The 56,509-nt window shown below is 71.3% G+C and carries 55 protein-coding genes (2 of these 55 only partly in view); 35 read left to right on the forward strand and 20 right to left on the reverse strand.

Annotated features, from left to right (window positions below; genetic code table 11):
• Positions 1-271, reverse strand: the beginning of a protein-coding gene (locus NMN56_RS23990; RefSeq protein ID WP_274041427.1) for a thioesterase family protein. The gene continues 383 nt to the left of window position 1, outside the view; 271 of the gene's 654 nt are visible here — the first part of the coding sequence; its start codon is at positions 269-271; the stop codon falls past the left edge of the window.
• 176 nt (positions 272-447) lie between these two features.
• On the opposite strand from NMN56_RS23990, the gene NMN56_RS23995 reads away from it, so the two are divergent.
• Together NMN56_RS23995 and NMN56_RS24000 are read left to right on the forward strand one after the other, a co-directional pair.
• Entirely contained in the window at positions 448-1,302 is an 855-nt protein-coding gene (locus NMN56_RS23995; protein ID WP_274041426.1) for an IclR family transcriptional regulator, read from the forward strand.
• Between the two features lie 389 nt (positions 1,303-1,691).
• A complete protein-coding gene (locus NMN56_RS24000; protein WP_274041425.1) occupies positions 1,692-1,886 on the forward strand; it encodes a hypothetical protein in 195 nt (64 codons plus the stop codon).
• A 231-nt stretch (positions 1,887-2,117) separates the two neighbouring features.
• Here NMN56_RS24000 and NMN56_RS24005 read toward each other — a convergent pair whose 3' ends face one another.
• Positions 2,118-2,438 carry a DUF6332 family protein gene (locus tag NMN56_RS24005; RefSeq protein ID WP_274041424.1) on the reverse strand — a complete coding sequence of 107 codons (321 nt, stop codon included), beginning with the start codon at positions 2,436-2,438 and terminating at the stop codon, positions 2,118-2,120.
• 316 nt (positions 2,439-2,754) lie between these two features.
• Between NMN56_RS24005 and NMN56_RS24010 the strand changes: the two genes are divergently transcribed.
• The 3 genes from NMN56_RS24010 (at position 2,755) to NMN56_RS24020 (ending at position 5,901) form a co-directional block, all read left to right on the forward strand.
• Entirely contained in the window at positions 2,755-3,339 is a 585-nt protein-coding gene (locus tag NMN56_RS24010; RefSeq protein ID WP_274041423.1) for an antibiotic biosynthesis monooxygenase, read from the forward strand.
• A 755-nt stretch (positions 3,340-4,094) separates the two neighbouring features.
• Positions 4,095-5,078 carry a D-2-hydroxyacid dehydrogenase gene (locus NMN56_RS24015; RefSeq protein ID WP_274041422.1) on the forward strand — a complete coding sequence of 328 codons (984 nt, stop codon included), beginning with the start codon at positions 4,095-4,097 and terminating at the stop codon, positions 5,076-5,078.
• A gap of 142 nt (positions 5,079-5,220) precedes the next feature.
• Entirely contained in the window at positions 5,221-5,901 is a 681-nt protein-coding gene (locus NMN56_RS24020; protein WP_283742503.1) for a hypothetical protein, read from the forward strand.
• Here the strand turns inward: NMN56_RS24020 and NMN56_RS24025 are convergent.
• Positions 5,858-6,913: an MBL fold metallo-hydrolase gene (locus NMN56_RS24025; protein ID WP_274041420.1), complete on the reverse strand. Its 1,056-nt coding sequence runs from the start codon at positions 6,911-6,913 to the stop codon at positions 5,858-5,860. The genes NMN56_RS24020 and NMN56_RS24025 overlap by 44 nt on opposite strands.
• Positions 6,914-7,249: 336 nt before the next feature.
• Here NMN56_RS24025 and NMN56_RS24030 point away from each other — a divergent pair, with 336 nt between their 5' ends.
• The 5 genes from NMN56_RS24030 to NMN56_RS24050 all read left to right on the forward strand — a co-directional run bounded on the left by NMN56_RS24030 (position 7,250) and on the right by NMN56_RS24050 (position 11,454).
• A complete protein-coding gene (locus NMN56_RS24030) occupies positions 7,250-8,101 on the forward strand; it encodes a helix-turn-helix domain-containing protein (protein WP_274041419.1) in 852 nt (283 codons plus the stop codon).
• A gap of 244 nt (positions 8,102-8,345) precedes the next feature.
• Positions 8,346-9,047, forward strand: a complete 702-nt coding sequence (locus NMN56_RS24035; protein ID WP_274041418.1) for a hypothetical protein — start codon at positions 8,346-8,348, stop codon at positions 9,045-9,047.
• Positions 9,044-9,649 carry a hypothetical protein gene (locus tag NMN56_RS24040; RefSeq protein ID WP_274041417.1) on the forward strand — a complete coding sequence of 202 codons (606 nt, stop codon included), beginning with the start codon at positions 9,044-9,046 and terminating at the stop codon, positions 9,647-9,649. Before NMN56_RS24035 ends, NMN56_RS24040 begins: the two co-directional genes overlap by 4 nt.
• A 333-nt stretch (positions 9,650-9,982) precedes the next feature.
• A complete protein-coding gene (locus NMN56_RS24045; RefSeq protein ID WP_280842700.1) occupies positions 9,983-10,684 on the forward strand; it encodes a ScbR family autoregulator-binding transcription factor in 702 nt (233 codons plus the stop codon).
• Positions 10,681-11,454, forward strand: a complete 774-nt coding sequence (locus NMN56_RS24050; protein ID WP_274041415.1) for a 4'-phosphopantetheinyl transferase family protein — start codon at positions 10,681-10,683, stop codon at positions 11,452-11,454. The genes NMN56_RS24045 and NMN56_RS24050 overlap by 4 nt, the downstream gene beginning before the upstream one ends.
• Here the strand turns inward: NMN56_RS24050 and NMN56_RS24055 are convergent.
• Positions 11,384-12,043, reverse strand: coding sequence for a ScbR family autoregulator-binding transcription factor (locus NMN56_RS24055; RefSeq protein ID WP_274041413.1), 660 nt, complete (start codon positions 12,041-12,043; stop codon positions 11,384-11,386). The genes NMN56_RS24050 and NMN56_RS24055 overlap by 71 nt on opposite strands.
• A 99-nt stretch (positions 12,044-12,142) precedes the next feature.
• On the opposite strand from NMN56_RS24055, the gene NMN56_RS24060 reads away from it, so the two are divergent.
• A complete protein-coding gene (locus tag NMN56_RS24060) occupies positions 12,143-13,108 on the forward strand; it encodes a ScbA/BarX family gamma-butyrolactone biosynthesis protein (protein WP_274041412.1) in 966 nt (321 codons plus the stop codon).
• Between the two features lie 59 nt (positions 13,109-13,167).
• On the opposite strand, the gene NMN56_RS24065 is transcribed toward NMN56_RS24060, so the two are convergent.
• A complete protein-coding gene (locus tag NMN56_RS24065; RefSeq protein ID WP_274041411.1) occupies positions 13,168-13,944 on the reverse strand; it encodes an SDR family NAD(P)-dependent oxidoreductase in 777 nt (258 codons plus the stop codon).
• Between the two features lie 220 nt (positions 13,945-14,164).
• On the opposite strand from NMN56_RS24065, the gene NMN56_RS24070 reads away from it, so the two are divergent.
• From NMN56_RS24070 to NMN56_RS24080, 3 genes are all read left to right on the forward strand, one after another.
• The gene (locus NMN56_RS24070; RefSeq protein WP_274041410.1) at positions 14,165-14,935 is read left to right on the forward strand and encodes a response regulator transcription factor; all 771 of its coding nucleotides are present in this window, start codon (positions 14,165-14,167) and stop codon (positions 14,933-14,935) included.
• The gene (locus tag NMN56_RS24075; protein ID WP_274041409.1) at positions 14,932-15,756 is read left to right on the forward strand and encodes a hypothetical protein; all 825 of its coding nucleotides are present in this window, start codon (positions 14,932-14,934) and stop codon (positions 15,754-15,756) included. Before NMN56_RS24070 ends, NMN56_RS24075 begins: the two co-directional genes overlap by 4 nt.
• Before the next feature lie 168 nt (positions 15,757-15,924).
• A complete protein-coding gene (locus NMN56_RS24080; RefSeq protein ID WP_274041408.1) occupies positions 15,925-16,314 on the forward strand; it encodes a GtrA family protein in 390 nt (129 codons plus the stop codon).
• Positions 16,315-16,351: 37 nt separating this feature from the next.
• Here NMN56_RS24080 and NMN56_RS24085 read toward each other — a convergent pair whose 3' ends face one another.
• Complete coding sequence (locus tag NMN56_RS24085) at positions 16,352-17,512, reverse strand: glycosyltransferase family 2 protein (RefSeq protein ID WP_274041407.1); 1,161 nt, start codon at positions 17,510-17,512, stop codon at positions 16,352-16,354.
• A gap of 214 nt (positions 17,513-17,726) precedes the next feature.
• On the opposite strand from NMN56_RS24085, the gene NMN56_RS24090 reads away from it, so the two are divergent.
• Both NMN56_RS24090 and NMN56_RS24095 read left to right on the forward strand, forming a co-directional pair.
• The gene (locus NMN56_RS24090) at positions 17,727-18,338 is read left to right on the forward strand and encodes a class I SAM-dependent methyltransferase (protein WP_274041406.1); all 612 of its coding nucleotides are present in this window, start codon (positions 17,727-17,729) and stop codon (positions 18,336-18,338) included.
• Positions 18,339-18,464: 126 nt separating this feature from the next.
• A complete protein-coding gene (locus tag NMN56_RS24095) occupies positions 18,465-19,784 on the forward strand; it encodes a glycosyltransferase 87 family protein (protein WP_274041405.1) in 1,320 nt (439 codons plus the stop codon).
• Positions 19,785-19,869: 85 nt separating this feature from the next.
• On the opposite strand, the gene NMN56_RS24100 is transcribed toward NMN56_RS24095, so the two are convergent.
• Positions 19,870-20,577 (reverse strand): response regulator transcription factor, encoded by a 708-nt coding sequence (locus tag NMN56_RS24100; protein ID WP_274041404.1) that lies wholly within the window; start codon positions 20,575-20,577, stop codon positions 19,870-19,872.
• A 1,351-nt stretch (positions 20,578-21,928) separates the two neighbouring features.
• On the opposite strand from NMN56_RS24100, the gene NMN56_RS24105 reads away from it, so the two are divergent.
• The 18 genes from NMN56_RS24105 (at position 21,929) to NMN56_RS24185 (ending at position 40,480) form a co-directional block, all read left to right on the forward strand.
• Entirely contained in the window at positions 21,929-23,398 is a 1,470-nt protein-coding gene (locus NMN56_RS24105; protein WP_274041402.1) for an FAD-dependent monooxygenase, read from the forward strand.
• Positions 23,399-23,559: 161 nt separating this feature from the next.
• Positions 23,560-23,883, forward strand: coding sequence for a TcmI family type II polyketide cyclase (locus NMN56_RS24110; RefSeq protein ID WP_274041401.1), 324 nt, complete (start codon positions 23,560-23,562; stop codon positions 23,881-23,883).
• Positions 23,880-25,169, forward strand: a complete 1,290-nt coding sequence (locus NMN56_RS24115; RefSeq protein ID WP_430542694.1) for a beta-ketoacyl-[acyl-carrier-protein] synthase family protein — start codon at positions 23,880-23,882, stop codon at positions 25,167-25,169. Before NMN56_RS24110 ends, NMN56_RS24115 begins: the two co-directional genes overlap by 4 nt.
• A complete protein-coding gene (locus NMN56_RS24120) occupies positions 25,166-26,383 on the forward strand; it encodes a ketosynthase chain-length factor (RefSeq protein ID WP_274041399.1) in 1,218 nt (405 codons plus the stop codon). Before NMN56_RS24115 ends, NMN56_RS24120 begins: the two co-directional genes overlap by 4 nt.
• Before the next feature lie 155 nt (positions 26,384-26,538).
• A complete protein-coding gene (locus NMN56_RS24125) occupies positions 26,539-26,805 on the forward strand; it encodes an acyl carrier protein (protein WP_274041398.1) in 267 nt (88 codons plus the stop codon).
• A gap of 43 nt (positions 26,806-26,848) precedes the next feature.
• Positions 26,849-27,634 carry an SDR family NAD(P)-dependent oxidoreductase gene (locus NMN56_RS24130; RefSeq protein ID WP_274041397.1) on the forward strand — a complete coding sequence of 262 codons (786 nt, stop codon included), beginning with the start codon at positions 26,849-26,851 and terminating at the stop codon, positions 27,632-27,634.
• 53 nt (positions 27,635-27,687) lie between these two features.
• Positions 27,688-28,632 carry an aromatase/cyclase gene (locus NMN56_RS24135; RefSeq protein WP_274041396.1) on the forward strand — a complete coding sequence of 315 codons (945 nt, stop codon included), beginning with the start codon at positions 27,688-27,690 and terminating at the stop codon, positions 28,630-28,632.
• 2 nt (positions 28,633-28,634) lie between these two features.
• A complete protein-coding gene (locus NMN56_RS43525; protein ID WP_488199815.1) occupies positions 28,635-30,209 on the forward strand; it encodes an FAD-dependent monooxygenase in 1,575 nt (524 codons plus the stop codon).
• Positions 30,210-30,306: 97 nt separating this feature from the next.
• Complete coding sequence (locus NMN56_RS43530) at positions 30,307-31,068, forward strand: SDR family oxidoreductase (protein WP_488199816.1); 762 nt, start codon at positions 30,307-30,309, stop codon at positions 31,066-31,068.
• Positions 31,069-31,175: 107 nt separating this feature from the next.
• Positions 31,176-31,634, forward strand: coding sequence for a nuclear transport factor 2 family protein (locus NMN56_RS24145; RefSeq protein ID WP_274041395.1), 459 nt, complete (start codon positions 31,176-31,178; stop codon positions 31,632-31,634).
• Entirely contained in the window at positions 31,631-32,776 is a 1,146-nt protein-coding gene (locus tag NMN56_RS24150; RefSeq protein ID WP_274041394.1) for a glycosyltransferase, read from the forward strand. Before NMN56_RS24145 ends, NMN56_RS24150 begins: the two co-directional genes overlap by 4 nt.
• A 37-nt stretch (positions 32,777-32,813) precedes the next feature.
• On the forward strand, positions 32,814-33,881 hold the full coding sequence (locus NMN56_RS24155) for a glucose-1-phosphate thymidylyltransferase (protein WP_274041393.1): 1,068 nt from the start codon (positions 32,814-32,816) through the stop codon (positions 33,879-33,881).
• Positions 33,878-34,855: a dTDP-glucose 4,6-dehydratase gene (gene rfbB, locus NMN56_RS24160; RefSeq protein WP_274041392.1), complete on the forward strand. Its 978-nt coding sequence runs from the start codon at positions 33,878-33,880 to the stop codon at positions 34,853-34,855. The genes NMN56_RS24155 and rfbB overlap by 4 nt, the downstream gene beginning before the upstream one ends.
• A 135-nt stretch (positions 34,856-34,990) precedes the next feature.
• Positions 34,991-36,712, forward strand: a complete 1,722-nt coding sequence (locus NMN56_RS24165) for an MFS transporter (RefSeq protein ID WP_274041391.1) — start codon at positions 34,991-34,993, stop codon at positions 36,710-36,712.
• 287 nt (positions 36,713-36,999) lie between these two features.
• Complete coding sequence (locus NMN56_RS24170; protein WP_274041390.1) at positions 37,000-38,043, forward strand: aldo/keto reductase; 1,044 nt, start codon at positions 37,000-37,002, stop codon at positions 38,041-38,043.
• Positions 38,033-38,944, forward strand: coding sequence for an NAD-dependent epimerase/dehydratase family protein (locus NMN56_RS24175; RefSeq protein ID WP_274041389.1), 912 nt, complete (start codon positions 38,033-38,035; stop codon positions 38,942-38,944). Before NMN56_RS24170 ends, NMN56_RS24175 begins: the two co-directional genes overlap by 11 nt.
• Positions 38,913-39,614, forward strand: a complete 702-nt coding sequence (locus NMN56_RS24180) for an antibiotic biosynthesis monooxygenase family protein (RefSeq protein WP_274041387.1) — start codon at positions 38,913-38,915, stop codon at positions 39,612-39,614. Before NMN56_RS24175 ends, NMN56_RS24180 begins: the two co-directional genes overlap by 32 nt.
• Complete coding sequence (locus tag NMN56_RS24185) at positions 39,611-40,480, forward strand: alpha/beta hydrolase (RefSeq protein ID WP_274041386.1); 870 nt, start codon at positions 39,611-39,613, stop codon at positions 40,478-40,480. The genes NMN56_RS24180 and NMN56_RS24185 overlap by 4 nt, the downstream gene beginning before the upstream one ends.
• 13 nt (positions 40,481-40,493) lie before the next feature.
• Here NMN56_RS24185 and NMN56_RS24190 read toward each other — a convergent pair whose 3' ends face one another.
• From NMN56_RS24190 to NMN56_RS24240, 11 genes are all read right to left on the reverse strand, one after another.
• Positions 40,494-41,642: an alcohol dehydrogenase catalytic domain-containing protein gene (locus tag NMN56_RS24190; RefSeq protein ID WP_274041385.1), complete on the reverse strand. Its 1,149-nt coding sequence runs from the start codon at positions 41,640-41,642 to the stop codon at positions 40,494-40,496.
• Positions 41,639-41,941: a putative quinol monooxygenase gene (locus tag NMN56_RS24195; RefSeq protein WP_274041384.1), complete on the reverse strand. Its 303-nt coding sequence runs from the start codon at positions 41,939-41,941 to the stop codon at positions 41,639-41,641. The genes NMN56_RS24190 and NMN56_RS24195 overlap by 4 nt, the downstream gene beginning before the upstream one ends.
• 52 nt (positions 41,942-41,993) lie before the next feature.
• Entirely contained in the window at positions 41,994-42,626 is a 633-nt protein-coding gene (locus NMN56_RS24200; RefSeq protein ID WP_274041383.1) for a glycerol-3-phosphate responsive antiterminator, read from the reverse strand.
• 127 nt (positions 42,627-42,753) lie between these two features.
• Positions 42,754-44,307: an FAD-binding oxidoreductase gene (locus NMN56_RS24205; RefSeq protein ID WP_274041382.1), complete on the reverse strand. Its 1,554-nt coding sequence runs from the start codon at positions 44,305-44,307 to the stop codon at positions 42,754-42,756.
• Positions 44,304-46,010: a glycerol-3-phosphate dehydrogenase/oxidase gene (locus NMN56_RS24210; protein ID WP_274041381.1), complete on the reverse strand. Its 1,707-nt coding sequence runs from the start codon at positions 46,008-46,010 to the stop codon at positions 44,304-44,306. The genes NMN56_RS24205 and NMN56_RS24210 overlap by 4 nt, the downstream gene beginning before the upstream one ends.
• A 156-nt stretch (positions 46,011-46,166) precedes the next feature.
• Positions 46,167-47,723 carry an FGGY family carbohydrate kinase gene (locus NMN56_RS24215; protein ID WP_274041380.1) on the reverse strand — a complete coding sequence of 519 codons (1,557 nt, stop codon included), beginning with the start codon at positions 47,721-47,723 and terminating at the stop codon, positions 46,167-46,169.
• Positions 47,720-47,920, reverse strand: coding sequence for a hypothetical protein (locus tag NMN56_RS24220; RefSeq protein WP_274041379.1), 201 nt, complete (start codon positions 47,918-47,920; stop codon positions 47,720-47,722). Before NMN56_RS24220 ends, NMN56_RS24215 begins: the two co-directional genes overlap by 4 nt.
• Positions 47,917-49,404 carry an MFS transporter gene (locus NMN56_RS24225; protein WP_274041378.1) on the reverse strand — a complete coding sequence of 496 codons (1,488 nt, stop codon included), beginning with the start codon at positions 49,402-49,404 and terminating at the stop codon, positions 47,917-47,919. The genes NMN56_RS24220 and NMN56_RS24225 overlap by 4 nt, the downstream gene beginning before the upstream one ends.
• 251 nt (positions 49,405-49,655) lie before the next feature.
• The gene (locus NMN56_RS24230) at positions 49,656-49,955 is read right to left on the reverse strand and encodes a hypothetical protein (RefSeq protein WP_274041377.1); all 300 of its coding nucleotides are present in this window, start codon (positions 49,953-49,955) and stop codon (positions 49,656-49,658) included.
• Entirely contained in the window at positions 49,952-50,515 is a 564-nt protein-coding gene (locus NMN56_RS24235; RefSeq protein ID WP_274041376.1) for a hypothetical protein, read from the reverse strand. Before NMN56_RS24235 ends, NMN56_RS24230 begins: the two co-directional genes overlap by 4 nt.
• Positions 50,516-50,655: 140 nt before the next feature.
• Positions 50,656-52,050, reverse strand: coding sequence for a hypothetical protein (locus NMN56_RS24240; protein ID WP_274041375.1), 1,395 nt, complete (start codon positions 52,048-52,050; stop codon positions 50,656-50,658).
• A 318-nt stretch (positions 52,051-52,368) separates the two neighbouring features.
• Between NMN56_RS24240 and NMN56_RS24245 the strand changes: the two genes are divergently transcribed.
• Positions 52,369-54,558: a tetratricopeptide repeat protein gene (locus NMN56_RS24245; RefSeq protein WP_274041374.1), complete on the forward strand. Its 2,190-nt coding sequence runs from the start codon at positions 52,369-52,371 to the stop codon at positions 54,556-54,558.
• Here the strand turns inward: NMN56_RS24245 and NMN56_RS24250 are convergent.
• Both NMN56_RS24250 and NMN56_RS24255 read right to left on the reverse strand, forming a co-directional pair.
• Positions 54,544-55,995: a hypothetical protein gene (locus NMN56_RS24250; protein ID WP_274041373.1), complete on the reverse strand. Its 1,452-nt coding sequence runs from the start codon at positions 55,993-55,995 to the stop codon at positions 54,544-54,546. The two genes, NMN56_RS24245 and NMN56_RS24250, sit on opposite strands and share 15 nt — an antisense overlap.
• A gap of 200 nt (positions 55,996-56,195) precedes the next feature.
• Positions 56,196-56,509 carry the 3' end of an FAD-binding and (Fe-S)-binding domain-containing protein gene (locus NMN56_RS24255; protein ID WP_274041372.1) on the reverse strand. Its footprint extends 2,686 nt past the window's final position, so the window shows 314 of its 3,000 coding nt (coding positions 2,687-3,000); the start codon falls outside the window, past its right edge — the gene reads right to left on this strand; its stop codon occupies positions 56,196-56,198.

Raw genomic sequence — 56,509 nt, forward strand, 5'->3', positions numbered from 1 at the left:
CGCGCAGGTGGTGCAGATGCGTCTCGACGGTGAACAGGGAGCGGCCCGAGGCGCGGTACTCCTCGCCGATGCCGAGGTAACGGAAGAAAGCGTCCGAGCTGTCGCCGAAGACGAGCAGGAAGCAGGACTCGCTCATGTGCCCGTTGTAGTCCACCCACTTCGGGCTCACCCGCGTCGTGTGCGGCTCCAGCGGCGCGGGGATGGCGGCGCCCTCCTCCCACGCCCTGCTGCCCGTGCCCTCGTACGGCGTGACGATCCGTTCCTCCGGCATTCGACCTCCCGGTCCCGCGCGGCGCCCTGAAGCGCGCCATTCATGGATGTTCATAATGTGCGGTGTCTGTTCGCAATGTGCGACGCTACGAACGGGCCCGGCTCCGCGTCAAGGCATGGGCGGGGGGCGGATTACGCTGCCGGACAGGCAGGACGACAGGCAGCGGGAGACCCGAGATGAACGCAGTGAACGCGGCGAACGCGACCCATGGGGCGCGGACCCATGGGGCAGACCCCCTGGGCGAACGGGACGAGGACGGGCCCGCGCGTTCCGTGAGCGGCGGGCGGGTGCAGTCCCTGGAACGGGCCATCGCCCTGCTCAACGCCGTCTCGGCGAGCGCACCCGCCGGCCGCCCCGCGGCCGAACTCGCCGTCGAGTGCGGCCTGAACCGCGCCACGGCCTGGCGCCTGCTCGCCACCCTCGAACACCATGCGCTCGTCGAACGCGATCCGCTCTCCAACCGGTACGCCATCGGCACCGCGATCACCCGCATGGCCACGACAGCCGGAGTCGAGGGCCTCATCCGCCGCTCCCACGACGTCCTCGAACGCCTCTGCGCCGACACCGGCGAGACCGCCAACCTCGCCGTCGCGCAGCGGCTCGGCCTCACCTACGTCGACGAGGTCACCCCACCCGCCGTGCTCAGCGCCCGCTGGCTCGGACGCTCCGTACCGATCCACGCCACCTCGGCGGGCAAGGCGCTCCTCGCCTGGTTGCCGGGGGAGGAGATCGACGCGATGCTCGCGGGGCCCCTCGCCGAATACACGGAGACCACCCGCACGGACAGCGCCGCGCTGCACGCCGAACTCGCCGACGTACGCGCACGCGGATACAGCGTCAGCGTCGGCGAGTTGGAGCCCCAGCTGTACGGCGTCGCCGCCCCGGTACTCGACGCGTGGGACCGCCCCATCGCCGTCATCAGCGTCTGGGGCCCCCACGACCGCGTCCCCGCAACCCGCTTCCCCGACCTCGGCGCCCAGGCCCAACAAGCGGCCCGCACCATCCGCACCCGCATCGCCCCACCCGACTGATCGCCCCCGCTCCGCAACAGGGCAGACCGCCGATGACGCCCGCCCGATGACGCGCGCGCTGTTCCGACGCAGGTCCTGGCGGAGCTGATCGAGCCGGAAGAAGTGGCTCAGCGCGTGCGCGGCGTGATGCGGTCCGAGCGGTACACCACTCCGCCCCGCGAGGCCATCGACCCTGATGCCTGAGCGACGACCGCTTCACCATCGCCGCCACGGTGAACAGCTCACTGGCGACCGAGCGGGTTCGCATCACATGACTTGAGACTTTCCCTGCTCTCTTCCGGCTACCGCCAGCCTTTTCTGCGCTGAAGCCTCAATAAGCATTTCAATGAAACGATGGAAGGCAGAATTCGGCACCCCCGGCCCCGAAGAAGAAGGGAACGCGCCCCGTCATGAAGTTCGTCCTCGAAGTCGACCTGGCCACCTTGAACCCCGACGCCGAAGCCACCCCCGAACTCGGCCGCATCCTCCGCTACTGGGCCGGCAACCTCCACCACTACTCCCTGACCCCCGGCGACACCTCGGCCCTCTACGACTCCGCGTACCGCGAGGTCGGCGAGTGGCGCATCGAGTGCGGGGGTCAGTGAGGGCCCCGCGGGCAGGTGCGGGCAGGTGCGGGCAGTCCCAGTGACAGCTCAGTGGCAGGATGCGGTGTGGCTCGTTCTCTGAGGTTCTTCTTCGAATACGGGGTGTCCGACACTCCGTTGTGGCCACGCTCGGGCGACAGTCCATACGGCTACCCGCTGTGTCCGGTGTCCGGCGTCTTGATGGACATCGCCCATGGAACGTGGCGCCGTTCGAGGCTGGTGGTGTGCCCTTCAGGGTGCGTCGGACTCGAAAGGGTCCTCCGGGCTTATGAGCCGCTGGAGTTCCCGTTCGGTGCGGTCGGCGCGGAAGCGTCGTAGTACGCGCAGCACATGCGCCGCCGCGACGGCGCTCGCGGTGAGGGCGCCCATGGCGAGGAGGAAGCCCTCCAGGGCGCGCGGGAGCGTCCAGAGTGCGATCGGTATGGCGAATACGGTGAAGACCAGGGCCGCGAAGAGGCACGCACCCATGAACGCGTAGACGATCTCGATGGTGGCCGCGTCCTTCTCGGCGCGCGACCGGGGCCCGCCCCCCGGTGTGCCGCTCATCCCCATACGGCCAGTCTCGCCGCACCGCCGCCCCGGAACAACTCCTGCGGAGGTGCCCGCCCCGCACGGTGTGTGGAGAGGCCGGCCGAGGGGCGGGACCGGTCCCCGGGCTGCGGACCCTGGGCTTCGGGCTGCGGGCGATCTGCCCCTCTTACGGGGGACAGGGGTGTGGTTGACCTGAACCGCGATTTAAGTTCCATCGTGGAGTTGGGGCACGACCGTGTTCCGGGAGGAAGGGAGACCCGTCATCACACGCCGTACCGACTCACTGGCCGAACCCGCCGTATCGCGCGCGGACGGCGCGCTGTTCGAGCTTCTTACCGTGGCAACACCCGAGCGGCAACGCGCTGTGGCCGAAGCCATGGAAGCCGACTGGGCCGCGCACCCGTGGCCGTCGCCGACACTGCTGTCCCGCACCGTTCTCATGGCGAACGACGGCCACACGCTGCTGCGCTACTCACAGGTGACCGACCTCGCCAGGCCACCGCACCCCCCGCTTCCGCCCGGTGAGGAACTACCGGACGGTGACCGGGAGTTGATCGCCGCCCGCCTCTACCGGAGTCAGCGCGTGCCCGGCGCTTCGGGGCCGCCCGGATGCGTCGTTCTCGTCGACCGTGCCTTCGACCGGCCCGACCCCGAGGGCGCACGGCATCTGGTGGACACGCTGTTCGAGAGCGCGAGCGGCCAGTCGCCCGCCGATGGGCTGATCGGCGCGTACTTCTACGTCAGTTCCGACGGTACGCGCGTCCTCAACTACGCTGAGTGGACCGACGAACAGGCCCACAAAGCCGCGATCGGCAACCGTCCGCGCGGCAACGCCCAGTGGGAAGAGGCCCACACCTGGCCGGGCCTGCGCCGCACCAACTTCCTGCGCTTCCGACCCCACGCCGGGACCGCCGCGCCATGACTGCGCCGCGCCGTGACCGCACCGCGGCATGCCACTGCCGCCGCCCCGCGATGACGCGCGGCGGACCGCGTCGTGTCGCATCGCGGAGATGCTTCGCGCTTCGTGATGTTGCCTGTTGTCCCGCGCCTGGCTGGGTTGAACGGTGCCTGGCGTCGCGCCGCGTGATGTGACGCCTCGCTGTGAGGCGACGGCGTCCGGCGACCGTGCTGCTATGTGTGCCGATATGTCGGCCGAGGGCGGTAATCCCGCACGGTAGTAGCTGCGGTCTCCTGTACACCGGCAGCCGTATCCGGCACATCGGCGGCTGTATGCGATCTACCGGCAGTCGTATCCCGGCGTGCTGGGTGCTGACGGCGGTGTCCCGTATACCAGCGACGCCGGCGGGGCCCTTACGCCGGTATCCCGTATCCCGCATACCGCGTACCGCCGGTGTCGCGGGCCCTGATCGCGGTACTCCGTGTCCCGTATCCGGTATCTCGTATACCAGCGACGGTGACGGCGACAGCTATGGCGCCCCGCAGTGGGTGGACGGCGGTGCCCCGTGCCCTCGCGGGCGGTTCCGCAGATCGCATCCCGCAGACCGCATACGGTGTCCCGGCCCCGCAAGCCCCACATCGCATACAGTCGCCCGCATCCCGCATCCCGCATCCCGCATCCTCTCCCTGCCGGCCGACGACATAGGTTTTGATCATCGGCCGCCGAGCGGCGGCGACGATGGGCAGGGCAGGACAGCGCAGGCGAGGAGGCTGGGGCGGATGACAGATGGGGTGGACGTGGAGTGGGTCGCGGGGCAGTTGGAGCGGGCCGTCGTCCTGGCCGATCCGTCCCTCTCCCCGGAGCTGACCGGTGGCCTTGAGGAGTTCACCGGGCGCCCGCTCGGTGAGGGCACGGGCCCCGTCGTACATGTCGGACCGACGCTCCCCGCCGAGTTTCGGGCAGGGCGCCGCAGCGCGGGCGACGGAAGCGAGGGAAGCGACCGGCTGATGTGGGTGCACAGCACCAACGCGGGGGTCGACGGCATGCTTGGCGATGTCTCGCCGTGGCCGGAGGGCGTGCTGTTGACGCGTACGGTCGGGCGGATGGGCGAGCGTATCGGGCAGTACGTGCTGGCGTGGGCGCTGGCCGACTGCCAGGACGTACGCGGTTTCCTGCGCCAGCACGCGTCACGCACATGGCGTCGCCTCCCCACCGAGCTGGCCGAGGGGCGCCGCGCCGTCATCTTCGGCACCGGCAGTATCGGTGCGGCGGTCGCCGCCGCGCTCCGGTGCTGCGGCATCCGTACGACCGGTGTCGCCCGCACGCCGCGCGAGGCGCCCGGCTTCGACGAGGTCTTCGCGTTGGAGGCGCCCGAGCTGACCGAGGCGCTCGGTCAGGCCCACTGGGTCGTCAACGCGCTCCCTCTCACCCCCGCCACCACCGGCCTCTTCGGTCCTCGGCTGCTGTCGGCGATGAACGGCGCCACGTTCGTCAACGTGGGACGCGGTGAGTCCGTCCAGACCGAAGCCCTCGCCAAGGCCCTCGAAACCGGTGACGTCGGCGGGGCCGTTCTGGACGTACTCCCCGACGAACCCGCCCCGCCTGACTCTCCCCTCTGGGACCTCCCCAACACCGTCATCACCTCCCACTCGGCGGGCATCACCACGCCCACCGACGTCCTCACCGATTTCCGCACGGCCTGGCACGCGCTCCGTTCCGGCCAACGCCCTGCCCTGTCCGTCCAGTTGGGCCTCGGGTACTGAGGTTTTCCGCCGCTTACGGCGCACCGGTCGACGGCTCCTGGCGAAGGGTGACACTGGCCGCATGGTGAACAAGGGCACGGGAACAGCCACGGAAGCAGCCGCGGAAACAGGCGGGGATGGGGGCCCGGGTAGCGGCACAGAGATGGTCGCTGTGGTCGAGATGCGGGGGTTGGAAGGTTTCGGGTTGTGGGGCATCGCGGAACGGGTGGGGTTCTTGCGGTTGTCAGGGGAGATGTCGGCGGGCGAGGTGGCCGGAGTGGTGGCGCTGCTCGTGGAGTACAACGGGGTCGAGGCGAGGGAACCTGCCGCAGCTGTACGGGAGTTGGTGGAGGCCGACGGACTGGTGGCACCCGGGGGGTTGCGGGTGCGGGACGGGCGCAGCGGCGCCGTTCTCGTGCCCGGGTGCTGCTGTGGGCTGGAGGACTGGCGGGAGTGGGCCGGGTTGGCGGCGGGGGGAGCGCTGTGGCTTGGTCACGACCCTGACCCCGACATCGAGTACACGGCCGACGCCGTCCATCTGTGGCGGGACGGGAAACGGGCTGACGGGGACCGGGTCGTGATCCCGTACGAACGGCTCCCGCAATTGCTGGAGGGGGTCAGGAGTGAACTGACCGCGTTTCTGGGGCTGGTGGTGCAGTGGGCCGAGCAGCTCGAAGCCGAAGACGGCCCCGGACCCGGGCCTCGGCTCGGTGGGCCCGCGCTCGTATCCGGGCCCGGGTCCGGGCTCGGACCCGCGCTCGGGGCGAAGTTGGATGAGGCGTTCTCGTTGACCAGGCCCTTCAGTGGGCCCCGTCCGGAGGCGCGTGGAGGAACGGGCGGTTGAGGTGTGAGGTGGCCAGCAGGGCGTGATGGGTTCGGGCCTCGGACAGGAGGGCGGTGCGGGTGGCGCGTGCGGTGGGCTGGTCGGCCTCCAGGCGGTAGGCGACCTCGGGGTTGGCCAACTGGACGGCGTGCACCAGTACATCGCCGGTGACGACGACGCGTCGCGCGCCCCCGTCGACCAGTACGGACTGGTGTCCTGGTGTGTGACCCGGGGTCGGCACGGCGGTGACGGCGCCGCCCGTGCGGTGGCCGCGCAGCAGCCGTACGCGGCCGTCGATCTCATGCAGCAGTCCGGCGTCGCGCAGCGGTGCGACGACGTAGGACTGGGCGCTGTCGTCCTCGGAGAGTGCGGCGGTCTCGGCTCGCTGGACGACGTGCCGCGCGTCGGGAAACAGCGGGACGCCCTGCGGAGAGACGGTCCAGCCGTAGTGGTCCTCGTGCAGGTGTGTGAGTACCACCGTGTCCACGTCGCGCGGTGCGATGCCCGCCGTCTTGAGTACCTCCGGGAGGTGCCCCGGTACGGGTGCCCAGCCGGAGGCCGGGCTGCCGACCGGGCCGACGCCGGAGTCGACGAGCGCGACCCGGCCGCCGGGGCGGCGTATCGCGTGGCAGCGGAAGGCCAGTTGCCATGCGTCGCCCGGCCCGAAGGCGTCCGGGTCGATGCGCCGGGCACGCGCCCAGTCCTGTGCGTCGGCTTCGGGGAAGGTCTCACGCGCGGTGGCCGGGAACGGGCCGTGCGCGTCGAGCAGGGCCAACACCTCGAACGGGCCCGCGCGGTACGACACGACTCGCGAGCCACGCGCGGCCACGCCCCCCGCGTCCGCCTGCATCCCCGCCTGCGTCTCCGTCCCCGCCCCCGCGTGCCGTGGTGGCGCCGCGTCCCGTGCCCTCGCCGCCCCCGCCGCGGTACCCGCGCCGCCGAGCGCCCACGCCGCCACAGCGCCGGCCCCCGCTCCCACGGCGCCCCGCAACAGTGCCCGTCGCCCCGTGCTTCTCTTCGCGGCTCCGCTCATCACGTACCCCTCCCGAACGTCGTGCCGTCTCGTCCCTACCGTGCGGTCGCGTCCCGATCGTGCGGTCGCGTCCCGACCGTTGTGCCGCCCCGCGCGGCGTACGGGTTTGCGCCGGGCCGTACGGAATGACGACCCGGCGACCCGCACGGAACGGCCCCGTAGGCTCGACCCCGTACACCCGTCACAGGGACCGCGTCAGGCCCATGCTCGGCGCACCCGCGAGTGGGGCGCTTGTAGATGCGTGCGCGTTTGCCAACGTGCCGCGCAACAGGGGGAGTTGGTGCGGCCACGGCCACGGCCACGGTCACGGCTGCGGCTGCGGCTACGCTGCGAGGCATGGCGGTGGAGCGGCGGGTCTATCTGTCCAGTGAGACCACGCACCTGGCTGACGTACGCTGCGGCGCACCGCAGCCCGGCTGGACGCCGGTGCGTCCGGCCACCGTGTTCGGGTTGATCCTGCCCCGGCGCGGTCTCGTACGCGCCCATGTGGACGGTGTGGCACGGCTGTTGGACCCGGCCAGCGTGTATGTGGAACGGCTGGGCAGCGAACAGCGGTTCGCGCACCCCTGTGGCGAGGACGTCTATACGGAGATCGTGCTGTCCGAACCCCGGGTCGCCGCGATGCTCGGCGGTGACCCGACCGTGCCCGAGGGGCTCGTCTACACCACGCCCGAACTCGCCCTGTCCCACCGGCTGTTGCTGAGTTCCGCTCGCGCGGGAGCCGACCCCTTCGAGACGGCCGAGCGTGCCGCGCTGCTGGCGGGCCGTGTCTTCGAGCGCCTGGCACCCGTACGCGCGGCGAGTGGGCGCCCCGCGTCGGCCGCGGCACGGCGGCGGCTGGCGGACGGGGCGCGGGCCGCGCTCGCGGCGGACCCGGGCCTCGGTCTGGAGGCGCTCGGGCGGGCCGTCGGCTGTTCTCCGCACCACCTCAGCCGGGTCTTCACCGCCGTGACCGGCGACACCCTCACCCGCTACCGCACCCGCCTGCGCCTCGTCCGGGCGCTGGACCGGCTGAGCGAGGGCGAGCGGGACCTGAGCCTGCTCGCGGCCGAGCTGGGCTTCAGCGACCAGGCCCATATGACGCACGTCGTACGCCGGGCAGCCGGTCTTCCGCCGGGGCGGCTGCGGGAGCTGTTCCTGTGCGGCCAGGACGGCGGCGACTCTGTGCGGCCAGGACCGCGGGCGTAACTGTCGGTCAGGACCGGGGGCGATTCCGCGTGGCCAGGCGTGAGGCCGCCAGGCAGGTGAGGCCGGGCAGGCGGGCTAGGGCCGGTGCGTACGGACGCGTGGTGGGGCGGCACAATGTTCGAGCGAGGGTGGCTGGGGTCACGGACGGAACTACCCAGTCAGGGACAACTTCCCGGCCCCGCCGCGACCCGGCGGGACGGGGACAACGACAGCTGGGATCAGGCGGCTGGGATCGGGTCGGACGGTGCGGGCGAGAACTTACGGGCAGGCGCTGCGCGCCCTGGCCTGCGGGCTGATGGCCTGGCAGGTGTGGCTGGTCTTCCGCGTCAGCGCCTACGACGCCGTGATGATCGACTGGTCCTGTGACTCGCAGGGCTGCGGTTCCGACGACTTCGCCTCCGCTGCCCCGCTCCTCGGTGGCGCCTCGGTGCTGGCCCTCGGCTTTCTGGCGGCGCGCTTTCTGCACCGCGCGACCCCCGGGTGCGTCGTCGCGCTCGCCGCGCTGGCCAACGTTTCCGGTTGGCGCGAGGCGCTGGACGAGGGCCGCGCGGCCGAGGGCACCCGCGTCGACTGGCCTCTGCTGCTGCCCTTCGGGCGGCTCTCGGTCGCCCAGTGGCTGACGTCGCTGTGGGTGATCACCGCCGTTGCCGTGCTCTGCGCTGTGTGGGGCGCGGCCTTCAGCGTGCGCCGTACGGCGGCGGTGCTCCGTTACTTCCGCGGGCGCGCGACGGCGGAGGCCGAGCTGAGCGGCTGGCAGCGGACGGGGCGCGGGCGAGGCGCTGTGACCGTGAGGTTCGAGGACGGGCGCGGCGTCGCGTACGAGGTGCCCACCGTCGTCGAGATGGCCGCGCTCGGCCGTCCCGTGCTCGCCGTCTACGACGAGGCCCGCCCCGAGGATCCCGCGACCACGCGGGTGGCCATCCCCCGAAAGCGGTTCCCGCAGTGAGGCTGAGCGGAGGCGCCGTACTCGGCGCGTGTGTGATGGGCGTCGCGCTGGCGGCCCTCGTCCAGGGCGTCGCCGGGGGAGCACTGTGGTTGCTGGTCTTCGGGATCACGCTGCTGAGCGCCGTGCTGGCGGCGATCGGCAAGGCGGCCGAGATGGCGGCGAAGGGGTTCGCCGCCGGACTCAGATCGCCGGCGCGGCCCCGTGCCTACGCGCCCGCGCTGGTGAACGGCGCGAAGACCGTGCACAAGGAGACCGGGCGTGCGGTGGCGGACGGGCGTGCGCAGAAGAGAGTGTTCGTCTTCGACCTCACGGTGGTGCCCGACGACGGCGTACCCTTCCGCGCGAAGGTGGCGCACCCGCTCGACCTGCAAGGTCTGATGACGAGCAAGCGCGCCGTCGTGGAGTACGACCCCCGGCAGCGCTGGCGGGTCGTCCTGCCTGCCGACCCGCCCGAGGAGTGGCGGGCGCGCGCGGCCCGGCTGGCCTTCACCGGCCCGCCACCCGAACCCCTCGCCGCCCGCTTCCCGCCGGGCGCCCAGATCCTCGTGCTCGGTCTGCTGCTCGGCGCGCTGTTCGTCGTCGCCTCCCGCGCGGTCGTCTGAGCCGCACCGCATGCGGTCGGCCCACCGCATGCCGTCGGCCCGCCCCGCACATGGACGAGCCCGCGTCACACGCGGGCGGCCCCCGCGTCGCGTAAGGGCCGGGCCGCACCCCACCGCACCGCACACCCCACCGCGCATCGCATCGCGACGCGGAAAGCAACGCACCGCGCTGCAACCGCACCGCAGCCGCCGCCCTCAAGGCGTACGTCTGAGGGCGCCCCCTCCCTACATCCCAGGTACTGGACTGACGCGTGCTCATTGACGAACCGCTTGGTCGGTTTTTTAATGGGGCGTGCCGAGGGGGCGGGGGGCGATCGGCTGACGGACGGCATCGTGCAGGGACACCACCGGGACGGGTTGATGATGCAGGAGAGGTCCGAGCGGACACGGCGCAGGCTCGTCGAGGCGGCAGCCGAGATGATCGACCGCTTCGGTTATCCGCAGGCGAATCTCGGCGACATCAGCAGGGCGGCCGGCGTGACCAAGGGCGCGCTGTACTTCCACTTCCCGTCCAAGGCGGAGCTGGCGCTCGCCGTCCAGCAGCGCGGCTGCCGCCAGTTGGACGACATGATCACCGGGCTGTGCTGGCTGGAGCCCTCACCTCTGCAGAACCTGATCGACACGGCACACGCACTGGCGAACTGGCTGTGCCGCGACCGCGTCGTGCGCGCCAGTTTCCGGCTCGGGCGGGAACGTACGGCGGCTGAACCGGTGTTCGTGAACTACCACATGGTCTGCGTGACGACGACCTGGGCGCTGATGCGCAGGGCGTGCGCTGAACGGGCGCTGCGCGACGAGGTGCCGCCGAAGTCCATGGAGATGCTGCTCTCCGCCGCTCTCGCGGGCGTCGAGTCAGCGGCGCGGAGCGGGATGCCGTACGAGGAACTGGCCGAACGGCTGGCCGGGATGTGGGACCTGATCCTGCGCGCGCTCGCCCGTGAGGAGATCATCGGCACACTGCGGACCTCGGCGCCCGACGCGTGGGAGAAGGCCGTACCCTCCGCACCCGGACTCGGGTCCCGGCCGCAGCCGTGAGCGGGAACGGGTTTCTCGATGTGTGGCCGCTGGTGCTTCCGCCGCCCGAGCGGCTCGGCCAACTGCTGGGCACCGCGCGCCTCGACGCCTCCGCACTGGACGCGCGGGAGCGCGCGCGTGCCTCGTCCTTCAGCCGGCCAGGCGACGCCGCGCGCTACACCGCCGCTCATGTCGCGCTGCGCCGCATCCTGGGCGGGTACCTCGCTCTGGCGCCCGCGCGCGTGACCTTCTTCCGCGAGCCGTGCCCCGGCTGCGGTGAGCGGCACGGGCGGCCGGCCGTCGCGCACCGGGGTCCGCCGCTGCACTTCTCGCTCTCGCACAGCGGTGAAAGGGTGCTCGTCGCCGTCGCCTCGGAGACCGTCGGCGTGGACGTGCAGCGCAGGCCGGGACCCGGGACCGTCGAGATCTGCGCGCGCCTTCTCCACCCCGGGGAGCGCGCCGAGCTGGAAGCCTGCGAACTCCCCGCGCGCCGACGGGCGTTCGGCCGTATCTGGGCACGCAAGGAAGCCTTCCTCAAGGCTCTGGGCACGGGGCTGCGCCGTGATCCCGCGGCCGACTACCTCGGCGCCGACCCGGAGCGCCGGCCGGGCCCGTGGTCGGTCAGGGACATCGGCTGCGGCCCGGGACACGACGCGGCGGTGGCGTTCCCCGCCACGCTCGCGGCGCCGCGCACCGTCGTCCGGCTGTCCGAGGACGTGCTCACGACCGAGTGGCGGCGGCGTTCTTCCGTACCCATGTCCGGTGGAGCCGTTTCGCGCGGGCGACGGTGACCTCGATACGGGGCAGCAGCTCCGGCAGCGCTATCCCGGGCAGCATGATCCGGTGAAGCGCGGCCACGTCCTCGGTCAGCCGGGACCCCCTGTCGGGCATGCCCTCGCCCACGACGCGCGTACCGGTCCATCCGCACAGCAGGAGATAGGCGACCTCGCCGGGATCGAGTCCGGGCAGGGTCTCACCGTGCTCGCGCGCCTCCTGCAGCAGTCCGGTGGAGACCTGGAGCCAGTCGGGCCACCGGGTGCCGAAGCGGAACCGTGCCGAGCGGTCCGTTGACAGGCGCAGTGCGGCGCTCAGGACAGGTTCCCGGGGGAGCCTGTGGGCCAACAGAAGCCCTATGTCCACGAGTTCCTGCAGCTTGAGTTCCTGAGGCGGGACGCCCTCCGTCGTCACCGCCTTCTCCAGAATGGCCTGGGCCAGGGCTTCCTTCGAGGGGAAGTGGAAGTACAGCGCTCCCTTGGTCACCTCCGAGCGGTCGAGGATCTCGGCGATGCTCGCGCTGTCGAAACCCTTCTCGTCGAAGATCTCCGCAGCACTGCTCAGGATCAACTGGCGTGTGAGCAGGGCGCGTTGCTGCTGTGCCACGGAAACTCCTGTGTCCTATGAAAAGAAACCGGCGAGCCGGTATTCTACTGCGCGCTCGGCACCAGAGGACCTCGCTTCACCACTGGGAAGGGAACAGCGATGCAGTCCACGGCAGTTCGGCACCAGGTCCCCATGAAGTACGTCCACCTCAGCAGGGAAGAGTCCGTGCTGTTGACCGGCTGGCGCATGAAGGACGCGCACCACGCCGTCGTCGGCGCACAGTGGCAGAAGGTCCCCCGTGACCCGGGAAGGGACCTGCGGCTCCTCGCCCAGACCATCAGACAGAGCGGCCTGTTGATAACCCATGCGGAACGCGCGGTACCCCTTGACTGGCACACCGTCATGAACGCGTTGGACATCACGTTGCCCGGCCGGCTCCCGAAACGTACCGACGGGCCCACACCGCTGCGCGTGGAGATCGCGTGCAAGGAGAAGGGGCCCCGCGCTCTTCAGACGCGTTACGCGATCTTCCAGGGCGGGGACGGCGTCGGGGACATGGGCCAGGACATGGACGGGGACATGGGCAGGGACGGCTTCAGCGGTGCCGGCGAAGCTGTCACCGGCGGAGACGAGAGCCCGCTCTTCCTCGCCGAGGCGGAGCTGGGCTGGATCTCACCCGGTGGGTACGAGCGGCTGCGTGGTGCCAGGTTCGGTGACAAGAGGATGCCCGCACCGCCGGTCCCCGTCTCCCCGGCGCTCGTGGACCGTACGCACGAACGCGAGGTCGTCCTCAGCCCGTCGCCGGTGGAGGGCCGCTGGCGGCTGCGCGTCGACCCGGCCAACAGGATGCTCTACGACCACCCTGTCGACCACGCGCCGGGCCTGTCCCTGATGGAGGCGGCGCAACAGGCGGCGCACGCGCTCTTCGCTCCGGGCGCCTTCCGGCTCGCCACCGTCAGCAGCGAGTACCACCTGTATGTCAACCACGACGAGCCGTGCTGGATCGACGCCGCCGTGACCTCCACCTCGGGCGCCGCCACGACGGTGCTGGTCACCGGGGAACAGGGCGGCAAGGTGAACTGCCGCTTCACCCTCACGGGAACGGTGGACAAGGAGCGGGCCTAGGCGGGGAGAAGGCTCCGGACGGCGGAGGCCACGGGCCCCTGGAGGGGGCCCGCGGGCTCTCAGCGGCTCATGACGCCGCCGTCGACGGGGACGACCGCACCGGTCACGAAGGAACTCTGGGGACTCAGCAGCCACGCTGCGGCCTCCGCCACCTCAGCGGGGTCGGCGGTGCGCCCCTGTGGTGTCATGGCGCACACGGCGTCCTCCAGGCCGGGGTTGCTGCCGAACCACTCCTCCGTGATCTCGGTGCGCGTCGCTCCCGGGTTGATGACGTTGACGCGGATTCCGTGCGCCGCGTACTCGTCGGCTGCGGCGCGCGTCAGCCCGACCACCGCGTGCTTGGAGGCCACGTACGCCGCGGAGGCGGGGATCGACCGTTGCCCCGCGACGCTGCCCGTATTGACGATCGCGCCCCCACCGCCGGCCAGCATGGCCGGGATCTCGGCGCGCAGGCAGTTCCACAGCCCCCGCAGGTTCGTGCCCACGATCCCCTCGTAGACCTCGTCGCCCGTCTCGTGCAGCGGCGTCCTGGAGCCGCCGACCCCCGCGTTGTTGAAGGCGCCGTCGAGCCTGCCGTACCGCGCGAGCGCCACATCCACGGCGGCGCGTGCGTCGTCCGGTTGCGTCACGTCCCCGACGGAGTACGAAGCCGCTGCACCCTCCTGCCTCAACTCCCGTACCAGTTGCGCGAGTCGGTCCTCCCTGCGGGCCATCAGGACGACGCTGGCACCCTCCCGTGCGAACACGCGTGCCGCCGCCGCTCCGATACCGCTGCTGGCTCCGGTGACCAGGACGGTCAGCTCCGTGAGCCGCGCCCCGATAGGTGTAGTGACCATGCCAAGCAGCGTATAACTGTTTCCTCTTCCCGACGGGCATGACAGAGAAATGTCAGATCCGCGTGAGGCGCCTCAACCTTGGTGCTATTTCCTGGATTTCCGTGTCAGCTCTCGGTGAGGCTGGAGCAGCGCACTCGAACGAGGAAGCGGCGCACTCGCACCACAGATGCGGGGCGACCGCGCGGCCCCCCACAAAGGACCCGACTCACAGGAGGAGCAGGTGCCCGAGACCATAACGGCGGCGCAGCGGCACACGCCGATGGCTGTGCCCGTACCCGACATCCGTGGCTGGGACATGACCCCCGTCCCTTCCAGAGCGGGCCCCTCCTGGCACGTACTGATCGTCGAGAGCGATCCGCGCAGCTCCGAGTCCGTGCTCAACAGCCTGCGCCGCTACGGCCACACGGCCTTCTGCGTGGACACGGGACACGCGGCGCTGCGCCGGCACGCGCAGGCCGACGTCATCCTGCTCGACCTCGATCTGCCCGACATGGACGGGCTGGAGCTGTGCCGCACCATACGGGCGACGAGCGACAGCCCGCTCCTCGCGGTCACACCCCGCCGCAGTGAACTCGACTGCGTACTGGGGCTTCAGGCCGGAGCGGATGATTTCCTGGTGAAACCGTATGGATTCCGGGAACTTCTCGCGCGTATGGAAGCCGTCATGCGCCGCACCAGGACCACCCCTTCGGCGAGTGCCACCCTTCTCACCTACGGGCCATTGAGCATCGACCCCGGAACGCGTTCCGTGCTTCTGCACGGGCACGAAATCCCGCTCACCAGAAAGGAATTCGACCTGCTGCATCTGCTCGCGGCCCAACCGCACCAGGTGCTGCCGCGCCGTCAGATACTCCAGCACGTGTGGCACGACACGGACCTGCGGCGCAGCCGCACCATCGACACGCACGTCAACAGCCTCCGCAAGAAGCTGGGCTCCCACAGCTGGGTCATCACCATCCGCGGCGTCGGCTACCGGCTCGGTTCCCTGTGAGCGCCCGTGGCGAAGTCCCGCCTGCGCTGTGCGGCGGCGACGCCTGCCGCCGCGCCACCAGAGCCCGGCGCCCGGCGCCAGGGCTGCGGCTGTGCCCCGGATGCCTGCGCGCCCTGAGCGCCGACATCACCGCGCTCGCGCACCTCCACGAGGAGTGCGCACACGTGCTCGACGGCGGCGGGCTCCCCGAGGGCGTACGGGAGAGGATCACTGGTGGGGGCGGTGCCCCCGGCATCCCGTTCAACGCGGCGGCGGCAGACGTACGGCGCGACATCGCCGCGCTGCTCGGTTCCTGGAGCGCGCTGGTCTGCGACGAGCGCGGCCTCACGGCCCCGCGCGCCACACCGGCGGCCCGCGCCGCTCAACTCCTGGCCCACGTCGAGTGGTTGGCGGCCCACCCGGCGGCAGCAGACCTGAGCGAGGAGACCGCGCGCCTGAAGTCCAGGGCCCGCCGCACGGCACACCCCGGCGCGGCGCGGCGCACCGTCACGCTCGGCGCCTGCGTCGAACCCGGCTGTCCCGGCACGCTCACCGCGCGCCTGCACACCTCAGCCGACCCCGGCGACCAGGTGAGGTGCACGGCCGATCCCGCACATGTCTGGCCCGCCGCACAGTGGACCCGGCTCTCGGACCGTATGGGGGGCGGGGGCACGGAGCGCAGGGCGCGCTGGCTGACGGCCGCGCAGATCGCCACCCTGTTCGCCACTCCCACGGGCTCGGTCTACCGGCTCGCCTCCGAGGGCGCCTGGCGCCGCCGCAAGCGCGCCGGCCGCACCTACTACCTGGAGGACGACGTCCGCGTGAGCCTCTCAGCGCGCTGACCGCGAGGCCCGCGCCGTCCCCTTTCCCTCTTTCCCTTTCCTCTTTCAGCTTTCCGCCGCCGCTCCTCCCGCGCGCGTCCGCTCGTCGTCCCGCCGTCTTCACCAAAGGGTGTGATCTGTCGTGTTCAAGGCCGGAACCACCGTCGCCGTGGCCGCAGCCGGGCCGTCATGACGCTGACGCGACAGGTGGTCTCGTTCTCGGTCATCGGGGTGTGCTCGGGAGCGCTCACCCTCGTCATCTATGTGATGGCGCGCGACTGGTGGTCGCCCGTCGTCGCGAACCTGGTGGCGCTCACCGCCGCGACCCTCTTCAACACCGAGGCGAACCGCCGTCTCACCTTCGGCACCCCCCGCAGGCGCGGGCTCGCCCATGTGCAGAGCGCGGTGCTCTTCGCCGCCCACTACGCGCTGACGTCCTGCGCGCTGCTCGGCCTCGGCGTCCTCGTGCCCGCACCGTCGCGCACCCTGGAGCTGACGGTGCTGCTGACGGCGACGCTCGTGGGGACGGTGGGACGCTTCCTGCTGCTGCGCGGCTGGGTGTTCAAGAAGGCCGCGTAGCACCGTGGTAAGGGGTGCGGGACGCCGTGCGCACCGGCTAGCGGCGGTCCATGACGATGTAGAGCGGCCGGTTCTTGACTTCGGCGTAGATACGGGAGACATAGGCGCCGAGCATGCCGACGGTCGCCAGCTGGGCGCCGGAGACCAGCAGCAGTACGGCCAGGTTGGACGTCCAGCCGAGCGGCAGCGAAGCGGTGGTGAGCCGCGCGACCACGATGACGCACAGCAGCGCCATGCCGAGCGCGGAACTGAGCAGGCCGAGGAGCGAGGAGATACGCAGCGGCACGCTGGAGAAGGCGAGCAGCCCGTCGGTGGCCAGCCGGAACAGCCGGCGCACGGTGTACTGGGACTCGCCCGAGGGGCGTGCCGGACGGTCGTAGGCGATGCTCGTCTGCCGGAAACCCGACCAGCTGCGCAGCCCGCGCAGAAAGCGGCTGCGCTCCGGCATGGCGCACAGCGTGTCCACCACCTTGCGGTCCAGCAGGGAGAACTCGCCGCTGTCCAACGGCACGTCCATCTCCGCGAGATACCGGAAGCAGCGGTAGAAGACGGAGTAGCACGCGCGCTTGACCACCCCTTCCTTTCTGTTCCGCCTGACCGTGCAGACGGCGTCGTTGCCGGCCCGCCATTGCCGCACCATCTCGGCGATCAGCTCAGGAGGGTCCTGGAGGTCGGCGTCCATGATGACGACGGCGGAGCCGCGCGAGGCGTCGAGGCCGGCCGAAATGGCCGCCTGCTGACCGAAGTTGCGGGACAGCCGCAGCAGCCGCACGGCGGCGGGGTGAGCCTCGGCGAGGCCGTAGAGGAGTTCGGCCGAACCGTCGGAACTCCCGTCGTCCACGAAGACGATCTCGAAGGTGCCCAGCTTCGCCAGCTCGGCACGGAGCCTGGCGCACAGCTCGCCCAGGGTGGTCGCGTTGTTGAAGACCGGTACGACGACCGACAGGAGAGGAGCCCCGGCCTCCTCCGGGGCGTGGTGACCGCGCTCCTGGACGCCGTTGCGCACGGCACCCTCGCGCAGTACGCGTATGATTTCCGGCCCCGGAATTCCCGACAATTGCTCGGCTGTGCTCAGATCGCTGAGTCCCAGTGCGTAGTTGCCGATGACGAGTGAGCGCCGCAGTGCGTCCGGAGACTCCAGACGCGGCTCCATGATTCCGGCCACGTCGTTTTCCGCATTCTCCTGGATTGGGTTCACGCGGCCACCGTAACAGCCCATACGGCGGCACAGAGCGACTTGTTGGCGACCGCAGAACGATTTGACGGAGGTCTCACAGTCGAACCCTTCCCTGAGAAACCTGCCGAAGAATTGACAGAGGCTCTGTTGACTGCGTCGAGACGGAATAAGGAAAGTGAGGACCGCCAACTGCGCGTCCCTGGAAGAAAAAACGGAAACGAAAAAGGGAAGGTCCATGAACACACTGAAGGCGCTCCGCGGCGCCCTCTCGCTGCCGCGTGTCTACGTACTGTTCCAGCGGGCGGTCTGGGGCCGCGCGGAAAGGGAACTGGTGCGGCGCCACATCCAGCCCAGCGAAGGGCTGCGGGTGCTCGACATCGGCTGTGGCCCCGCCGACATCCTGCGCCTGATGCCCCGGGTGACCTATGTCGGGTTCGACCACAGCGCACGCTACGTCGACTGGGCGCGGCGCAGGTTCGGGAACCGCGGCGAGTTCCGGCTCGCCGACGTGGACTCCTCGCCGTCGTTCGAGGCGGCGGCCTACGACGTCGTGCTGGCCAAAGGCGTGCTGCACCACGTCGACGACCCCGAGGCCGAGCGCCTGTTCAGGATCGCGCACGGTGCTCTGCGGCCCGGCGGACGCCTGATCACCACGGACGGCTGCCACCACCCGGACCAGCCGGCGCTGCACAGGAAGGTCACCTCGATGGACAGGGGCCAGTTCATCCGCACGCCGGACGCCTACCGGCGGCTGGGGGAGCCCTACTTCTCACAGGCGAGCGTCCACCTGCGCGACGACCTGCTGCGCATCCCGTACAGCGTGGCCATCGGGGTCTACACCCGCTGAGGCCCGCCACTGTCCACCCGCATTTCACCGCCGGCTCACCGCCAGTTCGCCGCCATTTCGCCGCCATCCGCTGACAGCGGCCGGCCCCCTCCACATCCGCGTACACCCCGGACCGGAAGGAATCCGATGGGCGAGACCCGGAGCACCGAAACCACCGCACGGACGGGAGAGGGGGAGGTGGAGGAGCCGCGCGCGGGGCCCGTGCTGCCGTGGCGAGCCGTCGGGGTCACGGCGGCCGTCCTGGTGGCCCTCGCCGTGCGGTTCCTGTTCCTTCCCTACAAGTCGGGCGACTACGTCGACTACGTGCACCCCTGGATCGACTTCATCGACCAGCACGGGGGTCTGCGCGCACTGAAATACAAGTTCTCCAACTACAACGTGCCCTATCTGTATGTGCTCGCCTGCGTGAACCAGCTTCCGGTCTCCCCGCTCGTCGGCATCAAACTGGTTTCCTGCGTCTGCGAGGCGTTCACCGCACTCTTCGCCTACCGGATCATCCGCATGCGGCACCCCTCAGGGCCGCTCCCCCTCATCGGCGCACTCCTCGTCGCTCTTCTCCCCACCGTCATACTGAACGGATCGGCGTGGGGACAGGCCGAGTCGCTGTACGCGGTCTTCGTGCTCGGCGGGCTCCATTACCTGCTGCGCCGTCAGAACTGGCTCGGCTGCGCCTTCTTCGGAATAGCGCTCGCCGTCAAACTCCAGGCGGTGTTCGTCTTCCCCGCGCTGCTGCTCCTCGTTCTGCTGAAACGCGTCCCTCTGCGGACGCTGTCGGCGATACCGGGGGCCTATCTGCTCCTTTCGCTGCCGGCCCTGGCGGTCGGCGCGAGCCCGCGCGATGTGTTTCTCATCTATCTCGACCAGGCGTCGTACAGCGACAGTTTCAGCGTGACGGCTCCGAGCGTCCATCAGTTCTTCGACCCGGTCACCTCAGGCACGGCGCGGGGGCTGTGGACCCTGCTGACGCTCGCGGCCGTGGTGACCGTGCTGGCCGTACTCACGGCACGCCGTACCCGGCCGACCGACCAACTCGCCCTCGTAGCGGGACTGTTCTTCGCGCTGCTCGTCCCCTTCCTGCTGCCGGGGATGCACGAGCGCTACTTCTACCTGGCCGATGTGCTGTCCGTCGTGGTGCTCTTCCGGCTTCCCTGGGGCCCGTGGTCCGCCGTTCCCGTCCTGGTGCAGTGCGCCTCGTTCTTCTCCTACCTCCCGTTCCTGCTGATGCCGTACCGGGCACGCGACGCGCTGAACGACCCGTCCGTCGCTGACCGTTACGGCTACATCGAGCCGATCACCGCCGTCAAGGAGGCGGTCGGCAGGTCGCCGGGGCTGCTCGACAGGATGCTGGAGCCGGTGATCGACTTCCGGGTCCTCGCCCTTGTGATGTTCCTGGCCGTTCTCGGCGCGCTCGCCGCACTGCGCGGCGTCGCGTCCAGGGGGCGCTGACGCCGCCGGTCGCCGCGCCCGGCGCGGCTCCGGCCCGCGAGTCACCGAGTCACACCGCGCCCCGGCCCACGGGCCGGGGCCGTGCTCACTCGCCGCACAGGGTGAAGGGCAGCGGGCCCGGCCGCGCCGCCCGCTGCTCCGGGGCCGCGCCGCGCAGCCCGGGGCGCGGCGGCAGTACCCCGCCCGTCGCCCGTGCCGGGCCCGTGAGGCCGACGGCCTTGGCCAGGATGCCGGCGGCCAGTGCGCGCGTGACCGCGTCCAGCCGTGACACGGCCCCCAACTTCTGGAACACGCTGTGCAGATGGCGCTTGACGGTGCCGATGCTGACCCCCAGTTCGCTGGCGATCTGGCGGTTCGTCATGGAGACGGCGGTGTAGCGCAGGACCTGCAGCTCGCGCCCCGTGAGCGCGGCGGGCCCTGATACGGCCGGGGGGCGTGCCGGGGTGCGCAGAATGGCCAGCAGGAGTTGTCTTCTGCCCCCGTCGCAGGGCAGGAATCCGTCGACGCCCGCGCGGGCCAGTTCCTCGCGGGCCGTGCCCTCGCCGTCCACCATGGCGAGGATGCGGGTGGCGGGGGCGGCGCCGCGCAGGGCACGCGCGGTGGACGCCAGCTTCTGCGAGGAGCCCATCAGCAGGAACAGGTCGGGCATGAGCCCCGCGACCGTGTGCGCCGTGGCCTCCTCGGCCGGCATGTAACCCATCGCCGCGATGTCCGAGTGGGCCTCCAGCAGTCCGATGACAGCGTCGGCCAAGAGAGCGTTGTCGCTGACGACAACCGTGCGAACGGGAAGCATCGAGAACCTTCCGTACAACAGGTGCTGGTGAGGGGGGAGGGCGGCAGGGTGTGCCCGCCCGCGGCGAGGACGGTTCGCGCAGTGAGCAGCTCGCCTCGCACGGGTCCTTCGGGGCCGCAGGCGGTCGATCCTCCGGCTCTCCGGACTTCGGAGCGCATGGTCGTCGAGTGGTAACGGGAAGGGTGTGGCCCACCGGTTGTCCCTGATCGGAGGCCCCTGATCGGTGGTGGACGCACCGGTGATGGATGCACCGGTGGTCGGTGATCGGCGACCTGTGACCGGCGACCTGTGACCCGTGACCGGCGAACCGGTGACGGGTAGCCAGTGGCGAGAGGGCCCGGGGGCACCCCGGAGGTGGTCGCGGCCGGGAAGCGTGTCTCCTGGCGGCCGGCGCCGCGTCACACGCGCACGGGCTGCTGCCCGGCTCTCACCAGGGAGGCGGAGCTTGGCTGCGTACTCCTCCCGTGCACGTGTCGGCCCGCTGCCGGGCGGTGCACGCGCCGCGCCCGGCTTGGCGCCTGGCGTCGTGGGCCGTGCAGCGTGGGGTGAGGTGGCTGGGCGCCTCGGCATTCCTGCCCCGCGTCCTGCGCCCCGCGGCGGCGCGTGCGAGCCCGGCCGCAAGTTCGGTGACGAACATACCGACGAGGGCGGGGGTTTCGGGGAGCGGTGGTGTGCTGGCCTCTTCCATAGGACTCGTTTTCCTTCCGTGGGACGACGGTCGGGGAGTGCGGTACGGGGACCAAGCCGGGGACGGAGTGGGACGGGCGGGCCCGGGTCGGGGCCCGTGCCCGTGCCGGTTGGCTGAACGGTCAAATACAAGTCAGGAGCATGCCAAGAAATGGTCGCGTGTCCCCCGTCGCCGTTCGAACTCGGTACGTACTGCGTGGCTATGGCATCGGTATCTACGACGGCTGAGAATACCGTCCATATGGTTTGTTTCAAGGGGGACTTGAGCCGCCTTCGGCACCTGGCGAAGGTCGCCGCAGGTCCGCGGGGTGACACCCCGTGCCAACTGACCCGACGTTGCCACCGGTCCCGTGGAAATGAACCAACAGCCGCCGAGCCAGCGTGAGTTGACGCGCCGGTGACATTCGCCTGACACCCGTATGCCGTCCCTGACGCGGCGCGTCAGCACTTGACCGTTACCTGAGAGGGGAGGTCTTGGAATGCGGCGGCCCGCCGAAGAAGCTGATGACTAGCTTCCGATGTGGTGTCTTCACCACTCGGCCGGCACGCGGCCCGGCCGCCCGGCGTGTACGCACCGCCGTGGTCCCCGGCCGCTCCGCCCGCCTCGGCCCGCCGCATTCCGGCGCGTGACAGGCGCGGCTTCCCCGATGCCAAGGAGAGGAACATGGACGCTGCTGTCATCGTCATTGGAGCAGGCCCCGCCGGACTGACGCTCGCGGGAGAGCTGCGGCTCGCGGGCGTCGGTGTCATCGTGCTGGAACGGCTCGCGGAGCGCACGGGCGAGTCGCGGGGCCTCGGTTTCACCGCGCGCACCATGGAGGTCTTCGACCAGCGGGGCCTGCTCTCGCGGTTCGGAGACGTGGACATCGACACCCGCGGTCACTTCGGCGGGCTCCCCGTGGACTTCGGGGTGCTCGAAGGGGCGCACCAGGCAGCCAAGACCGTCCCCCAGTCGGCCACCGAGGCCGTGCTGGAGGGATGGGCGCGCGAACTGGGCGCCGACATCCGGCGCGGTCACGAGGTCTTCGACCTCACCCAGGACGCCGGACACATTCAGGTCACCGTCCGCACGCCGCACGGCGTCGAGACGCTCACCGGCAGCTACCTGGTGGGCTGTGACGGCGGTCGCAGCATGGTGCGCAAGCGCTGCGGCTTCGACTTCCCCGGCACGGCGGCCAGCATGGAGATGTTCCTCGCCGACGTGAAGGGCGTCAGCCTCCAGCCCCGCATGATCGGCGAGACCCTCCCCGGCGGCATGGTCATGGTCGGCCCGCTCCCCGGAGGCGTCACCCGGCTCATCGTGTGCGAGCGGGGCACCCCGCCGCAGCGCAGGGAGGCGCCGCCGAGCTGGGAGGAGGTGGCCACCGCCTGGAAGAGGCTGACGGGCGACGACATCTCGCACGCGGAACCCGTGTGGCTCTCCTCGTTCGGTGACGCGACCCGGCAGGTCACCGAGTACAGGCGAGGGCGCGTCCTGCTGGCCGGTGACGCGGCGCACATCCATCTCCCGGCGGGCGGCCAGGGGATGAACACCAGCATCCAGGACGCCGTCAACCTCGGCTGGAAGCTCGCCTCCGTGGTGCACGGCAGGGCCTCCGAAGCGCTGCTCGACACCTACCACCAGGAGCGGCACCCGGTGGGCGAACGGCTGCTGATGAACACGCGGGCCCAGGGGATGCTGTTCCTCTCCGGGCCCGAGGTGCAGCCGCTGCGCGACGTGGTCACCGAACTCATCGGCTACGAGGACGTCAGCCGCCACCTGGCCGGCATGGTCAGCGGCCTGGAGATCCGCTACGACCTGGAGGGCGGCGGCCACCCGCTGCTCGGGCTGCGCATGCCGGGCGTACGGCTGACCGGGGCCACCCGGCACGCCACGGCTGCCGAGGCGCTGCGCAGCGGCCGGGGTGTGCTGTTCGACCTCGACGACAACCCCGTACTGCGCCGCAGGGCCGAACCGTGGAGCGACCGCGTCGACATCGTCACCGCCAGGCCCGAACTCCCCGGCGAGAGCGCCGCTTTGCGGGACACGGCAGCCGTGCTGGTACGCCCCGACGGACATGTCGCCTGGGCCGCGCCCGGCACCCACAGGGACCTGCCGAGCTGCCTGAACCGCTGGTTCGGGCCCGGCCGCTGAACCCGCGGCCGGCCGCCGGGTCAGCTCCCGGTTCCGCCCCCCGGTTCCGCCCCCTGTTTCCGCACCCCCGTCCCGCACCCCTGCCCCGTACCCACCGTCCCGCACCCCTGGCCCGTCACAGGGCGCGCGGCGCGGGCCCGTACCCGAGAGGACGACCGAGCATGCACAGCACCCTGATCGTGGCGCGGATGCGGCCGGCGGACGCCGAGAGCGTCGCCGGTCTCTTCGACGCCTTCGACCGCACCGAGATGCCCCAGCTGATGGGCACCAGGCGGCGCCAGCTCTTCTCCTACCGAGGGCTGTACTTCCATCTCCAGGACTTCGACGACGCGGAGGGCGGACAGCGCATCGAGGACGCCAAGAGCGATCCCCGTTTCGTGCGGATCAGCGACGACCTGAAGCCGTTCATCGAGGCGTACGACCCGGCCACCTGGCGCTCGCCCGCCGACGCCATGGCGCGGCGCTTCTACACCTGGGGGGAATGACCGTGGCGGGAAGACGAGTCGCCCTCACGGGCATCGGCGTGCTGGCGCCCGGTGGGATCGGAAGCAAACGCTTCTGGGACCTGCTCGCCGACGGCCGCACGGCCACCCGGCGCATCACCTTCTTCGACCCCACGCCCTTCAGGTCCCAGGTCGCCGCGCAGATCGACTTCGACCCGGCGGAACACGGGCTCGGCCCCCAGGACGTGCGCCGCATGGACCGCGCGGCCCAACTCGCCGTCGTCGCGGCCCGCGAGGCGCTGGAGGACAGCGGCATCGGCGTCGGCAGCGGGCCGGGGTCGGCCGATCCGCACCGTACGGGCGTCACCGTCGGCAGCGCCGTCGGCGCGACCATGGGCCTGGACCAGGAGTACCGCGTCGTGAGCGACGGGGGGACCCTCGAACTCGTCGATCACACCTACGCCGTGCCGCACCTCTACGGCTACCTCGTGCCCTCTTCGTTCGCCGCCGAGGTCGCCTGGGCTGCCGGTGCCGAGGGGCCGGCGACGGTGGTCTCCACGGGCTGCACCTCCGGTATCGACGCCGTCGGCCACGCGGCCGAGGTCATCAGGGAGGGCTCGGCCGACGTGATGGTCGCCGGTGCGACGGACGCGCCGATCTCGCCGATCACCATGGCCTGCTTCGACGCGATCAAGGCCACCACCCCGCGCCGTGACGAGCCCGAGTGCGCCTCGCGGCCCTTCGACGGCACCCGCAACGGCTTCGTCCTGGGGGAGGGTTCGGCCTTCTTCGTCCTGGAGGAGCTGGACTCGGCCAGGCGGCGCGGCGCGCATGTCTACGCCGAACTCGCCGGATACGCGACCCGCAGCAACGCCTACCACATGACGGGGCTGCGTCCCGATGGCGCCGAGATGGCCGAGGCGATCCGCAGCGCGCTCGGCCAGGCCCGTACGGCGGCCGACCGTATCGACTACGTCAACGCGCACGGCTCCGGCACCAAGCAGAACGACAGGCACGAGACGGCCGCCTTCAAGAAGAGCCTGGGCGCTCACGCGTACGACGTCCCCGTCAGCTCCATCAAGTCGATGGTCGGGCACTCGCTCGGCGCCATCGGTTCCATCGAGATCGCCGCCTGCGCCCTGGCCATGGAGCACCACGTGATCCCGCCCACCGCGAATCTGCGCACTCCCGATCCGGAATGCGACCTGGACTACGTTCCGCTGACCGCGCGGGAGCGGCGCACCGACACCGTGCTGACGGTGGGGAGCGGCTTCGGCGGCTTCCAGAGCGCCATGGTCCTCGCCCGTCCCGACAGGGACGCCGAGTGAGGTCCGCCGCGGTCATCACGGGAATCGGCGTCATGGCCCCCAACGGCCTGGGAACCAGGGACTTCTGGGACGCCACACGCGTCGGCAGGAGCGGTATCGGCCGGGTCACCCGCTTCGATCCCACTCCGTACCCGACCAGGCTGGCGGGCGAGGTGCCCGGGTTCACCGCGGCCGACCACCTGCCCAGCAGGCTGCTGCCGCAGACCGACCACATGACGCGGATGGCGCTCGTGGCTGCCGACTGGGCGCTCCAGGACGCGGGGGTCGATCCCGGGGAACTGCCCGCCTTCGACATGGGAGTGGTGACGGCCAGCGCCGCCGGTGGCTTCGAGTTCGGCCAGAACGAGCTGCGCAAGCTGTGGAGCAGGGGCAGCCAGCACGTGAGCGCCTACCAGTCCTTCGCCTGGTTCTACGCCGTCAACAGCGGCCAGATCTCCATCCGCCATGGGCTCAAGGGCCCCAGCGGCGTCGTCGTCAGCGACCAGGCCGGCGGCCTCGACGCGCTCGGCCAGGCACGGCGCCAGATACGCAACGGCACCCCGCTGGTCATCTCGGGTGCCGTGGACTCGGCCATCTGCCCCTGGGGCTGGGTCGCCCAGCTCGCCGGTGGCCGGCTCAGCGAGGGCGAGGACCCCGGGACCGCCTACGTGCCGTTCGACGCGCGCGCCGCGGGACATGTACCCGGCGAGGGCGGCGCCATCCTCGTGCTGGAGGACGCCGCGGCGGCACGGGCCAGGGGCGTGCGCGGATACGGCGAACTGACCGGGTACGCGGCCACGTTCGACCCCAGGCCCGGCAGCGGACGCGAGAGCGGGCTGCGCCGGGCCGTCGAACTCGCCCTCGCCGACGCGGGCGCCGTGCCCCGGGAGATCGATGTCGTCTTCGCCGACGGAGCCGCGCTGCCCGAGCACGACCGCGCGGAGGCCGAGGCGCTCAACACCGTCTTCGGCACCGGCAGGGTCCCGGTCACCGTGCCCAAGACCATGACCGGACGGCTCTACTCCGGCGCCGCGCCCCTGGACGTGGCCACCGCGCTGCTCGCCGCCGCCGAGGGGCTCGTACCGCCCACGGTCCACACCGAGCCCGACCCCAGGTTCGGGCTCGACCTGGTGACGGAGCAGGCCCGTACGGCCGAGATCAGGACGGCGCTCGTCCTCGCGCGGGGCGCGGGCGGCTTCAACTCGGCCGCCGTGCTGCGCGTACCGGCGAAGTGAGGCGCCGGGCCCCGGCCGGTTCCGGCCGTGCCCTGCCCTCGTGCCCCCGTTCCGCACCGCCCTCCCGTCTCCCGGGACCTTCCACTGCTCACTTTCCGCACGCCGGTGGATGCCTCCCGTACCCGCAGTCACCTTCCGTACCAGAGGAGAAGCACATGCCCGCACAGGAGTTCACGCTGTCCGACCTGAAGAAGATCCTGCACGAGTCCGCCGGGACAGGTGAGGGCGTCGACCTGGACGCCGACATCCTCGACACCGGCTTCGAGGAACTGGGCTACGAGTCCCTCGCCCTGCTGGAGACCGGCGGGCGCATCGAACGGGACTGGGGCATCACGCTCGACGACACGGCGCTGACGGACGCCGCGACGCCCCGCGCCCTCATCGAGACCGTCAACCGTCACCTGGCCTCGGCCGCGGTGTGAACGCGCCCCGAGCGACACCACCACCTGACCTGAAGGAGCAGGCATGAGCGCGCACAACCAGTCCCTCGCCCTGATCACGGGCGCCACCAGCGGCATCGGCCTGGCCACGGCCCAACTGCTGGGCGAGCGCGGCCACACCGTGTTCATCGGGGCGCGCGGCGCCGAGAACGTCGCCAGTACCGTCAAGAAGCTCCGCGAGGACGGGATACAGGCCGACGGCACCGTGCTGGACGTCCGCGACGACGCCGCCGTCGCCTCGTTCGTACGGACCGCCGTCGACCGTTACGGCAGCGTGGACGTTCTGGTCAACAACGCGGGCCGCAGCGGGGGAGGCGTGACGGCCGACGTGCCCGACGCGCTGTGGCACGACGTGATCGACACCAACCTCCACGGTGTCTTCCGCACCACCCGCGAGGCCCTGAACACCGGCCGTATGCGCCACAAGAGCCGTGGACGCATCATCAACATCGCCTCCACAGCGGGGAAGCAGGGCGTCGTACTGGGCGCCCCGTACTCCGCCTCCAAGCACGCCGTCGTCGGCTTCACCAAGGCGCTCGGCAACGAACTCGCCCCCACCGGGGTCACCGTCAACGCCGTCTGCCCCGGGTACGTCGAGACCCCCATGGCCCAGCGCGTGCGCGCGGGATACGCGGAGGCGTACGACGCCACCGAGGACGAGATCCTCACCCGCTTCCAGGCGAAGATCCCGCTCGGCCGCTACTCCACACCGCAAGAGGTCGCGGGCCTCGTCGGCTACCTCGTCACCGACGCGGCTGCCTCCATCACCGCGCAGGCACTGAACGTCTGCGGCGGCCTCGGCAACTTCTGACCGGCCCGCCGACACCTTCTGACCGGCTCCGACAGAGAGTGAGAAGAAGCGCCATGCCGCAGTTCCCACAGCGCGAGGTCGAGCACGAGATCGACATCACGGCACCGGCCGACACCGTCTACCGCCTTCTCGCCGAGGTGACCAACTGGCCCCGGATCTTCCCCCCGACCCTCCACGTCGACCACCTGGAGCGAGGCGCGACCACCGAACGCATCCGCATCTGGGCCACGGCCAACGGCCAGGCCAAGAACTGGACCTCACACCGCGAACTCGACCCCGGGACACGGCGGATCGGCTTCCGCCAGGAGGTCACCTCACCACCCGTCGCCGCCATGGGCGGCACATGGATCATCGAGGAGCCCGCACCCGGCACCTCCCGCGTGCGGCTCCTCCACCACTACAGGGCCGTCGGCGACGACCCCGCCAAGCTGGAGTGGATCGACCGCGCCGTCGACGAGAACTCCCGCTCCGAACTGGCCGCACTCAAGGTCAACGTGGAGAAGGCGCACGCGGCTGAGGAGATGACCTTCTCCTTCGAGGACAGCGTCACCGTCGCCGGCTCGGCCAAGGACGTCTACGACTTCATCAACGACGCCCACCTGTGGGACCAGCGGCTGCCGCACGTGGCCCGCGTCAGCTGCGAGGAGGACATTCCCGGCCTCCAGACCCTGGAGATGGACACCCGGGCCAAGGACGGCACCACCCACACCACCAAGTCCTACCGCGTGTGCTTCCCGCACCACACCATCGCCTACAAACAGGTCACGCTCCCCGCCCTGATGACCCTGCACACCGGCCGCTGGACCTTCCACGAGGAGAACGGCCTGGTCACCGCCGTCTCCCAGCACACCGTCACCCTCAACGCCGACAACATCGGCAAGGTCCTCGGCGAAGGCGCCACGACGGCCGAAGCGCGGCGCTACGTGCACACGGCCCTGAGCACCAACAGCCGCGCGACGCTGGGCCACGCGAAGGACTTCGCCGAGGCCGGGAGCTAGCCGTGGCGGACGGAGCAACGGGCGCCAGGCCCGCCCCAGCCCCACGGGCGCACCCGCCCGGGACGGACGCCGACGTTCTCGTGGTCGGCGCGGGGCCCGCCGGGCTGATGCTCGCCGCCGAGCTGCGGCTCGGCGGCGCCCGCGTCGTCGTCCTCGAACAGCGCGAGGCGCCGATGGCGGAGTCACGGGCCTCCACACTGCACGCCCGCACCATGGAGGTCCTCGACTCGCGGGGTCTGCTGGCGGAACTGGGAACTCCGCCCCGGGAGGAGCGCGGCCACTTCGGCGGGCTTCCCCTGGACCTCGGCGGCTCCACCGTTCCCGGCCCGTTCCCCGGACAGTGGAAGGTGCCGCAGACCCGCACGGAGGAGGTGCTCGACCGCAGGGCCCGCTCGCTGGGCGCCGACATCCGGCGCGGCCACCGGCTCACCGCGCTCTCCTCCGAAGGGAACACGGTGACCCTGGAGGCCGCCGGCCCCACGGGGACCGTACGGCTGCGCGCGCGGTACGCGGTCGGCTGCGACGGGGAGGAGAGCACCGTACGCCGCCTCGCCGGCTTCGCGTTCCCCGGACACGACGCCGAACGGGAGCTGCTGCGCGCCGACGTGGCGGACATCGACATCCCCGACCGGCGCTTCCAGCGCCTGGAGAAGGGGCTGGCCATCGCGGCGCGGCGCGCTGACGGTGTCACCCGCGTCATGGTCCACGAGTTCGGCTCACCCCCCGGGGCACGGTCGGGGGAGCCGGACTTCTCCGAGGTCACGGCCGCCTGGAAACGGGTAACGGGCGAGGACATCAGCAGCGGGACCCCGCTGTGGCTCAACTCCTTCGGAGACGCCAACAGGCAGGCGGCCGACTACCGCCTCGGGCGCGTGCTGCTGGCGGGCGACGCGGCACACCGGCAGATGCCCAGTGGCGGGCAGGCCCTGAACCTGGGGCTCCAGGACGCGTTCAACCTCGGCTGGAAGCTGGCACTGTGCGCGCGCGGCAGCGCAGGCGAAGCACTGCTGGACACCTACCACGCCGAACGGCACGCCGCCGGCCGCCGCACCCTCGCCAACATCCACGCGCAGGCCACGCTGCTGCTGGGCGGGCACGAGGTGGAGGGCATGCGCGCCGTGCTCGCCGAACTGCTCACGGAGGAGCCGGGCGTCGCGAGGCGCCTGGCCGCGATGGTCTCCGGACAGGACGCCTGCTGTGAGGCGGGCCCGGGCACCCATCCCCTCCTGGGACGGCCCCTGCCGCACACGGCGCTGAAGGCGGCGGGACACCGCGACCGCGAGGCCACCACGGCCGAACTGCTGCGCCAGGGGCGCGGGTTGCTGCTCGACCTCACGGGCGGTACGGAAGGGAACGGGCCGCTACGGGAGACCGCCGGGCCCTGGCGCGACCGGCTGACCCTCGCCTCGGCGCTCGTGTCCCGGCCCGGTACGCCCCTGGAGGGCACGACCAGGCTGCTCGCACGCCCCGACGGCCACGTGGTGTGGACCGGAAGCGCGGGCGAGCGGCCCCTGGAGGCGGTACTGCGCCAGTGGTTCGGCTCACCCGGCGCACCGGGTGAGCCCGCGTCCCGCTGAGGCCGCCGTGCGCCCGCATTCCCCGAGAAGGGCCCCGAGTACGGCCCGTATCCCCGAGTACGGCCCGTATCCCCGAGAAAGGACGGTCGGACGAGACATGGACAGGTTCACTGACAAGACGGCGCTGGTGACAGGTTCGAGCCGGGGCATCGGCAGGGCCACGGCCCTGCGGCTCGCCGGTGAGGGCGCCCTGGTCGCCGTGCACTACACCGAGAACGCGGAGGCGGCGGAGGACACCGTCGCGCGGATCGAGAAGGACGGCGGCAGGGCGTTCGCCGTACAGGCCGAACTCGGCGCTGCCGGTGGCGCGCACGCCCTGTTCCTGGGACTTGAGGAGGGCCTCAAGGAGCGTACGGGGACGACCGACCTGCACATCCTGGTGAACAACGCCGGGATCATGGGCGGGGTCGCGCCGGAGGACCTCACGGCTGAGGCGTTCGACCGGATCATGGCGGTCAACGCCAAGGCGCCGTACTTCCTGATCCAGCGCGCCGTGCGGAACATGCCGGACGGCGGGCGCGTCATCAACATCTCCTCCGGGCTGACCAGGTTCGCGAACCCGCAGGAGATCGCGTACGCCATGAGCAAGGGCGCCGTCGAGCAACTGGCCCTGCACTTCGCCAAGCACCTCGCACCGCGCGGCATCACCGTCAACAGCGTGGCCCCCGGCATCACGCGCAACGGCAACCCGCTCTTCGACATACCCGAGGCCGTCGAACAGATGGCGGCCATGTCAGCGTTCCAGCGCGTCGGGGAGCCGGAGGACGTGGCCGACGTGGTGGCCTTCCTCGCCTCCGACGACGCCCGCTGGATCACCGGCGCCTTCACCGACGCCAGCGGCGGCACCCTGCTCGGATGAGCCGCCTCTGCCGCTCATCCGGTCCCCGTACGCGGCGCCCGGGGACCGCCCCGCACCCGCGCCGCACCCCCATGGCCACCCACGTCCACACCCCCTGGAGGAGAGACATGAACCACCCGTCACCGGCACGGCCCGGCGCCGTGAGCGCCGAACTGTACGTGAGCATCCAGCAGTTCTACGCCCAGCACATGCAGCTGCTCGACAGCGGGAAGATCGACGACTGGTCCGCCTTCTTCACCGAGGACGGGGAGTACGCCGCCAACGCGCACCCCGTCCCCGTGCGGGGGCGCGTGGCCATCGCGGACCGGATGCGGCAGACCGTCTCGCGGCTGGAGGAGGAGAGGGGGACGCGCAGGCACTGGGTCGGCATGATCCAGGCGTCCTGGCACGGCGAGGAGGTACGCGCGCGCAGCTATGCGCTGGTCCTCCAGTCCAGCACGCACGGCGCCCCCTTCATCCGGGCCACCACCACCTGCGAGGACACCCTCGTGCCCGACGGCACGTCCTGGCTCGTGCGGCGGCGCTTCGTCCAGGGCGATGTGCCGGAGGAGGGCGGGGGCGCGTGAGGGTCCTGTTCAACGCGGCGGGCACGAGCCCCGCGAGCGTCTTCGCGATAGCGCCCCTGGCGACGGCCGTGCGGAACGCGGGCCACGAGATCCTGGTGACCTCGTTCGAGGAGATGGCCCCCGCCGTCGAGTCGGTCGGTCTGCCCCCGGCGCCGTTCGTCACGCGGGAGACGACGGAGAGCATCAAGGACATGGCCGACAGGCCGACGGGCCGGCTGGTCTTCCCGCCGCCGGCCGACGAGGAACTCGCCTACAGCGGCGGCTGGTTCGCGCGGCAGGCCGCCGTGAGCCTGCCGGGCCTGCGGCGGCTGGCCGAGGACTGGCGGCCCGACCTCGTCGTCGGAGGCACCCTCGCCTACGGGCCGGCGCTGCTCGCCGCCGAACGGGGAATCCCGCATGTGCGGCAGATGTGGGACTGGGTCGACTTCAGGACGTCCCACCCCTACGCCGAGAAGGAACTGCGCCCCGAACTGGCGGAGGCGGGCCTGGCAGGGCTGCCCGAGCCGGATCTGACGATCGACATCTGTCCGCCGAGCCTGCGCCCCGCCGACGCGCCCGACGACCGGCTCATGCGCTGGGTCCCGGGAAACCGCCAGAAGCGGCTGGAGCCGTGGATGTACACACGGGGCGACAGGCCCCGTGTCTGCGTGACGCTGGGGAGCTTCCGGGTGTCGACGGAGGAGATGTTCGACTATCTCTGCGGCATCGTGGAAAGCGTCTCCGCGCTCGAAGCGGAAATCGTCGTCGCGGCGACGGAAGAGGTCGCGGTGAAACTGCGCGAGAGGTTTCCCGGAATCCGTTCCGGATGGGTTCCGATGGAATTCCTGGCAGACACGTGTGAACTCGTTGTGCATCACAGTGGCGGGCTCACGGCCATGGCCTGCATGAGCACGGGGACACCGCAGTTGGTTCTCAATCAGTTCGACCTTTACAACGACTCGCTGCGGCGGCTGCAGGACCACGGCTCGGGCGAGGTCCTGTACAGGGGAGAGCACTCGGTCGAGAACGTCAGGAGCGCCTGCGAGAAGCTGCTTTCCGACCCCGCGTACCGCAGGCGGGCGCAGGCGCTGCGCGCCGAGATGGCGGAGCTGCCCACGCCCGGTCTCCTGGTCGGGGAAATGGAGCGGCTGACCGTTCGCTGACCGTTCGGCAGACAGAGAAGGAAGGTGTGGTGGACCCATGAAGGCCCTTGTGCTGTCCGGTGGATCAGGCACACGCCTTCGCCCTTTCAGCTATTCGATGCCCAAACAGTTGATCCCGGTGGGGCAGAAACCGGTCATCGCGCATGTCATCGAGAACATAAGAGATCTCGGTGTCACCGAAGTCGCGGTCATCGTGGGCGATTGGAAGAGCGAAATAGAGAGACTGCTGGGAGACGGCTCACGCTTCGGTGTGCGCGTCACCTACATACAGCAGGAGAAACCGCTGGGACTCGCGCACTGCGTACGGCTGGCAAGCGAGTTCCTGGGCGAAGAGGACTTCGTCATGTATCTCGGGGACAACATGCTCCTCGGTGGACTGGAGCCCATAGCGGAGGAGTTCGCGAAACAGCGCCCGGCGGCGCAGCTCGTGGTGCGCCAGGTCGCCGACCCGAGAAGTTTCGGAGTGGTCGAACTCGCGGCTGACGGCTCGGTGCACAGGCTCGTGGAAAAGCCGGAGAATCCGCGCAGCAATCTCGCGGTCATCGGCGTGTACTTCTTCACCAGCGCCATTCACGAGGCCGTCGCCGCCATAGGGCCCAGCGCCCGCGGCGAGTTGGAGATCACCGACGCCGTCCAGTGGCTCGTCGGACAGGGGGCCGAGGTGCGGGCCAGCGAGTACGAGGGCTACTGGCGCGACACCGGAAGCGTGGACGACGTGCTGGACTGCAACAGGGCGCTGCTCGACAGGACCGGCACCGAGATCCGGGGCAGCGTCGACCAGATGAGCTGGCTGTTCGGGCCCGTCGTCATCGAGAGCGGCGCCCGCATCGTCCGCTCCCGTATCCAGGGCCCCGCCGTCATCGGGGCGGGCAGCGTCATCGAGGACAGCCACATCGGCCCCTACACGGCGATCGGGGACGGGTGCGCCTTGCGGTACACACACATCGACGACTCGATCGTGCTGACGGGCGCGCGCGTCTCGCACGTGCGCGGCCTGCACGGCTCGCTGATCGGCCGCTCGGCCGCCGTCGGCCAGGTCGAGCGGGGCGCGGGCCACCACCGGCTGGTGGTCGGCGACCACACACGCGTGGAGGTGCTGGTGTGAGGCTCCTGGTCACCGGCGCCGCCGGGTTCATCGGCTCGCACTACGTGCGCACGCTGCTGGACGGGGGCTACGCCGGCTACGAGGGAGCGCGCGTGACCGCGCTCGACAAGCTCACCTACGCGGGGAACCGCGCCAACCTCCCGATGCGGCATCCGCGGCTGGAATTCGTCAAGGGCGACATCTGCGACCAACTGCTGCTCCAGGAACTCCTTCCCGGGCACGACGCTGTGGTGCACTTCGCGGCCGAATCACATGTGGACCGCTCACTGCACAGCGCCGCTGAATTCGTGCACACCAATGTGCTGGGTACACAGGTCCTGCTCGCGGCGGCGCTGGAGGCCGGGGTGGAGAAGGTCGTCCATGTGTCGACGGACGAGGTGTACGGATCCATAGCGGAAGGGACGTGGACGGAGGAGTCGCCCCTGCTGCCCAACTCCCCCTATTCGGCCTCGAAAGCGGCGTCCGACCTCGTGGCGCGTGCCTACTGGAAGACGTACGGGCTCGATGTCTCGCTCACCCGGTGCTGCAACAACTACGGCCCTTACCAGCACCCGGAAAAGCTCATACCGCTGTTCTCGACACGGCTGTTGGACGGATTGCAGGTGCCGCTGTACGGCGACGGCGGGAACGTACGCGAGTGGATTCACGTCGACGACCACTGCCGCGCGGTGCAGACCGTGCTGGAGGCGGGGGGCGCCGGGGAGACGTACAACATCGGAAGCGGAAGTGAACACACGAACGCGGAGATAACGGAACAGCTGCTGAGACTCTGCGGCGCCGACGCCTCCCTGGTGCGGCACGTCACCGACAGAAAGGGCCACGACCTGCGCTACGCGCTCGACTCGCAGAAGATTCGGAAACAGTTGGGATATGCCCCGCGCATAGATTTCGCCACCGGGTTGTCCGAAACTGTCAACTGGTACAGGAACAACCCGAATTGGTGGAAAGATGTACGTCCCCTCCTGTCGCTGTAAATCGTTGCGAATGCACCCTGCAACGACCCTGGACGCAGCCCGTACGGATGAAGGGGAACTCGGCCGGAAGTCTGCCGTCCGACTCCGCCCGAAGTCCCTTGACTTGAAGTGCGGTTCAACTTTTAGCGTGGTGCCATGGACAGTGAAATGACGTTACAGCCGCCCCGCGCGGGCAGGCGGGAGTGGATCGGGCTGGTCGTACTGACCCTGCCCATGATGCTGACGAGCATCGACACGACCGTCCTGCACCTCGCCCTCCCGCACATCGGCGCGGCACTGGAACCCAGCGGTTCCCAACTCCTGTGGATCGTGGACATCTACGCCCTGCTCCTGGGCGCGCTGCTGCTCGTCATGGGGACACTCGGGGAACGCGTGGGACGCCGCCGGCTCCTGCTGATCGGAGCCGCGGGATTCGGTGCCACGTCCATCCTGGCGGCGTACTCCACCAGCGCGGGGACACTCATCTTCGCCCGCGCGCTGCTGGGGCTCTTCGGCGCGACCCTGATGCCGTCGACGCTCTCGCTGCTCCGCAACATGTTCCACGACCCCAAACAGCGCACGGCGGCCATCAGCTTCTGGATGGCCAGCTCCATGGTCGGCACCGTCCTCGGCCCCGCCATCGGCGGCATCATGCTGGACTACTTCTGGTGGGGCTCGGTCTTCCTGATGGCAGTCCCCGTCATGGCGCTGCTGCTGTTCCTCGGCCCCGCCGTGCTGCCCGAGTACCGCAACCCGGAGTCCGGGCGGCTCGGCGTGGTCAGCGTCGTGCTGCTGCTCGTCAGCATGCTCTCGGTCGTCTACGGCATCCAGCAGTTCACCGAGGACAGCTCCGACGGCACGGCGGTCGGGGTCTTCGCCTTCGGGCTCGTTGCGGGCGGATTCTTCGTGTGGTGGCAGGGCAAGGAGAAGGACCCCCTCCTTGACCTGCGGCTCTTCGGCAGTCGTACGTTCAGCGTCGCCGTCGCCGTGGTGACCCTGGGTCTGTTCGCCATGAGCGGGGTGTACTTCCTGCTCGGACAGTTCCTCCAGTCGGTCGGCGGAATGGACCCGGGCGAGGCGGGCCTCGCCATGATGCCCACGGCGCTCGCCAGCATCGTCGGCGTCCTGGGCACGCCCGTCCTGCTCAAATGGATCCCCCGAAGGCCGCTCATCACCGCCGACCTCACGCTCGCCGCGCTCGCCATCGGCGTCCTCACCCAGATCGAGGCGGACACCGCGGTGTGGGTCGTGGTGGTCGTGGGCGCCGTGGTCTCGCTCGGCATCGGGGGCGCCATGTCCCAGTGCGCCGACATGATCATGGGTTCCGCGCCTGTGGAGAAGGCGGGCCGCGCCTCCGCCATTCAGGAGACCGCGACCCAGGTCGGTGTCGGCGTCGGTATCGCCGTGCTCGGCGGCATCACCACGGCCGTCTACCGCGCCCAGCTCTCCGATCAGCCGATGGGTGAGCTGCCCGGGAACGTCGCCCGCGCGGCCGAGGACACGGTCGGCGCCGGTGCCGCAGCGGCGGGGCGGCTCGGTGGCTCGCCGGGTGATGAACTGCTGCACGCCGTGCGTGAGGCGTTCACCTCCGGTGTGCATGTCACGGCCACGGTCAGCGGCCTGCTCATGCTGGGCGTTGCCGTGCTGGCCGGGGCGACGTTGCGTAACGCTCCGCGGCATGGCGGGGAGGTCGCGCCCGGTTCGGCTGACGCCGAGGGTGTCGATGCGGGCCCCGCTGATGTGGCTGGTGCCGAAGAGGTGGCCGGCGTGGTGGATTCGGCTGGCGCCGAGGGCTCGGCTGACGCGGCCGGCGCTGTTGGTGGCGAGGGTGAGGAGGGGGCGGGTACGACGGTTACTCGGGCCGACGGGCGCGGCTGAACTCAGCACGGGGCGCCCCTGGTTGTGCCGTTCCGGGGTGCCCCTGAGTGTGATTCGCGGGCTGCGCGTGCGTTGTGGTTTCTCGCGCAGTTCCCCGCGCCCCTGAGGGGGTGCCCCCTCAGGGGCGCGTCCCCTCGTTCAGTGGTTGTCAGCCTCCTTCTCCGGTGTGTGCCGGGGGAGGGGGCTTCTTCATGCCTGGTTGGCCGCGTGTCTCGGTCCTGGGGACTAGGACTCGTTGGAGTGGTGGCCGGGGCAATGGTTCGCAAGTGCTAAGTGAGGAGGACCCGTTGAAGTACCACATCATGGGGAAGACCGGTCTCAGGATCTCGGAGGCGTGCCTGGGTACGGGCACCTTCGGGATGCCCGGCTGGGGCGCCTCGATCGAGGAGAGCCGGCGGCTGGTCGACATCTACGCCGAGGCGGGCGGGAATTTCCTCGACACCGCCAACGTGTACGGGGGCGGGGCCTCCGAGGAGTACCTCGGAGAGCTGCTGAAGGGGCGCCGCGACACGTTCGTCCTGTCCACCAAGTTCAACGCCATGACGCGCCCTGGGGACCCCAACTCCGCGGGGAACCACCGCAAGAACCTGCGCAACTCGCTGGAGACCAGCCTGCGCAAGCTCCGTACCGACCACGTCGACATGCTGTGGCTGCACGCGCGGGACGGGTTCACCCCCGTCGAGGAGGTCATGAGCGCGCTGGACGATCAGGTGCGCGCGGGCAAGGTCCTCTACGCCGGCGCCTCCAACTGGCCCGCCTGGGAGGTCTCCCGGGCCAACACGCTGGCCGAGCTGCGGGGCCGGTCGGCGTTCGCCGCCGTACAGATCCGCTACAACCTTCTGGAGCGCACGCCCGAGCGTGAGCTCTTCCCCATGGCACGCGCCTGCGACATCAGCACGCTGGCCTGGGGCCCGCTCGCCGAGGGGCGGCTCACCGGCAAGTATCTGCGCGGTGAGAAGGGGCGGCTGGACAAGGAGGACTGGGCGGGCAGCAGCGCCACCGACGAGGAGATCATCAAGACCGTCGTCGACTGCGCCCAGGAGACGGGGCACACGCCGGCCCAGATCGCCCTGGCGTGGCTGCGTACCCGGCCCGGCGCCGTGCTGCCGATCCTCGGTGCCTCCCGCGAGCAGCAGCTGCGCGACTGCCTCGCCTCGCTCGACATCGAGCTGGCCGCCGAGCACCGGGAGCGGCTCGACGAGGTGAGCCGGATCGAACTGGGCGCACCGCACGACCAGTTGAGGCTGCCGAAGTTCACCACCTCCGGGTACGGGGACCGCTGGCGTGACCTCGTGGACGTGCGCGGACGCAAGGTCGACGATGTGCGCTGAACCGCGTGTCGCCGTGATCGGCGCACGCGGCTTCATCGGCCGCCGCCTGGTGCGCGAGCTGCGCGGATCGGGTGCGGCGCTGCAGGAGTTCACCCGTGAGAGAGGGTTCCTGCACGACGGCCAGGTCGACCGGGCGGTGCTGGAAGCGGACGTCATCTACTTCCTCGCCAGCCGCGTCAGGCCCGCCTCCGCTGCCGAGGACCCGCGCAGGGCCATCGAGGACCTGCGTGATGTCCACACGCTGCTCCAGGGGCTGCGCGCCACGGGGCGGCGCCCCGTCCTCGTGTTCGCCAGCTCGGGCGGAGCCGTCTACAGCCCCGCCGCCGCACCTCCGTACTCGGAGGCGTCCCCCACGGGGCCAACCTCCGAGTACGGGGTGGTGAAGGTCGCCATGGAGGCCGAACTCGCCGCGGGCGCCGCCTGGGTGGCCCCCGTGTGCGTGCGGCTCGCCAACGTGTACGGGGCCGGTCAGCCGGTGCGTCCCGGGTTCGCCGTGGTCGCGCACTGGACGCGCGCGCTGCACGAGAGGGAGCGCATCGAGCTGATCGGCGACCCCGGGACGATCCGCGACTACGTCCACGTCGCGGATGTCACCAGGGCGCTCGTGCGCATCGCAGGCAGTGCGGGCCGCTTCCGCTCACGCGCGGGCGGAACCGTCCTCAACATCGGCTCCGGCGTACCCACTTCGCTCGGCGGTCTGCTCGGTTCGCTGGAGGAGGTCACGGGGGAGAGGGCGCTGACGCGCGGCGTTCCCGCGCGCCGTTTCGACCGGAGGGACGTGTGGCTGGACATCGGCCGCGCCCGCGAGACCCTCGGCTGGAGCCCCGAGGTCTCTCTCGCCGAGGGACTCAAGGAGGTGTGGAACGGCCTTGAACGCGAGCAGACAGCGGCGCGCGGCTGAACAGGCGCCGCCCGCCGCCGGACGGACGGGCCGCCCGGCCGGCCGGCACCCGGAGGGTGCCCTGCCCGACGTACGCCGCAGCGGCGCACCCCATGTGTGGGTCGCCCGGTGGCGGCTGGGCGAGCAGAGCGGGGCCGCGCGCACCCGTGAGGGCCTCGCGGCGTGGTGGGGGAGCGTGCCGTGGCCCGGCGGGACCGTCTCGGCGACCGCCTACGTGGCGGAGGACGGCGACAACGCCCTTGGCTACGTGCGGTGTTCGGCACCCTCGCCCCGTACGGCCGACATCCTGCGTGCCCCGCACGGCGCCGAGGCCGTGGCGTACGGGCTGCGCCGCTCGGTCGTCCCGGAGACCGGTGGCGTGCCCACCTGCATGGTCGCCGTCACCTTCGGCACGGCGGGACCACGTGCCGCCTCGGACCTGGTGGGGGCCGTCGCCGGTCAGCTGGAGGCGGCGGCGCCCGAGTGCCCCGGGCTGGTCTCGGCACACTTCCATGTGAGCCTCGGCCACGACCGCGTACTGAACTACGCGGAGTGGGAGTCCCCGGAGGCGCACGAGAGGTTCGTACGCGGCGCCGCCAGCCGGCGGGTCAAGAACCTCGTACAGCACCTCCCCGGAGTGCGCCCCTTCGGACATCTGCGCTACCACGTCTGCCGTACGGAGGAGAGGTGACCGCCCCGACAGGACAGGCCGTACGGGAGATCGTCCTGGACGCCGGGGGCGTACCGCTCTCCGGCCTCCTGGCCGTGCCCACCGGGCCGCCGCGCGCCGTGGTGGTGGCCCTGCACGGTGGGGGCATGCGCGCGGGCTACTTCCACGGCACAGCTGACCCCGCGTGCTCCTTCCTCGCCCTGGCAGCGGCCAGGGGGTACACCGCGCTCGCGCTGGACCGGCCCGGCTACGGCCACTCGGCGGCGAAGCTGCCCCAAGGCGCGTCCCTCGCACGGCAGACGGCGCTCCTGCGTGCCGCGCTGGAACGGTTCGGGGAGAGCTGTCCCACGGGGGCCGGGCTCCTGCTGCTGGGGCACTCCCTGGGCGGCAAGCTCGCGCTCACGGCGGCTGCGCACCCCCTGCCGGGGCTGCTGGGCGTGGATGTGTCCGGCGTCGGCAACCGCTGGGCGACGCACCCTGACAGCCTCCGGACGCCGGGCGGACGCGGCACCCACCACCTGCACTGGGGGCCGCCGGCGCTCTACCCGCCCGGCACCTTCCGCCTCGCCGAACGGCTCGTCACCGCCATGCCCGTACGGGAGGCACGCGAGATCCCCGACTGGCCACGGCTGTACGCGGGCCTCGCGGAACGCGTCACCGTGCCCGTACGGCTCACGTTCGCCGAGCACGAGAGGTGGTGGCGCTGCGACGAACGCGCACTGGGCGCCATGACCTCGGTGCTGGTCTCGGCCGCCTCGGTACGCACCGAACGGCTTCCAGGCGCGGGCCACAACATCAGCCTCGGGCTCCGCGCCCGCGCCTACCACCAGCGCGTACTGGCGTTCCTGGAGGAGTGCCTCGGCCCGCGCGCCCGCGATCCCGGGTGAGAGTGTGCGCGCCTCACGCGGCGAGCATGCCCGAGGTGTCGAGGACCTGGCGGATGGCGGTGCCGTCCGCCAGGGACTCCAGGGCACGGTTCACCTCGGGGGTCGTCAGCTCCAGGGTGCCGGTGTGCATGTGCTCCACCGGCATCAGCCCTGCACGCCACAGGGCGAGGTAGCGCGGGATGTCACGGCGGGGCACGGCGTCTCCCATGTAGGAGCCGATGAGGGACTTGCCCTCGCCGGCGAAGGCCAGCGCGGGCACTGTTTCCAGCGTTCGGTCGGGCGCCGGCAGGCCGACGGAGACGACCTTCCCGCCGCGTCCGACAGCGGCCAGGCAGGCGCCCATCACCCCGGGTGAGCCGACCGCCTCGAAGGCGAACTCCGCGCCGCCGCCCGTCAGTTCCGGCACGGCCTCGGCCGCCTCCTCCGGTGTGAAGGCGTGGCCCGCACCCAGCCGCAGCGCCAGTTCCCGCTTCGCGGCCACCGGGTCGACGGCGATGAGCGGCGAGGCCCCGGCGGCACGCGCGCCGAGGACGGCCGAGAGGCCGACACCGCCCAGTCCGTAGACGACGGCGGACTGGCCGGGGCGCAGCCCGGCCGTGTTGATGACCGCGCCGGCTCCGGTCAGCACGGCGCACCCGAACATCGACGCCACCGAGAACGGCACCTCGTGCGGGATCGGCACCACGGACTCCTGCGCCACCACGGCGTACTGGGAGAAGGCCGAGACACCGAGCTGGTGGTGCACCGTACGGCCCGCGGCGTCCCGCAGCAGGGACGGGCCGTGCAGCAGCCCGCCCGAACCGTTGGCCCGCGCAGCGGCGGGGCACAGCGCGGGGCGGCCCTCGGCGCACAGCTCGCAGAATCCGCAGCTGGGCACGAAGACCAGCGCCACATGGTCACCGGCGGCGACCCGCCCCACGCCTGGCCCCGTCTCCTCCACCACGCCGACCGCCTCGTGACCGAGGGCCATGGGCAGGGGCCGTACGCGGTCGCCGTTGACGACGGACAGGTCCGAGTGGCAGAGGCTGGCCGCTGCCACCCGCACCAGCACCTCGCCCTCGCGCGGGGCGCCCAGCTCCAGTTCCTCGACCTCGGCCGGGCGGGTTCCGCCGTAGGGGCGTTCCGTGCTGACCTCGCGCAGGACCACGGCGGCCGTCCTCACGCCGACACCCCCTCGCGCGGGACGAGGCGCACCACGTCGCGGGACTCCAGCAGCGGTACGACCCCGCCCAGGACGTACCGCTGGAAGTGGTCGGTCGCACAGTGCGCCTCGAAGTCCGCCTCCGAGTCGTACTCCTCGTACAGCACCACCACCCGCGGGTCCCCGGCGCCCTGGTGCACGCGGTACTGGCGGTTGCCCGGCTCCTGGCGCGACGCCTCGGACATGCTGTCCAGCAGCGTCAGTACCTCGTCCTCCTTGCCTGGCCTGGTGAGATAGCGGGCGACGACGGCGTAACTCATGGAACTCTCTTCACTCGATGGGGCGGCGGGCCCGGGCGGGCGGTCCGGGCGTTCACCCGGCGGGCTGTGGCGGGGGAAGCGTGTCGCGGGTCAGGCCCCAGAGGCGGGGGTCGGAGGTGGCGGCGGCCACGGCGCCGAGGCCCAGCGCCTCGGTGACGTCCTCGGGCGTCTGCACGAACCCGGCCGCGACATGCGGCGTCATGGCGCGCAGCGACTCGGGCGACATCCGCGCGACGATCGGCGCCGGCATGACCTCCACCAGGTCGGGCAGCCCCCGTGAGACGGCGTCCAGGCTCCGGTTGAGGTTGGACCTGTCGGTGACGAACACCTTCTGCATGGTGAGCAGCCCGAGCGGGCGGCCCTTCTCTATGAGGGAGAGGCGGGTGCTGACGACACCCGCCGCTCCCATGTTCTTCAGGAACTCCAGCGCGCCCCGGTCCTGTGCGAGACCGGGGCTGGAGTCGACGTTGACGAAGACCGTGTTCCCCGCCCGGCCCAGCGCAGGCACCACCTGCGGCAGCTTCCCGACCGGTACCGAAGCGAGGATGCACACGGAAGCGGGTGCGGTCAGGAAGTCCCTGATCGGCTGGGAGCCGACCACGGAGGCGACGACCGGCACCTTCGCGAAGGCGGCGGACAGTCGGCGGTCGAGCTGGGCGGCGCTGGGCCGGTGTTGCGGGGTCATGGCGTGCCTGACGTCGTGAGGGCGGTCCGGGTGGTTCCGGGCCTGCCGGGTGGTCCGGAAGGGCCTGGCGGGTGTCCCGGTGGTCCTGGCGGGCCCGGCGGCCCGGGCGTTCCGGGTGCTGCTGGGCTCAGCTCAGCGGCGAGGTCCCGAAACGGCTGGGAAGGCCCAGCTTGCCAGGGTTGAGGATGCCCTCGGGATCCAGCGCGTGCTTCACGGCGGTGAACGTCGCGAACCCCGCACCCAGCGCGTCCTGGAGGTACGGGCCGCGCAGCAGACCGCAGCCGTGGTGGTGGCTGAGCGCTGCGCCGTGCCGGATCAGCACCGCGTTGGCCGCGTCCCACACCGAGCGGTACCACTCGCGGCGCCGCTCGGGCTCCACGTCGCCGCGCAGCGAGAAGTAGACGCAGGCACCGTCGGTGTAGGCGTGCGACTGGTGCGCCGAGGCTGCCAGGGTGCCGGGCACCGACTCGATGGCGGCGACCACCTCGTCGTAGATGGCCGGGAGGTCCTTCCAACTGGCCGCCATCTCCAGGGTGTCGGCGACGAAGCCCGGGGACTGCTTGAACCCGTCCGAGGACTTGCCGACGAGCATCCGGTCGTGCAGCCACTTCTGGAAGGCCGCCTCGCTGTCCTGCTCGGGCCCGTACTCCTGGCACACCTCGCGGCTGACCGCCATGACCGAGTCGACGAGTGCGGGATCGCCCTCGTCGGCGATCAGCAGCAGATTGGTGTCGGGCCTGCCGAACTGGACGCCGCTCTCCAGCTTGTCGTAGAGCCTCAGCACGGCCGGGGTCGCGCCGCGCTGGAGGATGCGGCGGCACGCCTCCAGGCCCTGTGCGAACGTGTCGAACCCGAAGGCCAGTGCCTTGGCGTAGTCGGCGAGCGGGTGCACGCGCAGCCGCACGGAGACGATGACGCCGAGGGTTCCCTCCGAGCCCACGAACAGCTGGCGCAGGTCGGGGCCCGTGGCGGCGCGCGCGTAGTCGCCGTAGGTGGCGCGGGTGCCGTCGGCGTGTACGACGTCGACGCCGACGACCATGTCCTCGATCTTCCCGTAACGGGTGGAGAGCTGGCCGGCACCCCGGCAGGCGACCCAGCCGCCGACGGTGGAGATGGCGAAGGCGGACGGCCAGTGGCCCGTGGTGACGCCGTACTCCTCCTGCAGCTGCTTTTCGAACAGGTCGCCGAACATGCCCGCCTCGACGTCCACCACGTTGGACTCGGCGTCGAAGGACAGGATCGTGTCGAGCCCGCACAGGTCGAGGACCACACCGCCGAAGACCGGCAGCGCGCCCCCGGTGACGTTGGAGCGGCCCGCCGAGGCGGTGACGGGGACGCCCGCCTCGTTGCAGATCCGCAGCACCGCCGCGACCTCGTCGGCGTCCGCTGCCTCCACGACCACGGCCTGCGGGGTGGCGGGGCGCCCGTCGGTCTCGCCGATCATCGAGCCCGCCCACCAGTCACGGGTACGGGTGACGACCTCCTCGCGCTCCACGTGCACGGCCTTCGCCGCGCCGCGCAGCTTCTCCACGACGGGCCCGGGAACGCTCACCGGGTTGTCCTGGAGCGCGGCCTCCCCGTCGCCGACCGGGGTGCGCTGTGCCCAGCCGGACGGGCTCGGCGCGCCGACGGTGTAGCGGCCCTGGTTGAAGGGGTTGGTGATGGTCTGACGGCTGATCATGCTGCTGCTCCTTCGGATACTGCGGAGGTGTCCTCGAAGAGGACGGCCTTCTCGTGGCGTACGGAGGCGAGGTAGTCGGAGACCTGCCGTTCGACCTGCTCGGCGCTCAGGCCCAGTTCGCGCCCGAGCAGCGCGCCGACCTCGGGCGCCGCTTCGGCCGAGGCGTCCCGCGCGAACAGCCGTGCGCGCAGGCGCCGGGAGAGGACGTCGTCGACCGTGCGGGCCAGTTCGGCGCGTGCGGCGTAGACGACCTCGGCCCTGGTGTAGGGGAGCCCCTTGACGACCGGCTCGGACAGCGAGGGGTCCTCGGCCATCAGGTCGTGCACGAAGCGGGCTTCGGTGCCGTACCGCTCGCCCAGGTGCGCGGCCAGACCGCCGGAGGCGGCGACGGCCTCGGCGTCGTAGCCCGCGCCGCCCAGCAGGGGCAGGTTCACGGTGCGGGACTTCGAGGAGGCCGTGCCCTTGCGGCCGAGTACGCCCAGCACCTTGTCGATCACCAGCTCGCCCATGTGGCGGCTGGTGGTGAGCTTGCCGCCGGTCACCGTCACCATGCCGGTCGGTCCCACGGTGATGTGGTGGTCGCGGCTCATGTTGAGGGTCGCGCCCTCCTTGCCGCCGACCAGCGGGCGCAGGCCGCCGATGGAGCCGATCACGTCGTCCGGGGTGAGATCGGCGGCGAACGCCGTCCTGGCGCCCTCCAGCAGGAACTCCATCTCCGCCCGGGTGCAGTTCACGTCGTCGGCCGAGCCCTTGTAGTCGTTGTCCGTCGTGCCCAGCACCACGGTGTCGCCCCAGCGGGTGCAGGTGGCACGCCGTGCCCGGCCGGGGATCGGCACGGTCACCGTGCAGTCGATCCTGAGCTTGTGCCACGGCACCACGATGTGTACGCCCTTGGCGGGACGGACCTGGTCCTGGTGGCCCGTGTCGGCCATGGCGTCGACCCGGTCGCTCCATACGCCGGTCGCGTTGACGACCGCGTGTGCCCGGATCTCGACCTCCTGCCCGTCGATCGTCGCCTTCGCGCCGCAGGCCCTGCCGCCGCTGGTCAACAGCGCGTCCACGCGGGCCCCGTTGAGCACGGTGGCGCCCAGCGCCGCTGCCGTACGGGCGATGGTGAGGGTGAGGCGGGCGTCGTCGGCGCGGCCGTCGAAGTACATCAGGCCGCCCTTGAGGCTCTCGGCGCGCAGCGTCGGCGCGTGCGCCAGCACCTCGGGAACGGAAAGACGCTGGTGCAGCTTGCCTATGCGCCAGCCGCCCACCAGGTCGTACGTCCACAGCAGGCCCTCGAAGCCCTTGGCGAGCCGTGGGTCGAAGACGCCCTCCTTCTCCAGGATCGGGAAGAGGAACGGCAGCCTGTGCACCAGGTGCGGGGCGTTCTTGCGGAAGCGGTGCCGCTCCAGCAGCGAGTGCCGTACGAGATTGACGTTGCCCTGCTCGATGTAGCGCAGCCCGCCGTGCACCATCTTCGAGGACTTCGAGGAGGTGCCGGAGGCGAAGTCGTCCCGCTCCACCAGCGCGGTGCGCAGTCCGCGCGAGACGGCGTCCAGCGCGGCGTACACCCCCGTGATGCCGCCGCCGACGACGAGCACGTCGAACTGCTCGTCAGCGAGCTGCCGCGTGCTCCGCTCCCTGTCGAGCAGCAGCGCCGACCGGCGCGTCGCCCGCGCCGCGCGGCCCGGCTTGCGGGCTGGCATGGTGATCACAACATCAACTCCTGGTAGTGCGTGTGCGCTTGCGTTTGGTCGGCGCGTTTTGCGGGGGGCGGGGGTGCCCCTGGTTGTGCGTTGCGGGCTGCGGGTGAGTCGTGGCTTGTCGCGCAGTTCCCCCGCGCCCCTTCGGGCGCGCCCTGTCCTCGGCTGTTATTGCAGTCCGGGTAGTGGTTCGCCCAGGTGGGCTGCGAACAGGGCGTGCCATTCCGCCCGTTGCTCCTCGCGGTCGTCGTCCGCTTCCGGCTCGAAGACGCGGCCCGCAGGCTGCGCCCCGACGATCTCGTCGAGCGAGGACCACAGCCCGGCGCCGACGCCCGCGAGGTACGCGCTGCCGCGCAGGCTCGCCGTCGAGGAGTCAGCGACCCGCTCCAGCGGCATGCCCACGAGGTCGGCCTGGATGCGCATCAGCGGGTCGCTGCCCGACACCCCGCCGCCGACGCGCAGTTGACGGAACGGTGCGCCCATCGTGGCCGCCACCCCGTCGACGAGGTCGCACACCGAGTGCGCGATCCCCTCCAGCACTGCCCGCGCGACCTCGGCCCTGGTCGTGGCGAGGCTCAGCCCGCTGAGCGCGGCGGTCGCCTCGGGCCGCCACAGCGGGACCCGTACGCCGGCCAGCGCGGGCACGAAGCGAGCCCCGCCGGGGCGGTGTCCGGAGCCCGCGGCAAGTTCCCCGATCTCCTGGGGTGAGGCGAACAGGCCCAGGTCGTCGCAGAGCCAGCGCAGCGCCGAGCCCGTGGTCGAGCAGTACGCCTCCAGGCTGTACCGCGTGACCCCGCCCTGCCGCCAGCCCGGCTGCGCGAGCACCCCGTCGATGTCGGCCCGTGGCAGGGCAGCCCGCGCGCCGGTCGCGACATCCACGAACGCGCCGGTCCCGTACATGCACATCCCGCACCCCGCTTCGAGCCCACCGAGCGCGAGCAGCGCGGCGTGCTGGTCACCCATCGAGGCGGCCAGGGGTACGGAGATGCCGAGCGTGTCCGCGTCCGTCAGCCCGAAGTGGGTGCTCTCGGCGTCCCCCGCGCCCCCGGCGTCTCCCGCGTCGTCGGAGCGCAGTTCGGGGAGCAGCGCGAGCGGGAAGCCCTGGTGGGCGATCCACTCCTCGTCCCACGCGTGGTCACGCAAAATGTAGCCGCCGGTGGAGGCCGCGTTGGTCGCGGTGGTCGCGTGCGTGGCGCCGCCCGTCAGCTGCCAGATCAGCCAGCTGTCGACGGTGCCGTACAGCAGCCGCCCCTCCCGGTGCGCGGCGGCGACCTCGGGCCGCTCGGCGATCTGCCGCGCCGCCCACAGGAACGGTGCGCGCGAGCCGACGGGCCGTCCCGTACGGGCCAGCAGTACGGGGTCCCACTCGGCCTCGTACGCGAGCAGGTCCCTCGCGTAGCGGCGGTCCTGCCAGACGACGGCGGGCAGCAGCGGCAGTCCCGTCACCCGGTCCCACAGGATCGCCGTCGCGCGCTGCGTGGTGAGCGCGACGGCCGTCACCTCGACGCCGTCCGCCTCGGCGAGCGCCTCGCGGCACACGTCGAGCGTCGCGGTCCAGATCTCCATCGGGTCCTGCTCGACGGAGAGCGCGTCCGGGTGGCTGACCTTGATGGCCCGGTAGAAGACCCGGCGCACCGATCCGTCGTCGAGCACGATCCCCGCGCGGGTCCCTGTCGTCCCCTCGTCGATGGCGAGCACGCCCTTGCGGGGTGACGTCGGTGTCACGGCTGCCCCTTTCGTTCCATGTTCTCGGCGTTCTCAGCGTTCTCGGTGTACTCGACGGTCTCGGTGTACTCGGTGTACTCGACGGTCCCGACCGTCTCGACGGTCCCGGCCCGGCCCTCCGGACCTCTTCCCGCCGCCGTGGCGGCGCGTCTCCCGGGGGCGTCCGGCGGCGCCGGACTCACCTGCGTGGCGGTCACCGTGTGCGCGCCGTCGGGCTGGGTCCGCTGGTCCCGGCGGGATCGGCGGAGGGGCCGGGCGAGGAGCCCGGCGAGTGCTGCTCCGTCACGACCGCCTCGCCTGCCTCGTCGGGGGAGGTGCCGGTCCTCGTCGGGTCCCACTTGATGAGCAGGCAGACGATCATGCCCAGCAGGGGGACGACCGACAGCACGAGGAAGGTGTCCCCGAGGCCGAGGGCCTCTTTGATCTGCGGGAAGACATACAGCCCGACGACGCTGCCGAAGCTGCCGACCATGCCGGTCACACCCGTGCCCAGCGCCCGTACGTCGCTGCTGTACGAGAGCGCGGCGATGGACTTGCCGTTCGCTCCGGGGCCGGCCGAGTGGCAGAGGATGAACAGGACCGGCAGGCAGAAGGCGACGACGATCGGCGCCTTGCCGAAGGTCAGCCCCATCAGCACCAGCGCGACGAACACCCCTCCGAAGCCCCACGCCGAACTCATGCGCAGGCCCAGCTTGCGCCCGAAGAGCGCGGAGGCGAGGCCGCCGACGATGCCGACGGCGTTGAAGACCATCGAGCCGATCGTCGCCTTCTCGAAGCTGTCACCGAAGATCGTCAGGCTGATGAGCGGGAGATACCAGCCGACGGCGAAGTACTGGAGGCCCTGGCCGAGCGAGATGACCGAGGAGAGCAGCGTGCGCGGCAGGTACTCGCCCTTGAAGAGGACACCCGCGTCCTTCATGCCCACAGCGGGCGCGGCGGCGACGGCCTTGGCCTCGGCGCCGGAGGAGTCGGCGACCGCGTCGATCCCGTAGATCTTCTTCAGGTTCCGCACGGCGTCCTCCAGGCGGCCCTTGCTGGCCAGCCAGGTGGGGCTCTCCACGAGGAAGAGCCACTGGAGTACCAGGAGAAGCAGCGCGATCACACCGGCGGAGCCCAGCGACCAGCGCCAGATGTCCTGGCCCACGTCGAGGTGGAAGAAGCCCAGCGCGAGGAGGAGGTTGCCGGTGGTCGCGCAGTACCAGACGGCCTGCCACAGGTTGAGCCGTCCGCTGCTGGCCTTGGGGGTGTACTCCGCGAGGAGCGCCATGGCGACGGCGAAGTCCACGCCGTAGGCGATGCCGACCAGCACCCGCCCGAGCCAGACCGTCGTGAAGTCACCGGAGAAGGCCGCCAGCAGCGCGCCCGCCACGGCGAAGACCTTCGCGATCAGCAGCGGGGGCACCCGGCCGATACGGGTGGCGAGCCAGCCGCCCACCGGGTTGAAGATGATCGCGAGGAAGGGCGCCGTCGCGGTCAGCACCGAGATCTGGGTACTGGTGAGCTTCATCTGGTCCGTCATGGGACCGAGACCCGCGCTGAGCGCCGCGTTGGCGTACGCGTCCAGGAAGAGCCCGCCGAACGCGAGGTACCAGGTGATCCGCGCGCGTCCGGTGACCCGTCGCAGCCCATCGATGAGCGCAACGATGTCAGCGACGCCTTTGACGCTCGGACGTTGTGCCATGAATCCGCCTTTGAGGAGGACCTGTTCGATGGCACGACGTGAAAAAAGCAGACACAGCAGAGCCACCGACAGGTGGTCTGTGTCTGTGCCTGCCCAAGAGAGCTACGGACGGGGCCGTAGCAGTTGAAGTACGCGAGTAGTTAAGGACGCGCCGACGGGTTCGTCAAGAGTTTCCGGAAGATTTCCCCGAGGTGAAGCTCTCCCGGCGCGACGTTTCCGAAGGCGAAGGCGGCGGGCCCGCACGCGTGCGCTCAGCGCGGCCCGCCCGCCGTCCCTGTGACCGTGAAGCGGGCGCCGGGACTCGGTGCACCCGGACCCGCGTCGTACGGGTCGATACGGCCGACGGCGCGCAACTCCTCGCCGTGCAGCGCGCCCAGCGCCTCGAAGTCGGTCATCTCCCTGTCGTCCTGATCGGCCAGGACGACCTGCGAGACGGTCGCGACGAGGGCGCCGGTCTCGTCCCACAGCTCGAAGCAGAAGGTGGGCGGCAGGAAGCTGCGCACTCCGTTGTCGACGACGCGTACCGGCGTGTGGACCGTCCTGTGGGTCATGGCGCCGCCTCCTCCCAGCGCCCGGCGGGACAGCTCTCGGACGCCAGCGCGGCCTTCCTGCGTACGTCGCAGCCGCACAGCCCGCAGAGCGTGAGACCGTCCGGCGTGCCCATGAGCCGGTAGAGGGCCTTGCGCGGGGGCGCCGTCAGATGCGGGCAGCCCCGGCAGGTGACCAGGCGCTTCTCGTAGGCGGCCTGCGGGGTGCGGGAGAAGCCGGATGCGGCCCAGTGCGCGAGGGCAGCGCCGGCGCGGGCGAGCAGTTCCGCGTTGCCGCGCGAGGCAGCCGGGGCCGTTGGCGCCGTTGGTGCGGTCGGAGCGGCGGTGACGGCCGGGGCGGGCGCGGCGTCCAGTGAGCCGGCCGCACTCGCGTGCGCCCCGCTCAGCAGCAGGTCGAGCATGCCCGGGTCGTCCCTGCACAGTTCCAGGTGGTGCAGGAACATCGGGTCGCGGGCCACCTCGGCGAGCACCGCGTCGGTGACCCGCCGCACGGGGATGCCGAGCCCGTCGGCGAGGGCACGGCGGTCGGGCACCTGGTGCTGCGCCGGCTGCGTATCGGTCACGGGGGTTCTCCCTGGGAACGTCGGGGCAAGGGCGGTCGGCGTACGTCCGGTCGGCGTACGTCCGGGCGGCCGGGTGGCCGGCCGGACGGGGCGCCCGCCGCGGGGTACTGGGGCCCACGCGGCGGGCGCTCCGCGTGCGGTTACGCCGCGCAGGCCGGCTTGCCTGCGAGGCTCACGGCCGAGTGGTACGTCGCGACCCGGCAGGCACCCGGCGGGTGCCCGCATCCGGCGGTGCCGCCGGGCGCGTGCGGGTCGTTGGGCACGCCGAAGAAGTTGGCCATCTGTGCGATGCCCGCGTCCGTCGTCGCGATGTAGGAGTCGCCGAACCACACCTTGCGCATGATGTTGCGCACGCCGCGGTAGTCGGCCTGGCCCTCGCAGGACAGCCCGCCGGGGAAGGTGGGTGTGCCGCCGTAGTGGTGGGCCAGCTCATGGGCCAGCACCAGGGCTATGCCCTCCAGTTCAAGATCCTGGTCGCGCACGAGGCCGCCCTTGAGCGCGACATGGCGAACGCCGTTCTCCACCCAGGCGTACGCGTTGACCTCGTCGCTCGCCCAGTCCAGGTGGTACGTGACGTCGGGGTAGAACGTCTTGTGCTGCTGGATGAGCGCCTCGGTCCATTCGCGTGCGAGCGGGTCGTTGAACGGGCGCTTGGGCGAGCGCCGTTTGACCTCCGCCTCCTCCGGTGAGAGGAAACTGCACGCGCCGTCGGGCACGTTGACCATGGTGGCCTCGGCCGGTACGAACGTGTGCTCCGCCAGATCCAGATCCGGAGCGTTGAATCCGGAAGTGCGCAGCGGCGTGTTCGCGGTGACCGATTCGGGGAGTTCCGGAGCCTGGAGACAGGCCCTGCCGTAGCGGTCCACATATTCCGCCGAGCCGACAACGGGCATGTTCTCGTGCTGTTTGACGTTGAATCCGGCCACGTCGGAACGGCGGGCCATGATCTGGACGACGTAATCCGCGCTCACCACCCCGTTCGTGTTGAGCAGATGACCTTCCAGGTCTTCTCCCGGTGCTTCCTTGTCGCTCGCCGCGACGTGGTGGAAACCCGCCAGATAGTCGCCGATGTGCACGGCGGTGACGCTGACGGGATCGCCCGAGGGCGAGATCAGCACGTCCTCGGGAGCGAGCCGGTCGGCGCGCTTGAGGGTGTGTTCGTCGCCTGCCAGCAGGAACAGGTGGTCGCTGGTGACCGCGAGCGCTGTCTCCGCGTACCGCACCAGGACCGTGTACTTCTGGCGGGAGGCACCTGTCGTGCCACCGCTGAAGACGACAGGGCGTGCCGCCCAGGTCAGGCCGGTTCCGGAGGCCATGATCTGGTCGCCGACCGCGTACATCTCGATGGCCTTGAAGCCGCCCATGCCGTCCTCGACCATCGTGCCGAAGGCCAGGCAGGAGCAGGAGCAGTAGCACGGCCCTATGGCGTCCCGGGTCAGCACAGGATGGTTGATCGGCCAGCCTTCCAGTTTGCAGATCTCGTTGATTTCCGCGTCGGCGCCGCTGCAGTGAGCAGACTCGCACTGTCGGACCATTTCCCCGCCCCCTTGTTTTTCACCGTACGACGGCACTCCGCCGCCTTGTGTGGTGTTTGTCTACTGCCGCAGCGCCCTCATCGGAAGGTGCGGAACGGGCACATCTCGACCCCTTTCTTCCCAGTGAGCGCACGAAAGGACAGGAGAAATCGGGGCCCCTTTCGCCCGGTGCGCGACACCGTGGCCAGCGTGTATCCCGAAGGGAAATAGCAGCCAAAAGCGGCCCCGGTTGTTCGTAATCTGCACGCTCCTGCGCGATTCTGATCGGCTCTCGGGGGGAGATGTAGAGAGAAGAGTCATGGCGGGCACGGAAGGGGCGTGAGCACACCGATGTCGGAACCGGACACGCCCGGACGCGGACCCCACGACGGCGAGTACGACGCGGCCCACGGCAACTCCCTGCACCGTGACGCACGTATCGGCGGGTCGAGCATCCAGGCCCGCGACGTCAGCGGCGGCGTCCACATCCACCACGAGGGCGCGGGCACACCGCGGCAGCACCTCCCGCCCGCACCGCAGCTCCCCGTGCCGCGTCAACTGCCGCCCGCACGCGCGCACTTCGTCGACCGGCACGAGGACATCCGCGCCCTCGACAGCGCCCGCGCCGCCCACCCGGGGGAGGGCCCGCAGCTCCTCGTCGTCAGCGGCTTCGCCGGGGTCGGCAAGACCACGTTCGTCTCCCGTTGGCTGCGCGGGCTCGCCCGCGACTTCCCCGGCGGACAGCTCTACGCCGACCTCGGCTCGCACGCGCCCCCCGGACCCGCGCGCCCCGACGAGGTGCTCGAACACTTCCTGCGCTCCCTCGGCGCCACCGACGTGCCCGTGGGGCTGGCCGAACGCAGCGCGCTGTGGCGCACCCTCACGGCCGACCAGCCCGTCGCTGTCATGCTCGACAACGCCGCCAGTGCCGCACAGGTGCGCCCGCTGCTGCCCGGTTCACCCGGCAGCCTCGTCATCGTCACCAGCCGCAGCCAGCTCTCGGGGCTGCTCGTGGACGGTGCGGTGCTGCACCAGTTGGGGCTGCTCACGCCCGAGGCCGCCGTCGAACTCCTCTCCCGGGGAGGCGGCGGAGGCAGGACCGACGAGGACCCCCAGGCGGCGATCGACGTGGTCACCCTCTGCGCCTGCCTGCCGCTCGCCGTCTGCCTGGCCGCCGCACAGCTCGCCGTACGGCCCGCACAGCCCGTCGCCGCGCTGGCCGCCTCGCTCTCCCGGGGCCGGGGGCCGCTGGACACCCTGCGCGCCGAAGGAAGATCCGCCGTGAAGGCCGCACTCGACGAGTCCTACCGGCTGCTGTCGCCCGGCCCCGCCAGGACGTACCGGCGGATCGGGCCGCTGCCCGCCACCTCCTACGACCGGCTTCTCGTCGCCGCCGTCCTCGCCTGCACCGCCGAGGAGGCCGAGGCCGACCTCGCCGCGCTCGCCGACGCCGGGCTCCTCGAACACACCGGGCAGGACACCTACCGCTTCCACGACCTCGTACGCGCGCACGCCCGCCGTACCGGCGAAGCCGACGAGGCCCCCGCGGTGCAGGAGGCGGCGCTGCGCCGCTACGGCGACTGGTGCCTGCACACGGCGACGGCCGCCGAGGAACTCCTCACCCCCAGCCACACTCTCGACCGTACGTACGTCTATCCGCCCGCTCATCCAGCGCCGTTCGTCACCGAGGCCGAGGCGCTCGACTGGCTCGACACCGAGCGCGACAGCCTCATGCACATGGTCAGGCACGCCTCCACAGCCGGCTGGCACGCACTGTGCTGGCAGCTCGCAGACGCCATGTGGCCACTGTTTTTGCGGCTGCGCCCCAGCGAGGCATGGATCGAGGCCCATGAGCTGGGCCTCGCTGCGGCCCGCCGCGACGGCTCCCACGAGGGCGAGAGCCGCATGCTCACCTCGGGCGGCAACGGCCTGCGGGACGCCGGACGCTACGAGGAGGCCGCCGAGTGGTACACGGTGGCGCTGCGCGGAGCCGAGGAGGACGGGGACCGGCGCCGCGAGGCCCAGGCGCTCAACGGGCTCGGCAACGCGCGCCTGCGGCTGGGCGAACTCGCGCGCGCCGAGGCGTACTTCGCCCGTGCCGTCACCCTCCGAGAGGCGGTCGGCCACCGCAGGGGCACGGCGCTCACCCGTATCCGCCTGGGCGAGATCGCCACTCTCAGGCAGCAGCACGCGCGAGCCGTTGAACACCTCACGCGCGCCCACGCCGACCTGACGGCCGAGGGCGACCCGTATGACGCGGCGCGTGCCCTGGCCTTCCTCGGGGAGGCCAGGGCACAGGGCGGCGACCGGGAGGCCGGAGAGCGCGAACTGCGCGACGCGTACGCCGCGTTCCAGGCGCTGGCCTCACCCCGCTGGCAGGTCAGGTCCCTGGAGATGCTCGGCCGCATCGCGCAGGCCGCCGGTGAACTCCCGCGCGCCCGCGACCTCTACGAGGAGGCCAGGCAACTCAGCAGGCCGGTGAGCCCGGCCGAGACCCGGCGCCTGGAGGAACGGCTACGGGAACTGTGAGGCGGGCCCCGCGTGCCGCGCCGCTCCGGCGGGCCACGGCGCCCCGGTGGACGACGGCGTCCCAGCGGACGGCACGGCTCCGGCGGGAGACGCGGCTTCGGCAGGCGATGCGGCTCCGGCCCGTGCGGCGGCTCCGGCCTGCGAGGTCGCTCCGAACAGCGTGCCCCCGGCGGCAGGTGCCCCCTCGGCCCAGCTCTCCAGGGGTGGCGGCAGCGGCACAGGGGGAACGGCGGGCGGATAGGCGGGCTCGCCGATGCCGAGTACGCCGTACAGCACCGTACGCATACGCCGGTGGAAGCGGCCTGGTTCCGAGGTGAGCAGCCCGGCCACATCGGCGAACTCCCAGGCGGGGCGCCGCTCCCGCGCGTACTCCAGCTGTTCCCGCAGCGGGTGCAGCGGCGAGAGCACCGGCGCGCGTGCGGCCAGCAGGGCCGCGGGAGAGCCGGGAGCCGTGCGGCGTGCCGCGCAGTGCGTGAGGAGGATCGGCGCACCGGTCAGCGTCGAGTAGGCCGTGAGCGAGCCGTGGTCCCCGATGACATGGTCGGCGGCCAGCAGCGGCCCCATCCAGTCCGCCTCCGGCGGGGCCAGCACGATCCCGGCCCTGCGGCATGCGCCCAGCCAGCCGCGCACCTGCCAACCGCCGTGCCCCGCCCACACGTTGGGGTGCATCAGCACGAGGACACGGAAGCGGCCACCGCCCCGCGGCAGCTCTGCCAGCAGGCGCGGCAGCAGCGACTCGAAGCGGCCGAACGCCGACGAAGGCCCCCAGGTGGAGGTCACCACGAGCAGCCGTTCGCCGTCCTTGAGCCCCAGGGCCCGCCGGTACGCGGCGCGCTGCGGGAGCGCCGCGACGATCCGGTCGTGGCACGGGTCGCCGGCCACCCGCGCGACGGGCAGCGCCTCCGGACACGACTCCGCCAGCGCCCGCCGGTCACGCTCGTGCGCCAGCACCAGCGCGGCGGGCACCACGCGCCCGTCCCGCATCAGGTGCCTGCGGCTGAGCATGCCCGGGGTGCCGGGAGGTGAGGCGCCGTCAGGTGTGCGCAGCGGCTTGTTGTGCGCGGCGCCGTGCGGCAGCCGCACCAGCGGGGCCCGTAACCGCTCCACGCCGCGCGATCCTGCGGCCAGCGCCACATCGAACTCCGTTGCCACGGCACGCTCCCAGGGCACGACCGTGGCGCCCAGTCCCGCCAGGTACCGCTCCACGCCCTCCCCGAAGGCGTGCGGCGCCACGGTGAAGACGACCTGGACCCGCATGTCGGACTCCAGCAGCGTGAACACGTCCCACAGACGCTGCGCGTACGCCGTCGTGTGGACGACGACCAGCACACTCCTGCACCCCGGCACCGTGACCCACTCACCGCGCTGCACCAGCGCGGACTCCGTCAACAGCGCGGACTCCGTCGGTGAGACCGCTGTCTCGCCAGCAGCAGACATCGCTTTCCCCCATGGGTTTCCCGGTCCGCCGTCGGATACGGCGGATGTGGAGAAGGGGTGCCCCCTGCACCCGGGCGCCGGGCTTGCGCGTGGTGTGCGGCGTCCTTGCGGAACGCTTGCGTCCCACGGGGCCGCAGGTCAGCGGGAGGCCGGCCAGGGAGGGATGCCGGCCGGGGCGGCAGGCCGAGGCCGGTCGCCGGTCAGCCGAGATGCGCCGCCAGGAGTTCGGCCAGATGCGTGCCCTCCCTGCGTGCCAGCTGGGCGAGTTGGGTGCGGCAGGAGAAGCCGTCGGTGAGGAGCTGTGCGTCCTGCGGCGCCTCGCGCACGGCGGGCAGCAGCGCCGTACCCGCCACGGCGACGCTGGTGTCGTAATGGCCGCGCTCGGCACCGAAGTTGCCTGCCAGGCCGCAGCAGCCCTCAATGGTGCGTACCGAGGCGCCCGCGCTCTCCAGCAGCTTCCTGTCGGTGCTCCAGCCCATCACCGCGTGGTGGTGGCAGTGCGGCTGGGCCACCA

It is taken from the genome of Streptomyces iconiensis (assembly GCF_028657195.3).
GTDB classification, from domain to species: Bacteria; Actinomycetota; Actinomycetes; order Streptomycetales; family Streptomycetaceae; genus Streptomyces; species Streptomyces iconiensis.

Excerpts from the sequence above, each read along its gene's own strand:
- NMN56_RS23995 (WP_274041426.1), top strand. The coding sequence starts at position 448 with ATGAACGCAGTGAACGCGGCGAACGCGACCCATGGGGCGCGGACCCAT.
- NMN56_RS24000 (WP_274041425.1), top strand. The coding sequence starts at position 1,692 with ATGAAGTTCGTCCTCGAAGTCGACCTGGCCACCTTGAACCCCGACGCC.
- NMN56_RS24005 (WP_274041424.1), bottom strand. The coding sequence starts at position 2,438 with ATGGGGATGAGCGGCACACCGGGGGGCGGGCCCCGGTCGCGCGCCGAG.
- NMN56_RS24015 (WP_274041422.1), top strand. The coding sequence starts at position 4,095 with ATGACAGATGGGGTGGACGTGGAGTGGGTCGCGGGGCAGTTGGAGCGG.
- NMN56_RS24020 (WP_283742503.1), top strand. The coding sequence starts at position 5,221 with ATGGTCGCTGTGGTCGAGATGCGGGGGTTGGAAGGTTTCGGGTTGTGG.
- NMN56_RS24025 (WP_274041420.1), bottom strand. The coding sequence starts at position 6,913 with ATGAGCGGAGCCGCGAAGAGAAGCACGGGGCGACGGGCACTGTTGCGG.
- NMN56_RS24030 (WP_274041419.1), top strand. The coding sequence starts at position 7,250 with ATGGCGGTGGAGCGGCGGGTCTATCTGTCCAGTGAGACCACGCACCTG.
- NMN56_RS24060 (WP_274041412.1), top strand. The coding sequence starts at position 12,143 with ATGCAGTCCACGGCAGTTCGGCACCAGGTCCCCATGAAGTACGTCCAC.
- NMN56_RS24065 (WP_274041411.1), bottom strand. The coding sequence starts at position 13,944 with ATGGTCACTACACCTATCGGGGCGCGGCTCACGGAGCTGACCGTCCTG.
- NMN56_RS24080 (WP_274041408.1), top strand. The coding sequence starts at position 15,925 with ATGACGCTGACGCGACAGGTGGTCTCGTTCTCGGTCATCGGGGTGTGC.
- NMN56_RS24090 (WP_274041406.1), top strand. The coding sequence starts at position 17,727 with ATGAACACACTGAAGGCGCTCCGCGGCGCCCTCTCGCTGCCGCGTGTC.
- NMN56_RS24095 (WP_274041405.1), top strand. The coding sequence starts at position 18,465 with ATGGGCGAGACCCGGAGCACCGAAACCACCGCACGGACGGGAGAGGGG.
- NMN56_RS24100 (WP_274041404.1), bottom strand. The coding sequence starts at position 20,577 with ATGCTTCCCGTTCGCACGGTTGTCGTCAGCGACAACGCTCTCTTGGCC.
- NMN56_RS24105 (WP_274041402.1), top strand. The coding sequence starts at position 21,929 with ATGGACGCTGCTGTCATCGTCATTGGAGCAGGCCCCGCCGGACTGACG.
- NMN56_RS24110 (WP_274041401.1), top strand. The coding sequence starts at position 23,560 with ATGCACAGCACCCTGATCGTGGCGCGGATGCGGCCGGCGGACGCCGAG.
- NMN56_RS24115 (WP_430542694.1), top strand. The coding sequence starts at position 23,880 with ATGACCGTGGCGGGAAGACGAGTCGCCCTCACGGGCATCGGCGTGCTG.
- NMN56_RS24125 (WP_274041398.1), top strand. The coding sequence starts at position 26,539 with ATGCCCGCACAGGAGTTCACGCTGTCCGACCTGAAGAAGATCCTGCAC.
- NMN56_RS24130 (WP_274041397.1), top strand. The coding sequence starts at position 26,849 with ATGAGCGCGCACAACCAGTCCCTCGCCCTGATCACGGGCGCCACCAGC.
- NMN56_RS24135 (WP_274041396.1), top strand. The coding sequence starts at position 27,688 with ATGCCGCAGTTCCCACAGCGCGAGGTCGAGCACGAGATCGACATCACG.
- NMN56_RS43530 (WP_488199816.1), top strand. The coding sequence starts at position 30,307 with ATGGACAGGTTCACTGACAAGACGGCGCTGGTGACAGGTTCGAGCCGG.
- NMN56_RS24145 (WP_274041395.1), top strand. The coding sequence starts at position 31,176 with ATGAACCACCCGTCACCGGCACGGCCCGGCGCCGTGAGCGCCGAACTG.
- NMN56_RS24155 (WP_274041393.1), top strand. The coding sequence starts at position 32,814 with ATGAAGGCCCTTGTGCTGTCCGGTGGATCAGGCACACGCCTTCGCCCT.
- NMN56_RS24165 (WP_274041391.1), top strand. The coding sequence starts at position 34,991 with ATGGACAGTGAAATGACGTTACAGCCGCCCCGCGCGGGCAGGCGGGAG.
- NMN56_RS24175 (WP_274041389.1), top strand. The coding sequence starts at position 38,033 with ATGTGCGCTGAACCGCGTGTCGCCGTGATCGGCGCACGCGGCTTCATC.
- NMN56_RS24195 (WP_274041384.1), bottom strand. The coding sequence starts at position 41,941 with ATGAGTTACGCCGTCGTCGCCCGCTATCTCACCAGGCCAGGCAAGGAG.
- NMN56_RS24200 (WP_274041383.1), bottom strand. The coding sequence starts at position 42,626 with ATGACCCCGCAACACCGGCCCAGCGCCGCCCAGCTCGACCGCCGACTG.
- NMN56_RS24205 (WP_274041382.1), bottom strand. The coding sequence starts at position 44,307 with ATGATCAGCCGTCAGACCATCACCAACCCCTTCAACCAGGGCCGCTAC.
- NMN56_RS24225 (WP_274041378.1), bottom strand. The coding sequence starts at position 49,404 with ATGGCACAACGTCCGAGCGTCAAAGGCGTCGCTGACATCGTTGCGCTC.
- NMN56_RS24230 (WP_274041377.1), bottom strand. The coding sequence starts at position 49,955 with ATGACCCACAGGACGGTCCACACGCCGGTACGCGTCGTCGACAACGGA.
- NMN56_RS24240 (WP_274041375.1), bottom strand. The coding sequence starts at position 52,050 with ATGGTCCGACAGTGCGAGTCTGCTCACTGCAGCGGCGCCGACGCGGAA.
- NMN56_RS24250 (WP_274041373.1), bottom strand. The coding sequence starts at position 55,995 with ATGTCTGCTGCTGGCGAGACAGCGGTCTCACCGACGGAGTCCGCGCTG.